The sequence below is a fragment of the Promicromonospora umidemergens genome, assembly GCF_024171995.1.
In the GTDB taxonomy this organism is placed as follows: domain Bacteria; phylum Actinomycetota; class Actinomycetes; order Actinomycetales; family Cellulomonadaceae; genus Promicromonospora; species Promicromonospora umidemergens.
On sequence record NZ_JAMTCT010000018.1, the window covers coordinates 56,753 to 112,533 of the forward strand.

Annotated in this window: 58 protein-coding genes (2 of these 58 running past the window's edge); 19 read left to right on the forward strand and 39 right to left on the reverse strand. The window is 71.2% G+C overall.

What is annotated here, in order from left to right; genetic code table 11:
* The 5 genes from APR04_RS22840 to APR04_RS22860 form a co-directional block, all read right to left on the reverse strand.
* On the reverse strand, positions 1-231 hold the 5' portion of the coding sequence (locus tag APR04_RS22840) for a hypothetical protein (protein ID WP_253874713.1). 135 nt of this gene lie to the left of the window's left edge; only the first 231 of its 366 coding nucleotides appear in the window; its start codon is at positions 229-231; the stop codon falls past the left edge of the window.
* Positions 228-416, reverse strand: a complete 189-nt coding sequence (locus APR04_RS22845) for a DUF2273 domain-containing protein (protein ID WP_253874715.1) — start codon at positions 414-416, stop codon at positions 228-230. The genes APR04_RS22840 and APR04_RS22845 overlap by 4 nt, the downstream gene beginning before the upstream one ends.
* Positions 413-859, reverse strand: coding sequence for an Asp23/Gls24 family envelope stress response protein (locus tag APR04_RS22850; RefSeq protein ID WP_253874717.1), 447 nt, complete (start codon positions 857-859; stop codon positions 413-415). The genes APR04_RS22845 and APR04_RS22850 overlap by 4 nt, the downstream gene beginning before the upstream one ends.
* 118 nt (positions 860-977) lie before the next feature.
* A complete protein-coding gene (locus APR04_RS22855) occupies positions 978-1,424 on the reverse strand; it encodes a DUF4383 domain-containing protein (protein WP_253874719.1) in 447 nt (148 codons plus the stop codon).
* A 252-nt stretch (positions 1,425-1,676) separates the two neighbouring features.
* Positions 1,677-2,015: a winged helix-turn-helix transcriptional regulator gene (locus APR04_RS22860; RefSeq protein WP_253874721.1), complete on the reverse strand. Its 339-nt coding sequence runs from the start codon at positions 2,013-2,015 to the stop codon at positions 1,677-1,679.
* Between the two features lie 65 nt (positions 2,016-2,080).
* On the opposite strand from APR04_RS22860, the gene APR04_RS22865 reads away from it, so the two are divergent.
* The 3 genes from APR04_RS22865 to APR04_RS22875 all read left to right on the forward strand — a co-directional run bounded on the left by APR04_RS22865 (position 2,081) and on the right by APR04_RS22875 (position 4,162).
* Entirely contained in the window at positions 2,081-2,944 is an 864-nt protein-coding gene (locus tag APR04_RS22865) for an NmrA family NAD(P)-binding protein (protein WP_253874729.1), read from the forward strand.
* Between the two features lie 162 nt (positions 2,945-3,106).
* On the forward strand, positions 3,107-3,964 hold the full coding sequence (locus APR04_RS22870) for a helix-turn-helix transcriptional regulator (protein ID WP_253874731.1): 858 nt from the start codon (positions 3,107-3,109) through the stop codon (positions 3,962-3,964).
* Positions 3,965-4,012: 48 nt separating this feature from the next.
* Complete coding sequence (locus tag APR04_RS22875) at positions 4,013-4,162, forward strand: hypothetical protein (RefSeq protein ID WP_253874733.1); 150 nt, start codon at positions 4,013-4,015, stop codon at positions 4,160-4,162.
* Between the two features lie 332 nt (positions 4,163-4,494).
* Here APR04_RS22875 and APR04_RS22880 read toward each other — a convergent pair whose 3' ends face one another.
* From APR04_RS22880 to APR04_RS22900, 5 genes are all read right to left on the reverse strand, one after another.
* Positions 4,495-5,091 (reverse strand): C40 family peptidase, encoded by a 597-nt coding sequence (locus APR04_RS22880; RefSeq protein ID WP_253874742.1) that lies wholly within the window; start codon positions 5,089-5,091, stop codon positions 4,495-4,497.
* A 570-nt stretch (positions 5,092-5,661) separates the two neighbouring features.
* Positions 5,662-7,734, reverse strand: a complete 2,073-nt coding sequence (locus tag APR04_RS22885; RefSeq protein WP_301312872.1) for a DEAD/DEAH box helicase — start codon at positions 7,732-7,734, stop codon at positions 5,662-5,664.
* Between the two features lie 402 nt (positions 7,735-8,136).
* The gene (locus APR04_RS22890) at positions 8,137-8,871 is read right to left on the reverse strand and encodes a glycosyltransferase family 2 protein (protein ID WP_253874746.1); all 735 of its coding nucleotides are present in this window, start codon (positions 8,869-8,871) and stop codon (positions 8,137-8,139) included.
* Positions 8,861-9,415, reverse strand: a complete 555-nt coding sequence (locus APR04_RS22895; RefSeq protein WP_253874748.1) for a DUF2238 domain-containing protein — start codon at positions 9,413-9,415, stop codon at positions 8,861-8,863. The genes APR04_RS22890 and APR04_RS22895 overlap by 11 nt, the downstream gene beginning before the upstream one ends.
* A complete protein-coding gene (locus APR04_RS22900; RefSeq protein ID WP_253874750.1) occupies positions 9,412-9,969 on the reverse strand; it encodes a MarR family winged helix-turn-helix transcriptional regulator in 558 nt (185 codons plus the stop codon). The genes APR04_RS22895 and APR04_RS22900 overlap by 4 nt, the downstream gene beginning before the upstream one ends.
* A gap of 150 nt (positions 9,970-10,119) precedes the next feature.
* Here APR04_RS22900 and APR04_RS22905 point away from each other — a divergent pair, with 150 nt between their 5' ends.
* Complete coding sequence (locus tag APR04_RS22905) at positions 10,120-12,261, forward strand: MMPL family transporter (RefSeq protein WP_253874752.1); 2,142 nt, start codon at positions 10,120-10,122, stop codon at positions 12,259-12,261.
* On the opposite strand, the gene APR04_RS22910 is transcribed toward APR04_RS22905, so the two are convergent.
* The gene (locus APR04_RS22910) at positions 12,258-12,818 is read right to left on the reverse strand and encodes a MarR family winged helix-turn-helix transcriptional regulator (protein WP_253874754.1); all 561 of its coding nucleotides are present in this window, start codon (positions 12,816-12,818) and stop codon (positions 12,258-12,260) included. The two genes, APR04_RS22905 and APR04_RS22910, sit on opposite strands and share 4 nt — an antisense overlap.
* 98 nt (positions 12,819-12,916) lie before the next feature.
* Here APR04_RS22910 and APR04_RS22915 point away from each other — a divergent pair, with 98 nt between their 5' ends.
* From APR04_RS22915 to APR04_RS22940, 6 genes are read left to right on the forward strand one after another with little or no spacing between them, the layout of a single operon-like run.
* The gene (locus APR04_RS22915; RefSeq protein ID WP_253874756.1) at positions 12,917-13,807 is read left to right on the forward strand and encodes a phytoene/squalene synthase family protein; all 891 of its coding nucleotides are present in this window, start codon (positions 12,917-12,919) and stop codon (positions 13,805-13,807) included.
* On the forward strand, positions 13,795-15,372 hold the full coding sequence (crtI, locus tag APR04_RS22920; protein ID WP_253874758.1) for a phytoene desaturase family protein: 1,578 nt from the start codon (positions 13,795-13,797) through the stop codon (positions 15,370-15,372). Before APR04_RS22915 ends, crtI begins: the two co-directional genes overlap by 13 nt.
* Positions 15,369-15,743: a lycopene cyclase domain-containing protein gene (locus APR04_RS22925; RefSeq protein ID WP_253874760.1), complete on the forward strand. Its 375-nt coding sequence runs from the start codon at positions 15,369-15,371 to the stop codon at positions 15,741-15,743. Before crtI ends, APR04_RS22925 begins: the two co-directional genes overlap by 4 nt.
* Positions 15,740-16,060, forward strand: a complete 321-nt coding sequence (locus tag APR04_RS22930) for a lycopene cyclase domain-containing protein (RefSeq protein WP_253874762.1) — start codon at positions 15,740-15,742, stop codon at positions 16,058-16,060. Before APR04_RS22925 ends, APR04_RS22930 begins: the two co-directional genes overlap by 4 nt.
* Positions 16,050-16,910: a prenyltransferase gene (locus tag APR04_RS22935; protein WP_253874764.1), complete on the forward strand. Its 861-nt coding sequence runs from the start codon at positions 16,050-16,052 to the stop codon at positions 16,908-16,910. The genes APR04_RS22930 and APR04_RS22935 overlap by 11 nt, the downstream gene beginning before the upstream one ends.
* 12 nt (positions 16,911-16,922) lie before the next feature.
* A complete protein-coding gene (locus tag APR04_RS22940) occupies positions 16,923-18,281 on the forward strand; it encodes a TIGR01777 family oxidoreductase (RefSeq protein WP_253874766.1) in 1,359 nt (452 codons plus the stop codon).
* 22 nt (positions 18,282-18,303) lie between these two features.
* Here the strand turns inward: APR04_RS22940 and APR04_RS22945 are convergent, their stop codons facing one another.
* From APR04_RS22945 to APR04_RS22970, 6 genes are all read right to left on the reverse strand, one after another.
* Positions 18,304-19,458, reverse strand: coding sequence for a VWA domain-containing protein (locus APR04_RS22945; RefSeq protein ID WP_253874768.1), 1,155 nt, complete (start codon positions 19,456-19,458; stop codon positions 18,304-18,306).
* Entirely contained in the window at positions 19,455-21,779 is a 2,325-nt protein-coding gene (locus tag APR04_RS22950) for a DUF5682 family protein (protein WP_253874770.1), read from the reverse strand. The genes APR04_RS22945 and APR04_RS22950 overlap by 4 nt, the downstream gene beginning before the upstream one ends.
* Positions 21,776-22,858 (reverse strand): AAA family ATPase, encoded by a 1,083-nt coding sequence (locus tag APR04_RS22955; RefSeq protein ID WP_253874772.1) that lies wholly within the window; start codon positions 22,856-22,858, stop codon positions 21,776-21,778. The genes APR04_RS22950 and APR04_RS22955 overlap by 4 nt, the downstream gene beginning before the upstream one ends.
* Entirely contained in the window at positions 22,855-24,321 is a 1,467-nt protein-coding gene (locus APR04_RS22960) for a DUF5691 domain-containing protein (protein ID WP_253874774.1), read from the reverse strand. The genes APR04_RS22955 and APR04_RS22960 overlap by 4 nt, the downstream gene beginning before the upstream one ends.
* Complete coding sequence (locus tag APR04_RS22965) at positions 24,318-25,643, reverse strand: SWIM zinc finger family protein (protein ID WP_253874776.1); 1,326 nt, start codon at positions 25,641-25,643, stop codon at positions 24,318-24,320. Before APR04_RS22965 ends, APR04_RS22960 begins: the two co-directional genes overlap by 4 nt.
* A gap of 144 nt (positions 25,644-25,787) precedes the next feature.
* Positions 25,788-26,897, reverse strand: a complete 1,110-nt coding sequence (locus APR04_RS22970) for a zinc-binding dehydrogenase (protein ID WP_253874778.1) — start codon at positions 26,895-26,897, stop codon at positions 25,788-25,790.
* 74 nt (positions 26,898-26,971) lie between these two features.
* On the opposite strand from APR04_RS22970, the gene APR04_RS22975 reads away from it, so the two are divergent.
* Positions 26,972-27,535: a TetR/AcrR family transcriptional regulator gene (locus APR04_RS22975; RefSeq protein WP_253874780.1), complete on the forward strand. Its 564-nt coding sequence runs from the start codon at positions 26,972-26,974 to the stop codon at positions 27,533-27,535.
* Positions 27,536-27,713: 178 nt separating this feature from the next.
* Positions 27,714-28,568 carry a DUF6585 family protein gene (locus APR04_RS22980; RefSeq protein WP_253874782.1) on the forward strand — a complete coding sequence of 285 codons (855 nt, stop codon included), beginning with the start codon at positions 27,714-27,716 and terminating at the stop codon, positions 28,566-28,568.
* 48 nt (positions 28,569-28,616) lie between these two features.
* Here the strand turns inward: APR04_RS22980 and APR04_RS22985 are convergent, their stop codons facing one another.
* The 5 genes from APR04_RS22985 to APR04_RS23005 all read right to left on the reverse strand — a co-directional run bounded on the left by APR04_RS22985 (position 28,617) and on the right by APR04_RS23005 (position 33,149).
* Positions 28,617-29,414 (reverse strand): TetR/AcrR family transcriptional regulator, encoded by a 798-nt coding sequence (locus APR04_RS22985; RefSeq protein WP_253874906.1) that lies wholly within the window; start codon positions 29,412-29,414, stop codon positions 28,617-28,619.
* 2 nt (positions 29,415-29,416) lie between these two features.
* Entirely contained in the window at positions 29,417-30,223 is an 807-nt protein-coding gene (locus APR04_RS22990; protein WP_253874784.1) for a TetR/AcrR family transcriptional regulator, read from the reverse strand.
* Positions 30,224-30,384: 161 nt separating this feature from the next.
* Positions 30,385-31,725: a multidrug effflux MFS transporter gene (locus APR04_RS22995; protein ID WP_253874786.1), complete on the reverse strand. Its 1,341-nt coding sequence runs from the start codon at positions 31,723-31,725 to the stop codon at positions 30,385-30,387.
* Between the two features lie 61 nt (positions 31,726-31,786).
* Entirely contained in the window at positions 31,787-32,287 is a 501-nt protein-coding gene (locus tag APR04_RS23000) for a MarR family winged helix-turn-helix transcriptional regulator (RefSeq protein WP_253874788.1), read from the reverse strand.
* A gap of 106 nt (positions 32,288-32,393) precedes the next feature.
* Positions 32,394-33,149 (reverse strand): IclR family transcriptional regulator, encoded by a 756-nt coding sequence (locus APR04_RS23005; RefSeq protein WP_253874790.1) that lies wholly within the window; start codon positions 33,147-33,149, stop codon positions 32,394-32,396.
* A 109-nt stretch (positions 33,150-33,258) separates the two neighbouring features.
* Here APR04_RS23005 and APR04_RS23010 point away from each other — a divergent pair, with 109 nt between their 5' ends.
* The 4 genes from APR04_RS23010 to APR04_RS23025 all read left to right on the forward strand — a co-directional run bounded on the left by APR04_RS23010 (position 33,259) and on the right by APR04_RS23025 (position 37,253).
* On the forward strand, positions 33,259-34,530 hold the full coding sequence (locus tag APR04_RS23010) for an FAD-dependent monooxygenase (RefSeq protein WP_253874792.1): 1,272 nt from the start codon (positions 33,259-33,261) through the stop codon (positions 34,528-34,530).
* Positions 34,531-34,606: 76 nt separating this feature from the next.
* Complete coding sequence (locus tag APR04_RS23015; protein WP_253874908.1) at positions 34,607-35,674, forward strand: cupin domain-containing protein; 1,068 nt, start codon at positions 34,607-34,609, stop codon at positions 35,672-35,674.
* Positions 35,671-36,522 carry a fumarylacetoacetate hydrolase family protein gene (locus tag APR04_RS23020; protein WP_253874795.1) on the forward strand — a complete coding sequence of 284 codons (852 nt, stop codon included), beginning with the start codon at positions 35,671-35,673 and terminating at the stop codon, positions 36,520-36,522. Before APR04_RS23015 ends, APR04_RS23020 begins: the two co-directional genes overlap by 4 nt.
* Positions 36,519-37,253 (forward strand): maleylpyruvate isomerase N-terminal domain-containing protein, encoded by a 735-nt coding sequence (locus APR04_RS23025; RefSeq protein ID WP_253874797.1) that lies wholly within the window; start codon positions 36,519-36,521, stop codon positions 37,251-37,253. The genes APR04_RS23020 and APR04_RS23025 overlap by 4 nt, the downstream gene beginning before the upstream one ends.
* 83 nt (positions 37,254-37,336) lie before the next feature.
* Here APR04_RS23025 and APR04_RS23030 read toward each other — a convergent pair whose 3' ends face one another.
* The 9 genes from APR04_RS23030 to APR04_RS23070 are packed head-to-tail and all read right to left on the reverse strand — an operon-like array spanning position 37,337 to position 46,831.
* Entirely contained in the window at positions 37,337-38,002 is a 666-nt protein-coding gene (locus tag APR04_RS23030) for a 3-oxoacid CoA-transferase subunit B (RefSeq protein ID WP_253874799.1), read from the reverse strand.
* Positions 37,999-38,730, reverse strand: a complete 732-nt coding sequence (locus APR04_RS23035; protein ID WP_253874801.1) for a 3-oxoacid CoA-transferase subunit A — start codon at positions 38,728-38,730, stop codon at positions 37,999-38,001. The genes APR04_RS23030 and APR04_RS23035 overlap by 4 nt, the downstream gene beginning before the upstream one ends.
* Positions 38,727-40,001 (reverse strand): thiolase family protein, encoded by a 1,275-nt coding sequence (locus APR04_RS23040; protein ID WP_253874803.1) that lies wholly within the window; start codon positions 39,999-40,001, stop codon positions 38,727-38,729. The genes APR04_RS23035 and APR04_RS23040 overlap by 4 nt, the downstream gene beginning before the upstream one ends.
* A gap of 4 nt (positions 40,002-40,005) precedes the next feature.
* Entirely contained in the window at positions 40,006-41,736 is a 1,731-nt protein-coding gene (locus APR04_RS23045; RefSeq protein WP_253874805.1) for a CocE/NonD family hydrolase, read from the reverse strand.
* Positions 41,733-42,701, reverse strand: a complete 969-nt coding sequence (locus APR04_RS23050; protein WP_253874807.1) for an MBL fold metallo-hydrolase — start codon at positions 42,699-42,701, stop codon at positions 41,733-41,735. Before APR04_RS23050 ends, APR04_RS23045 begins: the two co-directional genes overlap by 4 nt.
* Positions 42,695-43,621, reverse strand: coding sequence for an alpha/beta hydrolase (locus APR04_RS23055; protein WP_253874814.1), 927 nt, complete (start codon positions 43,619-43,621; stop codon positions 42,695-42,697). Before APR04_RS23055 ends, APR04_RS23050 begins: the two co-directional genes overlap by 7 nt.
* Positions 43,622-43,625: 4 nt before the next feature.
* Positions 43,626-44,765, reverse strand: coding sequence for an FAD-dependent oxidoreductase (locus APR04_RS23060; protein WP_253874818.1), 1,140 nt, complete (start codon positions 44,763-44,765; stop codon positions 43,626-43,628).
* Positions 44,766-44,824: 59 nt separating this feature from the next.
* Positions 44,825-45,787, reverse strand: a complete 963-nt coding sequence (locus APR04_RS23065; RefSeq protein ID WP_253874820.1) for a phosphotriesterase family protein — start codon at positions 45,785-45,787, stop codon at positions 44,825-44,827.
* Between the two features lie 42 nt (positions 45,788-45,829).
* The gene (locus APR04_RS23070; protein ID WP_253874822.1) at positions 45,830-46,831 is read right to left on the reverse strand and encodes a phosphotriesterase family protein; all 1,002 of its coding nucleotides are present in this window, start codon (positions 46,829-46,831) and stop codon (positions 45,830-45,832) included.
* 203 nt (positions 46,832-47,034) lie between these two features.
* On the opposite strand from APR04_RS23070, the gene APR04_RS23075 reads away from it, so the two are divergent.
* Positions 47,035-47,649: a TetR/AcrR family transcriptional regulator gene (locus APR04_RS23075; protein WP_253874824.1), complete on the forward strand. Its 615-nt coding sequence runs from the start codon at positions 47,035-47,037 to the stop codon at positions 47,647-47,649.
* Between the two features lie 303 nt (positions 47,650-47,952).
* Here APR04_RS23075 and APR04_RS23080 read toward each other — a convergent pair whose 3' ends face one another.
* The gene (locus tag APR04_RS23080) at positions 47,953-48,426 is read right to left on the reverse strand and encodes a hypothetical protein (protein ID WP_253874826.1); all 474 of its coding nucleotides are present in this window, start codon (positions 48,424-48,426) and stop codon (positions 47,953-47,955) included.
* A gap of 123 nt (positions 48,427-48,549) precedes the next feature.
* Positions 48,550-49,107, reverse strand: a complete 558-nt coding sequence (locus tag APR04_RS23085; RefSeq protein WP_253874828.1) for a TetR/AcrR family transcriptional regulator — start codon at positions 49,105-49,107, stop codon at positions 48,550-48,552.
* 111 nt (positions 49,108-49,218) lie between these two features.
* Between APR04_RS23085 and APR04_RS23090 the strand changes: the two genes are divergently transcribed.
* Entirely contained in the window at positions 49,219-49,986 is a 768-nt protein-coding gene (locus tag APR04_RS23090) for an SDR family oxidoreductase (RefSeq protein WP_253874830.1), read from the forward strand.
* Between the two features lie 67 nt (positions 49,987-50,053).
* Here APR04_RS23090 and APR04_RS23095 read toward each other — a convergent pair whose 3' ends face one another.
* Both APR04_RS23095 and APR04_RS23100 read right to left on the reverse strand, forming a co-directional pair.
* Positions 50,054-50,974, reverse strand: a complete 921-nt coding sequence (locus APR04_RS23095; protein ID WP_253874833.1) for an SDR family NAD(P)-dependent oxidoreductase — start codon at positions 50,972-50,974, stop codon at positions 50,054-50,056.
* Positions 50,971-51,612, reverse strand: a complete 642-nt coding sequence (locus APR04_RS23100) for an NAD(P)-dependent oxidoreductase (protein ID WP_253874841.1) — start codon at positions 51,610-51,612, stop codon at positions 50,971-50,973. Before APR04_RS23100 ends, APR04_RS23095 begins: the two co-directional genes overlap by 4 nt.
* A gap of 57 nt (positions 51,613-51,669) precedes the next feature.
* On the opposite strand from APR04_RS23100, the gene APR04_RS23105 reads away from it, so the two are divergent.
* On the forward strand, positions 51,670-52,233 hold the full coding sequence (locus APR04_RS23105; RefSeq protein WP_253874843.1) for a TetR/AcrR family transcriptional regulator: 564 nt from the start codon (positions 51,670-51,672) through the stop codon (positions 52,231-52,233).
* A 96-nt stretch (positions 52,234-52,329) separates the two neighbouring features.
* Here the strand turns inward: APR04_RS23105 and APR04_RS23110 are convergent, their stop codons facing one another.
* The 4 genes from APR04_RS23110 to APR04_RS23125 form a co-directional block, all read right to left on the reverse strand.
* Positions 52,330-52,698 (reverse strand): MFS transporter, encoded by a 369-nt coding sequence (locus tag APR04_RS23110; protein WP_253874845.1) that lies wholly within the window; start codon positions 52,696-52,698, stop codon positions 52,330-52,332.
* Positions 52,699-53,118: 420 nt separating this feature from the next.
* Positions 53,119-53,922, reverse strand: a complete 804-nt coding sequence (locus APR04_RS23115) for a polyprenol monophosphomannose synthase (protein WP_253874847.1) — start codon at positions 53,920-53,922, stop codon at positions 53,119-53,121.
* 22 nt (positions 53,923-53,944) lie between these two features.
* Positions 53,945-54,607 (reverse strand): sortase domain-containing protein, encoded by a 663-nt coding sequence (locus tag APR04_RS23120; RefSeq protein WP_253874849.1) that lies wholly within the window; start codon positions 54,605-54,607, stop codon positions 53,945-53,947.
* Positions 54,604-55,781, reverse strand: partial view of a family 8 glycosyl hydrolase gene (locus APR04_RS23125; RefSeq protein WP_253874851.1) — the 3' portion only. 22 nt of this gene lie beyond the right edge of the window; the window shows 1,178 of its 1,200 coding nt (coding positions 23-1,200); its start codon lies beyond the right edge, outside the window — the gene reads right to left on this strand; its stop codon occupies positions 54,604-54,606. Before APR04_RS23125 ends, APR04_RS23120 begins: the two co-directional genes overlap by 4 nt.

Here is a 55,781-nt window from a genome sequence, read left to right on the forward strand (position 1 = left end):
TCCCGCCGTGTTCGGGCCGACGGCGACCGGCACCGAGACCCAGACCGTCAGCCCGCCGTCGTCGTCGGCCAGGCGGACCGAGACCTGACGGTGCTGGACATGCGCCGCGTCCCGGACCAGGCAGACGGCAAGATGCTCCAGGGCGCGTGCCGAGATCCTCGTGGCGCCCGCCACCTCCGCCTCCGTCTCCGCCCCTGACTCCGCCTCTACGAAACGGTCCGAGGCGGTCATGACGACGAACGCCCGCCGCGGAACGCCTCGGTCAGAGCCCGCAGGTCCAGCCGGCCGTCGGCGACCCGGCCGGCCGCGGCACCGATCAGCATCGCGACCGCGACCAGGAGGAACGCCCCGAACCCGAGCGTGATCCAGGTCAGTGCGAGGATCGCGCCCGCCGCCGCGCCGATGGTCCCGTTCACTGGACGCGCCCTGCCTGCGGCTCACCGTCCGGGGCGTCGTCCGTAGGCAGGTGGACGTCGTTGACGGTGACGTTGACCTCGGCGACCTCCATACCGACGAGGTCGCGCATCGCCCGGTAGATCGCTTCACGCACCCCGTCCGCGACGGTCTGCAGTGCGACGGGGTACTCCGCCACGATCGTGACGTCGACCGCCACCTGCTTCTCTCCCACCTCGACGGTGATGCCCTGGGTCAGGTCGGTGGAGTTGAGCGCGTCACGGATGGTGCCGACCACACGCGCAGCGCCTCCGCCCAGTGCGTAGACGCCGGCGACCTCGCGGGCAGCGATACCGGCGATCTTCGCGACGACGCCGTCCTCGATCGTCGTCCTGCCGTCGTGCTGGGTCGTGCTCGTCACGGTCGTGCCGCCCTTGGCCGGGGCTGTATCGGTCGCGTTGGCCATGAGGAACTCCTTCTACCTTGCTCCTGCCGCATCCGCGGATGCGAGCCGCCGGGACTGGCGACACCCATAGGACGCGGCAGGGTGCAAGGACGTCACAAACTCGTCGTGAGGTATCCGATCAGGACCGGTGCGACCCGGGTGAGGTGGTGTCGGCATTCCGGTGCGGCCACAGCGCGATGGCCAGGCCGACCAGGACGCTCAGGATGTGCAGCACGTTGTCAGCCGCATTGATGTTGAGGATGTTGATGTCGGGGTTGTTCACGGCGATCAGGCCGAAGACGAAGGTCGCTCCGTACCCGGCGACGAGCAGCCAGCCGAACACCCGTGCTCGGCCCGGGACGGACCACATGGTGAGCCCGAGGAGCCCGATCAGGAGGTGCACGATGTTGTGCAGGGGGTTGATGGCGAACCCGAGGAGCGTCTGGTCGTGGTCGTGCTCGGCGAAACCGTCGAACCCGGTCACCAGGAACCCGGCAGCGCCCACCACGAGGTAGACCGCACCGATCGTGAGGGCGAGCCACTGGTGCGGTGCCCGGGTTCGTGTCGACGACGTGGACTGTGTCATGGCATCTTCCATTCTGCGTGGTGACAGCATGCGATAGCCGGCCGCACAGGGCGTCACGGCATCGCTCGTGCAGGTCGTTCGGAGCCGGGACAGAAATGGATTGGCCGTGACCCGTACCACATGACGAAGTTCTTGCTCGGCGAGTACGCCAGCCCGGGGCGCAGGTTGCGTGGTGCCAGGTTGGCGCGGGCGGTGAGCCTGGACGCCAGGCATCGTCCCGCCCGCGCGCCCCGCTGGTGAGGTGGGCGCGAACTACCGACCCTCCGGCACGAACGCCGACACGGGCGCCGCCATCCCCCACTCGTACATCGCGTCCAGCACCGGCCGCAGCTGCCACCCCAGCGGCGTCAGCTCGTACACCACACGCGGGGGAATCTCCGCGTACGCGGTGCGGGTCACGATGCCACGCGCCTCGAACAGCCGGAGGCGACTGGTCAACGTGTGCGCGCTGATGCGCCCGAGCGCGTCACGCAGCTCGCCGAACCGCTGCGGACCGTGCATCAGCTCGCGCACGATCAGCGTCGCCCATGGGCCCTCGAACAGCAGCAAGAAGCGCGCCACTCCGCACTCCGGCAGCTCGACCTCGTTCATGAACGCCACCCTACCGCCATTAGTGCAGTTGACGTAACTGGTGCAGGCCATGCACTAATGGCTCCATGACCTACATCGTGCATGGCGCCACCGGCGCCCAAGGTGCCCCCGTCGTCTCCGCGCTCCTGGCCGCCGGCATGCGTCCCGTCGCGGCCGTCCGCTCGACGGCGAACGTCCCGGACGGCGTCGAGCCCGTCACCGTCGACCTGGCGGACGCCGACTCGCTGATCGCCGCCTACACCGGCGCGGACGGCGTGTTCGTCCACCTCCCCATGAGCGGCCCCGACCGGACGGCCGCCTACGTCGACGCCATCGCCACCGCCATCGCGGCCGCCCGCCCGGGCCGTGTAGTGATCTCCACCAGCGGGCAGGTCGTCGATCAGCCGGACTCACCGTTGCAGGCGCCGGAGGGCAGCCCCATCACGGACCTGATCCGGAGGATCACGGACACCGGAGTCTCGACCGCCGTCGTGGCTCCGCGGCTGTACCTGGAGAACCTGCTGCTGCCCGTCGTCGACGGCCCGGCCCGGCAGGACGGCGTGCTGCGCTACCCGCTCCCCGAGACAGTCCCTGTCTCGTGGAGCTCGCACCTGGACGTCGCCGACGTCGCCGTCCGCCTCCTCGGGGACCCCTCGGTGACGGGGACGGTGGGCATCGGGCACCTGCCCGGCCTGACCGGACCCGACCTCGCCGCCGGGTTCTCAGGGCGGCTCGGGCGCGACGTCGTGTACGAGGCCATCACCCCCGACGCGTTCGGAGCACTGATCACGCCGCTGTTCGGCGCTGAGGCCAGCGCACCCGTCGTCGGCCTCTACCAGGCGCTCAACGCTCAGGCCGCCAACACCATCAGCCACGGCGACAGCGCTCAGAATCTTCTTGGCCTGACCCCGCGACCGATCGGCCGATGGCTGGCCGAGATCGGCCTCTGACGGCAAAGCACCGTACTCGGGCCTGGCGTCGGCCGGCTGGTGCGGTGCACCGCGGCGGCCGAGCCGGTCCGACGAGGTGCCGGTAGTGCATCGGACCTGATCACGAAGGTCCGGTTAAGGTGGTGCGCGCAGCCACCCACCACCCTGCCGACGGGAGCGACCGTGAGCGAGCTGGGCGACTTCCTCCGGGCCAGGCGGGCTGCGGCCTCGGTCGCGTCACTTCCCTTCGTCTCGTCGGGACGACGGCGTGTCCCGGGGCTCCGCAGGGACGAGGTCGCTGTGCTCGCCGGCGTCAGCGTGGACTACTACACGCGGCTCGAGCAGGGCCGGGAGACGAATCCGTCGGCGCAGGTGACGGATGCCCTTGCCCACGCCCTGGACCTCGACGTCCACGAGCGGCGCTACGCCTACGGGCTCGCACAGATCGTGTGGGTACCCGAGCTCGCCGAGACGGAGCAGCCGGTCGACACGGCCCTGACCCGCCTCATGGACAGCTGGCCAGGGGCCGCCTGCTTCGTCCTGGACCCACTGCTGGACATCGTCGCGATGAACCAGCTCGCGACCACCCTGTTCCGGCCGTTCACCGCGACGAGGAACCTCGTCGAGATGGTGTTCCTCGACCCCGAGGGCCGCACCTTCTACGCCGACTGGGGGCGCGCTGCCACGGGATGCGTGGCCAACCTGCGCGCCTCCTCCGGGCTCTACGCCGACACGGCCCGGCGCCACGAGCTCGTGGACCAGCTCAGCACCGGCAGCACGGCCTTCGCCGAGCTCTGGGCGGCACACGACGTGGAGCCGAAGACCCATGACCAGAAGGCGCTACGGCATCCGGACGTCGGCGAGTTCACGATCGCGTTCGACGCCCTCGAGGTCTCCGCCCTGCCCGGGCACCAGCTCGTCGTGTACCGTGCCGAGCCGGCGAGCGCCGGCGAACGGGCGCTTCGCACACTGTCCGAGGCCTCCACGTCCTCGGCCCAGGACGGCCGGGTCGCCGGCGGAGCCTCGCACCGCGGCACATAGGAGGAACAGGGCCAGGTTCGTCGGGCGCGCAGCGACTAGCGTGCGAACGTGCCTGCCCCGACCGCCCAGCCGGCTCCACTGCTCCCGGAGCACGAGCCAGCGGTCGTCCTGAACGGCGGCCTGCTCGTCATCGACGCCAACCGGCGCTGGCGCACCCTCATCTGTCCTTCGCCGACCTCAGCGACGTCGGACAGATGAGTGGTCGACACCGATCTGCCCGACCACGTGACCGACCCCGACGCGAGCGCCCTGATGGCCGACCTGATTCAAGCAGATCGACGTGCTGCCGTCCGGGGACGTCGCCGAGACCGTCGCGTTCCTCGCGGGCCTGCCGAAGCACGTGAACCTCACCGAGATCACGATCCTGCCGACGCGGCGACATACGAGACGAATGCGTCGGTCCGGCGGCGTTCACCTCCAAGGTTTTGACCTCAGGCGCGCGGCAACTGACATCGGGATCGACCCGAGTGTTCGCCTTGGGCGTGACGATCACGCCCTCGTCCCGCGGGTGTGCCTGTCAGTACGGGCTGTCAGTACGGGCGGATGTAGACCGCGTAGTCCTGCCACTGGGTGGTGTGGCGGACCGGCGTACCGTAGTTGGCCGCCTCGACCACCATGCCGTCGCCCGCGTAGAGGGAGACGTGGCCCTGGGTCCACACGATGTCGCCGGGGATCGGCGTCGTGACCTGGTAGCCGGAGGCCACCATGGATGACGACGAGTGCGGCAGCTCGACACCGAGCTGGGCGTACACGTACTTGATCAGGCCCGAGCAGTCGAAGCCCGTGCCCGGGGACTCGCCACCGTACGTGTAGGCGATACCGAGGTACTGCATGGCGATCGCCACGGCCTGAGCGCCGATGGAACCGTCGGACGCGTAGTCCGGGGCGGCCGGCTCGGGTTCTTCGACCGCGGCCTGGGCCTCCACCTCCGGCTCGGCCTCCACCTCGGGAGAGGCGGCCTCCACGACGGGCTCTTCTTTTGGTTCTGGCTCTGGCTCTGGCTCTGGCTCTGGAGCAGGGGTGACCGTGACGGCCTTGCTCTCGATGCTGAGCTTCGCGTCCGTTGCGACCTGTACTGCCGGGGCCGCCACGATCTCCTTGCGGGAATTTTGCGTCAGTGCCGTCATGTCGACGATTGCCAAGCGGTTCGAACCGTCTTCCGTGACGGCGTGTGCGCTGGGCACGAATGCCGTCACGAGAAGTCCGGACGATGCCGCGATGACTGCGCCCGAGCGGGCCACGGTACGGGTCAAGGTCGTCAAGGGAGTGCTAGGAGGATGATCGGCGCGGTATCGACCGCGTCGGGCGTTGGTACTCACCGATTTTCTCCAAGTCGTCGGCTGCACGAGCCCATACCGAACCAGGAATAGGGCCCGCGGTTATGCCTCCCGTGGCACAACTAATCCGACGCTACATACGAGTAAGGACTTTGTCTCGATCAGATAACAGGTGTCGTGAGATATCAGACCCTGCAAAGCATGCTCACCTCATCGGCCAACCGCCCTTATGCCAGCGTTAGAGCCATTCTTAGAGCCAAAGTGGTCACACCGGCGACATTAGAAAAAGCACACCGGAGAAATGGTGTGATACGCCGGTTCTCCGGCGGCGTATCACGTTTTGTCGCGGGTACGGAGCTCCCAGGCCGAGTTCGCGCCCCTGCTCAGCAGGCCGTCATCGCGCGGTGGCAGTCCGGTGACTCAGGCGATGCCTTCGGCGGCGAGCGCGTCGGTGAGGAGCGTGACGAGAGCTTCGAGCTGGACGTCGGTGGATGACGCGACGTCCTCGTCACCCGCCCCGTCCAGTGCCCTGGCGGCCAGCCCGGCCTTGCTGTCGATCAGCTCCGCGATGGTGGAGTCGATGGTCTGGGCGGCGATGATCCGCCACGCGGTGACGGGTTCTGCCTGGCCGATCCGGTGGATCCGGTCGATCGCCTGGGTCTGCTCGGCGTGGGTCCAGGACAGCTCGGCCAGCACCAGGTTGGAGGCGACCTGGAGGTTCAGCCCCACTCCGGCGGCCGTCAGGGAGCAGACAGCTATCGACACGTCGGGGTCGCCCGTGAACGCGGCGATGTTCTTCTCGCGCGTCTTCGGCGTCTGGTCGCCGCGGATCGAGGCGTAGCCGATGCCGCGGTCGGCGAAGGTCTTCTCGGCCTGATCCATCACGTCGACGTGCTTGGCGAAGAACACCACCTTGCCGACGTTGCGGGCGAGCTGCGCGGCGTAGTCGGCGGCCAGCCCGGCCTTGGCCTGGCCGATGCGGCGGACCATGCTGAACACGTTCTCGCCGTCGGCCCGCGAGCTCGAGTCCTTGAGCTCTGCCGCCGCGACGCGGCGCGCGAGCTCCAGGTCGATCTCGCCCTCGACGCCGTCGCTCGCGACGGAGCTCTCGGCGCGCGCCTGCACGGCGGACCGGTAGCGGCTCACCAGGCGCTCGGCGAGCGCGGTCTCAGCGGCACGGATCGAACGGCCCGCCGCGCCGTCGAGCTCGACCGGCAGGTCCGCCACCCGGCGGGCGGGGATGTCGGCGACGACGTCGGCCTTGCGGCGGCGCACGATGCCCATGTCGATGACGCTGGTCCTGGCCGCGGCGTAGAACCCGGGGTCGGCAGGAGTGAGCTCGGTGCTCTCGAGGGCGGTCAGCAGCGCGGCGAGCGGCTTCGTGTCGTCGATCCAGCCGAGGAACTGCCAGATCGCCCGGAAGTCCTCGATGTCGTTGATCAGCGGGGTGCCGGTGAGCGCCATCAGGAGCGGCCGGGCGGTCCGGGCGCGGATCCGCTCGGAGACGGCAAGCACGTGCTGGGAGCGCTGGGAGCCCTTGTTCTTGATGAAGTGCGCCTCGTCGACGACCATGCCGCGGAAACCCAGGTCGCCCAGCCAGCCGACGTGCCGGTCCAGGAGCTCGTAGTTCACGATCACGACGTCCGCGAACCCGTCGATCCGCTCGCCGTCGCCATGGACCACCGTCGCCCGGCGCTGCGGCGTCCACATCCCGACCTCGTGCGCCCAGTTCGTCTTCACCACGTTGGGCGCCACGACCAGCAGCGGGAAGGCGTCTGCCGCCTGGGCGGCGAGCAGGGCCTGGGCGGTCTTGCCGAGCCCGGGCTCGTCCGCGAGCAGGAAGGTGCGGTGCCCGCGCGCCGTGGCCTCGACGACCTGGGCCTGGTGCGGCATCAGCTCCCGGCCGTGTCGGGCGGACAGCGAGCGAGCCTCGGGCAGCGGCATGCAGGCGGGTACGCCGGCGCCGGCGTACTCGAAGGAACGGAAGAGCGGCTCGAGCAGCTCCCAGCCGGCCAGCCGGCGGACCCGCGGGGCCACCCGCTCGGCCGCGGCCTCGAAGTCCGGGGCGAGGAACGGGTTCGCCAGCTGGCGGGAGATCACCGAGCGGGGCACCACCCGCTTCTCGGCCCCGGGCGCCGGCGCGGCCGGCGGGGCAGGCGGGGGCTCCTCGGGCGGCTCCAGCCCGCCTGCGCGCATCATGGTCGCCTTGAAGGCGCGTGCCGCGTCGGAGACCTTGGCGTCCTCTGCGAGCAGCTCGAGGAGCGAGGTGTCCCGGGCAGCGATCCTCGCCAGCAGCGTCGCAACCTCGTCGAGCCGCTTGAGCTGCTGGTTTCGCTTGGAGTCGGTCAGGGCGCCGTCGGCCTTGGCCCGGGCCCGTTCCTCCCGCATGAGCAGCGCGACGACCTGGAACTTCGTGCGGACCGCCGGACGCGTCGGCGGTCTCCGCACTGCGCCGTCGACCTCACGGGCGACCTCCGCGAGCACCGGGATCATCCCTTGCTCGGCGGGCCGCTGAGGGCGGCGGCGCTGGCCGCCGGATCCGGTTCGCGTGCGACCGGACCGGCGTTGGCCTGGTGGTGCCACATCTGCTCCTTCACTACATACGTACCGCGATGCGGCGCTGCTCGCCGTGCCACGCCCGCGCGGACAGGACTTGGTCGGACGTCGGACAACCGGCCCACGAGGAGGCAGGTAGCCCGGGCCAGGATGCTCCGATCGGCCGCCAGGTCACCACGCAGCGTCTCGCCTGCGCCGGCCGCGGGCCCTCGCTCACGCCGATGGTGACACGCCACCGGGTGTCTTGGTGAATCACCGTGGGGCATGGTCGTGGCCTGGTTGATCGCCCCAGAACTCGGAGTCTACCGCCGGACGACCCGCCGAAGGGCTCGCTCAAGGCTATCGGTGCTGCAGCCAACGCTCCCACGGAGGCGAGACCTGCCAGTTGACCCGCAGGGTGTGCCACGCGCGGTCGAGCCGCCGACGTCGTTGGTGCCGCCCGCGCAGGCTGCGCGCGGACACGCCCACCCGCCACGAGCGGTCGAGCCGGATGCGCCGGCGAGCGCCGAGCCGGAACGCCAGGTCGAGGTCGTCGTGCACCTCGGCGTCCTCGCGCGCGACGTCGCGACGCACGGCCCGCCAGGCGCTGGAGCGCAGCGCCATGCACGAGCCCCACAGGGCGGTGTGCCCCAGCGCGAGGTGTCCGAGCACGTAGTACGCCCCCAGGTAGACCACGGCCACAGCGGTCCGCAGGCCCCGCGGCGCGTCATAGAAGCTGCCGGTCCCCGTGAGCGCGTCGAGCCCCGGGTCGGCGGACATCCGCTCCACGACCGTCTGCACCCACCGCGGGCCGGGCCGGGAGTCGGCATCGAGCCGCGCGATGACAGCACCCTTCGCGGCGTCGTACCCGGTCGCCGCGGCCGCGGGGATCCCGACGCTGGGTTCGTCGACGACCACCGCGCCCCAGCGGTGCGCCACCGCCGCGGATGCGTCGGTCGAGGCGTTGTCGACCACGACGATCTCCAGCGGGGCCACGGTCTGGCGGGCAAGCAGGGACAGGCACACGTCCAACGCCTGCGCGTCGTCGCGGACCGGGACGACCACGGACACCGTCGGCGCGAGGTCAGGCGTCACGACCGAGCCTCCACGCCGGGTCCCGGACCGCGAGGACGACTCCGGTGAGCATCGCACCGAACAGGCCGAACGCCAGGTCGGCGATGGTGTCCGTGTATCCGACGTCGATACCTTCGTCGAGATAGGTGTGCCCGACCCACTCCCCCAGCTCCCACACGATCGCGCTCAGTGCGCCGACTCCCATGGTCGTCGCTGCCAGGCCGACCCTCGCTCGCCCGGGAAGCGCACCGGCCTCCAGCGCCTGCCCGCGGACCATGATGATGACACCGACGGCTGCGACGAGGCCCGTGCACACCGCGTGCACGAGGAGATCGAGCCATGGCACGGCCTCGTACCACCCGAGCTGAGAAGCCCACGCCGCCAGCAAGAGGCTCGAACCGAAGCAGAGGTCGAGGGCTGTCGGCAGGCCAAGGAACCGCGGGACGAGGACCCCGCCAAGCACGAGCAAGAACAACGCGCCCGCGACGCCTCCGAGAGCCACGATGCCGACGGCGAGACTGCCCACCGCAGCGGCACGCACCACGTCGCCAGGCACGAGGCTCACGTCTGCTCCTCGTCCGTGCCTGGACCTGCGAGGTCATGGAGAAAGCGGGTGACGACCTCCCGCTCCTGCGCGGTCAGGCGGGCGGCCGCGGTGAACCGGCGGGCGTGGCTGCGGCCGACCGTCTCGCGCGCCGCACGCCGTGTGTCCTCGGTGACCTCGATCGCGAGGCTGCGCCGGTCGGAGGGATGTGGAGACCGCAGCACGTGGCCGCCCGCCGCCAGCCGGTCGATCAGCTTCGTGGTCGACGCCGTCGTGATGCCCAGGTGCTCGGCGATCGCGCCCGGTGTCACGACGCGCCCGTGGCTCTGCATCGCGATGATGTAGCGCAGCGCCCGCATGTCGGTCTCACCGAGCTTCATGTAGCGCCGGGAGACCACGCTCATCCGGCGTTCGGTCTCACGCCAGGCACGCAACGCCTCCAGGACGCGCACCACCTCATCGACGTCCCGGTCATCCATGCCCGAGCGGTGCACGATCTCCTGGTCGGGGTCCATCACCCGAGGGTCCATCATCGACGGCTCGGCATCGTCGCGCGCTGCAGGTTCGGGATCCACACCCAGATTTTACCGCTCGGCAAATCCCGTCCTATGCTTGAATATAGCCAGGCTAACGAAATCAGGAACGTGCCGAGCGGCGAAGCGACCCGGAAGCGGAGCTTCGAACGACAAGACCTTTCGAACGACAACACCTGGAGGACCTCGCACATGAGCTCGCGCGTGCCACGCTGGCTGCGTGTCCTGCTGCCTGCCGCCCTGATCCTGGTCTGGGTCGCGGCGGCCGGGCTCGGCGGGCCGCTGTTCGGGCGGATCGACGAGGTCTCGTCCAACGACCGCACGGCATACCTGCCCACCACGGCCGAGGCCACCGAGGTGCAGGAACGGCTCGACGGCTTCACCGAGGGCGATGCGGTTCCCGCGGTCGTGGTCTTCGTCTCGCAGGACGACCTGACCGCTGACGACCTGAGCGCCATCGGCGACCGGCTGGCAGAGGCCGGCGAGCTCGACACGGTGGACGGCGACGTCTCCCCCGTGATCCCGTCCGACGACGGCGTCGCAGCGCAGGCCTTCGTCCCGCTGTCCGGCTCGGCCGACCTCGGCGAGGCGACCACAGCACTGCGTGACGCCCTGACGGTCGACCTTCCCGACGGTATCGACGTGTACATCACGGGTCCCGCAGGACTGTCCAGCGACCTCGGGACCGCCTTCGCGGGGATCGACGGCCTCCTGCTGGGAGTAGCTCTCGCCGCGGTGCTGGTCATTCTCGTCATCGTCTACCGTTCGTTGCTTCTCCCGCTCGCCGTGCTCGCGACCAGCATGTTCGCCCTGTGCGCGGCCCTGCTGGTCGTCTGGAACCTGGCGAACCAGGGGGTGCTGCTGCTCAGCGGACAGACTCAGGGCATCTTGTTCATCCTCGTCATCGGAGCGGCGACCGACTACGCCCTGCTGTATGTGGCCCGCTACCGCGAGGAGCTGGTGCACACGCCCGCCCGGTGGACCGCCACCCGGCGCGCGCTGCGGGGCTCGTTCGAGCCGATCCTGGCCTCGGGTGGAACGGTCATCGTCGGGCTGCTCTGTCTGCTGCTCAGCGAGCTGCGCTCCAACAGCACCCTCGGACCGGTCGCGGCGATCGGTATCGCGTTCGCGATGCTCGCGGCGCTCACCCTGCTCCCGGCGCTGCTGCTGGCCATGGGCCGCGCCGCGTTCTGGCCGCGGCGCCCGCTGTACGACCCCGCCGCCGCCCGGGCCGGTGGCGAAGCTGGTGGCCTGTGGGGCCGGGTCGCACGTCTGGTGCGCGCCAGGCCGCGCGTCACCTGGATCACCACGGCGCTCGTGCTCGCCGTCGGCTGCGTGGGCGTGACCCAGCTCCAGGCCTCCGGCGTACCGCAGTCGGAGCTCGTGCTCGGAGCCTCCGAGGCACGCACCGGACAGGAACGGCTGGCCGACCACTTCCCAGCAGGCTCCGGGAGCCCCGCCTATGTCATGGCACCCCAGGAGAACCTGCAGGACGCCGCCGACGTCCTGCTGGACGAGGACGGGATCGCGTCGGTCGCGGTCACCGCGGACACCCCGGCCGGCACGGCCCCGGTCACCGGGGACGGCATAGAGGCCTTCGGCCCGCCCGGTACCCCGGCACCCGAGCCCGTCGTGTCCGAGGGGGAGGTACTGCTCCAGGCCACCCTGTCCGACGCCGCCGACTCCGCTGCCGCGGAAGAGACCATCCGCGATCTGCGCGCCGGCTACGCCGACGCCGTTCCCGAGGCCATCGTCGGGGGTGTGTCCGCAACGGATCTCGACACGAACGACGCATCGATCCGCGACCGCACCGTCATCGTGCCGGTCGTCCTGGTCGTCATCCTGCTGATCCTCATGCTCCTGCTGCGCGCTGTCCTCGCGCCCGTGCTCCTGATCCTCACCACCGTGCTGTCGTTCGGCACGGCGATGGGAGTGGCCGCGCTGGTGTTCAACGACGTGCTCGGCTTCCCTGGCGCCGATCCTGCCGTGCCGCTGTTCGGGTTCGTGTTCCTCGTCGCGCTCGGCATCGACTACAACATCTTCCTCATGACGCGGGTACGGGAGGAGTCGGCAGCGCACGGCACCCGGGAGGGCGTGCTGCGCGGGCTGAGACTGACCGGCGGCATCATCACGTCGGCGGGCCTGGTGCTCGCCGCCACCTTCACCGCACTGGCGGTCATCCCGGTACTGTTCCTCGTGCAGCTCGCCTTCATCGTCGCGTTCGGCGTGCTGCTCGACACCTTCGTCGTCCGGTCGCTGCTCGTTCCGGCACTCTCCTACGACGTCGGCCGGGCGATCTGGTGGCCGTCCAAGCTCGCTCGCGGGCGCCGCTAGGACCCGTCGCCGGTGTCCTCACCCGGGGCGGCCAGGTCATCGAGGAACCGGGTGACGATCTCTCTCTCCTGCGAGGTCAGCCGCGCGGCGGCGTCGAACCGGTGAGCGTGCCTACGGCCGACGGTCTCATAGGTGACGCGCGCGGTCTCCTCGGTCACCTCGACGGCGACGCTGCGTCGGTCCGACGGGTGCGGGAGCCTGCGGACGTGGTCGCTCTCGGCCAGCCGGTCCAGCAGCTTGGTGGTCGAGGCGGACGAGATACCGAGGTGGGCGGCGATGGCACCCGGCGTCGCCAGGCGACCCTGGTTGCGCAGTGCGATGATGAAACGCAGAGCACGCATATCGGTCTCGCCCAGCTTCATACAGCGCCGCGAGGCCTCGCTCGCACGACGCTCGGTCTCGCGCCAGCGCCGCAGCCCTTCCAACAGGCGCACCACCTGGTCGACATCGTGTTCCGCGAGACCAGCCCGGCTCACCATCTCCTGGCCGGGATCCAGCACGCGCGGGTCCAGCATCGACGGTTCGACAGACCCGCCCGACCCCTGTTCATGGACCACGGCCAGATCCTAACCTTGCGGCCAATGCTTCCTGTGCTTAAATATAGCCCGGCTAGCAAAAATCGACCCGAGGGGACCGGAACCGTGGAGAACGAGCTGTGAACCCGTCATCCTCGCTCGCGCTGTACTCCGAGACCGCTCACGTGGCTGCGGCCCGCGTCCTCGGCGCCTACTCCAGCTCGTTCAGCCTGGCCACCCGCCTGCTGCCACCCATGATGCGAGCGATGATCGAGGACGTCTACGCGCTGGTGCGCGTCGCCGACGAGGTCGTCGACGGCCCCGCGCACGAGGCGGGGCTCGCACCGGCCGAGTGTCGCAGCACCCTCGACGCCCTGGAGGAAGAGACGCTCGCGACCCTGCGCAGCGGGTTCAGCGCGAACGTCGTCGTGCATGCCTTCGCCGCCACGGCCAGCACCGTCGGCATCGGCGAGGCGCTAGTGCGTCCCTTCTTCGCCTCCATGCGCCGCGACCTCGACCCGGTCGTCTCGCTCACCGACGACGAGTACCGCACCTATGTGCACGGCTCCGCCGAGGTAGTGGGCCTGATGTGCCTGCGGGCGTTCCTGCACGAGCACCCGGTCTCCCCCGCGGTACGTGAACGGCTCGAGGAGGGCGCCCGCCGGCTGGGCGCCGCGTTCCAGAAGATCAACTTCCTGCGCGACCTCGGTGACGACGAGGTCCGCCTGGGCCGGTCCTACTTCCCCGGTATGACCCCGGACGGGTTCGACGACGAGCACAAGGCAGTGATCGTCAAGGAGATCGACGCCGACCTGGCAGCGGCGCGCGCCGTCATCCCCCTGCTCCCACCGGGCCCACGCCGGGCCACCGCACTGGCCGCCGGACTGTTCGCCGAGCTCAACGAGAGGCTCCGGAACACGCCCACCGCCCGGCTGCGCGGCCGGCGCGTGTCCGTGCCCACCGCCGTCAAGCTCCGCATAGTCGCCACAGCACTGGCCGGGGCGCGGGAAGGCAGGCGATGGGACACCTGAACGGCCGCACGGACGATGCGGTGCGCGGTCGACGTGTGGTCGTGGTCGGCGGCGGCATCTCGGGCCTGGCGACCGCCGCCCTGCTCGCACGGGACGGGGCGACGGTCACCCTGCTGGAGGCGCGGTCCGAGCTCGGTGGCCGGGCGGGGCAGTGGCACCACGGCGGCTTCCAGTTCGACACCGGGCCCTCCTGGTACCTCATGCCGGAGGTCTTCGACCACTTCTTCCGGCTGCTGGGCACCAGCGCGGCGGAGGAGCTGGACCTCGTCCGTCTCGACCCGTCCTACCGGGTCTTCTTCGAGGGCGACCCCGAACCCTTCGACCTGCCGGCCGACGGCGCACGCGAGGCCCTGCTGGCACTCGACCCGCCGTCCTCGTCCCGGCTGGAGGCCTACCTGGACTCGGCGGCGGAGACGTACCGCATCGCCACCGAGCGGTTCCTCTACGCGACGTTCGCGTCGCTGCGGCCCTTCCTCGACCGTGACCTCGTCCGCCGCCTCCCACGCCTGGCCCGGCTGCTCGGCGAACCGCTGGACCGCTTCATCGCGCGCCACACGACCGACGACCGCGTGCGCCGCATCCTCGGCTACCCCGCGGTGTTCCTCGGCACCTCACCGAGCGCGGCGCCGAGCATGTACCACCTCATGAGCCATCTGGACGTGACCCAGGGCGTGCTGTACCCGCGCGGCGGGTTCGGCACCGTCATCGACGCGGTGGCATGCCTCGCCGAGCGCAACGGAGCGAAGCTGCTCACCGGACAGCGGGTGAACCGGATCACGGTGGCAGACGGCGCCGTCACCGGCGTCGAGGTGACCGACCTCACCGGTCACTCGCGACAGCTGGAGGCAGACGTCGTGGTCTCGACCGCGGACCTGCACGTCACGGAGCACGCCCTGATCGAACCCGAGCACCGCAGCCACGGCGACCGCTGGTGGAAGCGCCGCGACCCGGGTCCCGGCGCGGTGCTGGCGCTGCTGGGGGTGCGCGGCGAGCTACCGCAGCTGGCCCACCACTCGCTCTTCTTCGCCAGCGACTGGCAGCAGGGGTTCGATGCGATCTTCGGCGACCGGCGGGCAGCACCCGGTCCGGCCTCGCTCTACGTCTGCCGGCCGAGCGCCACGGACGACGTCGCTCCGCCCGGCCACGAGAACCTGTTCGTCCTGGTCCCTGTGCCCGCCGACACCGGCATCGGCGCTGGTGGCATCGACGGTGCAGGGGATGCCCGCGTCGAGAGCGTCGTCGACGACGCCATCGCGCAGATCGCCGACCGGACGGGGACGCCGGACCTCGCGGAGCGAGTAGTGGTCCGGCGTACGATCGGCCCCGCCGACTTCGAGCGGGACCTCGGCGCCTGGCGCGGCGGAGCGCTCGGCCCCGGCCACACGCTGCGGCAGAGCGCCATGTTCCGAGGGCGGAACGCGTCGTCGCGCGTGGACGGCCTCCTGTATGCCGGCGCCACGACCATCCCGGGGATCGGGCTGCCGATGTGCCTCATCAGCGCGGAGCTGGTCGTCAAGCGGCTGCGGGGCGACACGAGTGGCGGCCCGCTCCCGGAGGCCCGATGAGCCTCGCCTACCTCGCCGTGCTGCTCGTCTCTGCGGCGGGGGTGCTGCTGCTGGACCGGAGGTACCGGCTCTTCTGCTGGCAGGATCCCGCCCGGGCGGCGGCAGTTCTCGCCCTGGGGGCCGTGTTCTTCCTGCTCTGGGACCTGGCGGGCATCGGGCTCGGGGTGTTCTTCCACGGCTCCGGGCGCTATATGACCGGGCTCATGCTCGCCCCTGAGCTGCCCGTCGAGGAGCTCGTGTTCCTGCTGTTCCTCTGCGAGCTGACCATGGTCCTCGTCCTCGGCGCCCAGCGCGTCCTGCACCGCTCGAGCCGGCGCGGCGACCGCCGACGGGACGAGCGCGCTCGCGAACGAGAGGACGGGCTCCGATGACCTACCTCCTGCTGGCGCTCGGCTTCCTCACGGCGGCCACGGCGGTCGCCGTCGTGGCGCGGGCAGCCGCCGCACGCCGCACCGGACCACGTCCCGCCGGCTGGCGCGCCGTCGTGCTGGCCACCGTGGCCCTGCTGCTGCTCACCGCGGTGTTCGACACCGTCATGATCGCGAGCGGGCTGTTCGCCTACTCCGACGCCCACATCTCGGGGCTCCGGCTCGGCCTGGCGCCGATCGAGGACTTCGCCTACCCGCTGGCGGCCGTCATCCTGCTGCCCGCGCTCTGGACCTACCTCGGGAGCCGTCGTGATCGCTGACCTGGTGCGCGCGTCGCGCCCCCTCAGCTGGATCAACACCGCCTACCCGTTCGCCGTGGCGTACCTCCTGACCGTGCGCGAGATCGACGCCCCGCTGGTCATCGGCACGCTGTTCTTCCTCGTGCCGTACAACCTCGCGCTCTACGGGATCAACGACGTGTTCGACTACGCGTCCGACCTCGCCAACCCCCGCAAGGGCGGCGTCGAGGGCGCGCTGCTGCCACCACGTCGGCACCGCACGGTCCTGGTCGCGTCGGTGGCGACCTGCGTACCGTTCGTGGCCGCGCTGGTCCTGCTCGGCCCACCCCTGTCGTGGGCAGCGCTCGCGATCAGCCTTTTCGCACTCGTCGCCTACTCGGCCCCGCCGTTCCGGTTCAAGGAGGTGCCGGTGCTCGACTCCCTGACGTCGAGCGTGCACTTCGTCAGCCCGGCGGTCTACGGCCTGACGCTGGCGCAGGCCGCCCCCGCACCCGAGCTCGTCGCGGTGCTCGGCGCATTCTTGCTGTGGGGGATGGCGAGCCACGCCTTCGGTGCGGTCCAGGACGTGGTCCCCGACCGCGCGGGCAGCATCTCCTCGATCGCTACGGCGTTCGGTGCGGCCCGCACCGTCCGCTGCGCGCTGGGTGCCTGGGTCGCCGCCGGGCTGCTGGTCGCCACCACCGGGTGGCCGGGCGCCCTCGCCGGCCTGCTCGTGCTGCCCTACCTCGCACTGGCGCTTCCCTACGCACGGCTGCGCGACGAGGACTCAGCACGCGCGAACGGCGGCTGGCGGCACTTCTTGTGGGTCAACTACGCGGTAGGCGCCGCCGTGACGATCCTGCTCATCACGATCGCCACCTTCGACATCTGACGTGGAGGAACCATGCCGCAGACCTTCTCGAGCGTCGTGCCATACCCTCGGCCCGAGGTCTTCGCCTGGCACCAGCAGCCCGGCGCGATCCACAGGCTCACGCCGCCCTGGGCACCCCTGCGCGTCGTGCAGGAGGCGCGGTCGCTGGCCGACGGCGAGGCGGTGCTCGGGCTGCCCCTCGGCTTGCGGTGGGTGGCACGGCACTCGGGCTGTCGACCGCCGGAGCAGTTCGTCGACGAGCTGGTCTCCGCGCCGCTGCGCTGGGTGCTGCCGTGGCGGCACACCCACGACTTCCGCGCCGAAGGCGACCACACCCGCATCACGGACACGGTGCAGACCCCGGTGCCACGTGCGCTGCTGCGGAGCATGTTCGCCTACCGGCACCGCCAGCTCGGCATGGACCTGGCGGCACAGGCAACGGCCCGGAACAACGGCGACCGGCCAAGGGTCGTCGCGATGACGGGCAGCAGCGGCCTGGTCGGTAGCGCCCTCGCGCCGTTCCTGACCACGGCGGGCTACCGCGTCGTCCGGCTGGTCCGGGGCCGGCCGCAGGGGCCCGACGAGCGGCGCTGGGACCCACAGGCACCGGCCGACGACCTGCTGCGCGGCGTCGACGCCGTGGTCCATCTCGCCGGCGCCTCGATAGCGGGCCGGTTCGACGACTCGCATCGTGCAGCAGTGCGCGGATCGCGCATCGGGCCGACCAGGGCGCTCGCCGAGCTGGCCGGCCGCACCTCGGGCGGACCGGAGGTCTTCGTCTGTGCGTCGGCGATCGGCTGCTACGGCCCGGACCGCGGGGACGAGGTGCTGGAGGAGTCCAGCGCACCAGGCGACGGATTCCTTGCCGACGTCGTCGCGGACTGGGAGAACGCCGCGTCGGCAGCCGCTGACGCGGGACTGCGGGTGGTCCAGGTGCGCACGGGACTGGTGCAGTCCCCGCGCGGCGGCACGCTGCGGCTGTTCTACCCGCTGTTCGCGGCGGGGCTCGGCGGCAGGCTCGACCACGGACGGATGTGGCAGTCGTGGATCGGGATCGACGACCTGGTGGACGTCTACCACCGGGCGCTCTACGACACCGCGCTGTCCGGTGCGGTGAACGCCGTCGCGCCGCAGCCGGTGCGCAACGCGACCTACGCCAAGACCCTGGCCACCGTGCTGCGGCGGCCCGCGGTGCTGCCGGTTCCCGCTCTGGGGCCACGGCTGCTGCTGGGCCGGCAGGGCGCGACCGAGCTCGCCGAGGCCAGCCAGCGCGTGTCGCCCGCCGCCCTGCTCGCACGGGGACACCGGTTCCGGCACGCCACCCTGGAGCCGGCCCTGCGACACCTGCTCGGCCGGGAGCATGCCGAGGCGCACCGCCGACCCGGAGCGTGAACGGCACCCGGTGCGCCAACGCTCACGCCGGGTCGGGCACGAACGGGGCGAGGCTGCGTCGCTCGATCGCTGCCGCCATCACGTCGCCGAACCGGTCGGGCGTGCACGCGAACGCCGGGACCCCGAGCGCGGCCAGCGCGGTGGCGTTCTCCTTGTCGTAGGAGGGGGTGCCCTCGTCGCTCAGGGCGAGCAGCACCACCACCTGGGTTCCGGCGGCGAGCATCGAGGCGACCCGCGACAGCATGCCCTGCCGGACCCCGCCCTCGTACAGGTCGCTGACCAGCACGACGATCGACTCGCGGGGACGCGTGACCAACGACTGGCAGTAGGACAGCGCCCGGTTGATGTCGGTGCCGCCCCCGAGCCGGGTCGCGAACAGCAGGTCCACCGGGTCGCTGAGCTGCTCAGTCAGGTCGACGACGGCCGTGTCGAACACCACCAGCGACGTCTTGAGCGTCTTCATCGAGGCGAGCACCGCACCGAACACGCCCGAGTAGACCACCGACGCGGCCATGGATCCCGACTGGTCGATGCACAGCACGACGTCGCGCTGCACCGCCCGCTGGCTGCGGGCGTACCCGACCAGCCGTTCGGGCACGATCGTGGAGTACTCCTCCTGGTAGTGCTTGAGGTTCGTACGGATGGTGCGGTTCCAGTCGATCTCGTGGTGCCTCGGGCGGCTGGTCCGCGCCGTGCGGTCGATCGCCCCCTTCACGGCCGCCTTGGTGCGCTGCTCCAGCTTGGACTCCAGGTCCTTGACCACGCGGCCCACGACCTCCCGCGCCGTGGCCCGCGTCTTCTCGGGCAGGGCCCCGCTCAGCGACAGCAGGGTGCCCACCAGGTGCACATCCGGCTCGACCGCCTGGAGCATCTCGGGTTCCAGGAGCAGACGGCGCAGGTCGAGCCGCTCGATCGCGTCCTGCTGCATCACCTGCACCACGGTGGACGGGAAGTACTCCCGAACGTCGGACAGCCACCGGGCGACGTTCGGGGCGCTGGCGCCGAGACCTGCTCCCCGTGGGCCGCTCCCTGCGTCGCCGCCCGACCTGTAGAGGGCCTCCAGGGCCTTGTCCATCCCGGCGTCGCGCCCGTCCAGCGTGACGCCCGTGCCGTCGTCACCGCCGCCGAGCACCAACCGCCAGCGGCGCAGCCGCTCGTCCGTCTCGGGTGTGGTCATGACGTCTCCTGAGGGCACGAGATGGTCGGCGTGAGGATCGTGGCAAGGACGGGCAGCACGTGGGCCACCAGCTGGGGATCGAGCGGGACGACGTCGGCCACGTGCAGCCGGCGGCCTGCGACCTGCTCACCGATGACCCGCCGCTCGGCACCCTCGAACTGGGCGAAGGTTCGCCGCAGCAGGGGCAGCACCTCGACGAACAGGTCCTCGCCGAGCGACACGAGCCACTCGTCGATGAGGCGCAGCAGCACCGTGTCGTGCACCAGGACCAGTCCGCTGCCCCCGGCGAAACCCTCCACGAACGCGGCAGCCGTCCGCGCGGGCGTGCCCCGGCTGAGATAGCGGGACAGGCGGACGCTGGTGGTCTCGACGTCCGCGAGGCGTTCGTCGCGCAGCGTCCGGGTGACCCAGCCGGCGACCAGGCCGTGCAGATCGTCCCGGTCGGCCAGGCGTTCCAGAGCCGCGAGCCAGTCCTCGCGCAGACCCGCCTCCGCGCCCAGCAGAGTCACCGCGGCCGTCACCTCGCGCAGACGAGGCACCAAGATCGCCGCCGCGTCATCGTCCAGGGTGGTGACCGCGCCGGGCAGCGCGGTCCGCGCACGAGCGACCAGGCCCAGCAGCACCTGCCGCAGGGCCCCCGGTGCGGTGCCGCGCACGTCGCCGTACCGCAGGGACCTGGCCAGCGCGGGGATCGCCTCGAACAGGGCGTCGGTGTCCGACCCCACGGCGGCCCGGTCCGCCACCGCGTCCAGGAGCCCTGGCAGGGCTCCTGGGAGCTCAGCGAGCAGCGAGCGTTCCACCAGGGCTGCCAGGCCCGCGAGGCCCCCCGTCCGGGCGGCGGCCAGCACCGCGCCGCTCGCCGCCTGCTCGATGGTCGAGCCGTGCGTCCCCGCCGCGACGAGGTCCACGGCGAGCCGCGGGTCCCAGGCAACCTTCCAGGACTCCCGGAACGTGCCCTTTCCGCGCGTCCCGGTCAGCTCGCCCCACTGCACCCCGAGCAGGTCGAGGCGGTGCAGCAGGGCGCTGCGACCGAGATCGGTCGGCTTCCGAAGGTCCAGGTCCAGGTCGCGGGCCAGCGCCTCCCGCGGGAGCCGCAGTCGCTTGGCGGTGGCGGCCAGGTCTCGCTCCAGGGGCCCTGTCGGCACGCCGTCAGGCACCGAACCGAGCCGGTCCCCTACCTCGACCCGGTCCCGGACCAGCGCGTGGCGAACCTCGTCGCCGTCGCACAGGACGGCCCGGACCGCCTCGGACGCCTCCTCCAACCCCGTGGCCGGCCGCCCTCGCAGCGCGGCCAGCGTCTCCGCGAGCCGCACCGCCTCGATCACGTGCGCCGACGAGACCGGCAGGTCCTCCGCGCGCAGGGCCTGTGCCACGTTCACGAGCCAGCGTTCCACGGGTCGGTCCTCGACCGTGAACAGGTGGTGGTACCAGCCGGGAGACTCCACCCCGGCCCCGTAGCCGGACGCCGCCGCGAGCCGACGGTGCGACCACGGCACCCACGTGAGGATCGCCTTCGCCTTCGCGGCCTCCCGGAGCACCGGCTTCACGAGCGCCGCGTCCTTGGTCGCGGCGGGTGACGGACCGGTCAGTGCTGGTACGTGCCACGCACCGCAGACGACGGCGATCCGCTGCGCCCCCTCCGCGAGCGCCGCCCGCACGGACTGCCGCATGTGGGCCTCGCGCAGCGCGTCCCATGGGTCGGTGGGCTCCCCTTCCCGCACGGCCGTCATGGCCTGCTCGACGGCGTCGAAGACCGCGGCCCCACCCTCGCGGTGCTCCATGACGTCCTCCCACCACCGTTCAGCGTCGCCGTACCCGGCAGCGGCGGCCAGCGCGCCGAGCGGGTCGACGCGGGCCGGTCGCGGTTCGTCCGGTGCGCCACCCGGCCCGTCGTCCGCCGCCCCCGGCACGTCCTCGGACGCCGCGCGATGCGCGAGGTGCGCCGCAGCGGGCAGGTCGATGAACCGTAGCGGGACGTCGTTCCGCGCGGCCCAGCGCATCGCCTGCCACTCCGGGGAGAAGACGGCGAACGGCCAGAAGGCCGCCCGGGGGCCGTCGGGCTCGGCCGGCGGCGTGCCGTCCGGGGTGACGGTGCGCTTCGAGACGGCCTTCGGTTCCTGGTAGGCCAGCAGGGCGACGGGCGGCACGAGGTCGTCCTGGGCCGCGAAGGCGACCAGGTCGTCCGCCTCTGGTGGCCCTTCGACCAGCACCAGGTCCGGCCTGAGCTCCTCCAGCGCCCGCCGGACGGAGCGCGCCGAGCCCGGACCGTGGTGTCGGACGCCGAGCAGGTGCACCTGACCGACGACGGACGACGTCGTCACTCGGACTCCCGGGCGGCCGCGTAGAAGCCTTCCCAGCCGTCCCGCTCACGGACCACGGTCTCGAGGTACTCACGCCACACCTGGCCGTCCGCGGCGGGGTCGCGCACGATGGCGCCGCGCATCCCGGCGGCGACATCGGCGGGGCGCAGCTCGCCGTCCCCGAAGTGCGCGGCCAGCGCGAGCCCCGCCGTCACCACCGAGATCGCCTCGGCGGTGGACAGGGTGCCGGACGGGCTCTTGACCTTGGTGCGGCCGTCCGCCGTGACGCCCTCCCGCAGCTCGCGAAACACCGTGACCACGCGACGGATCTCGTCGGCGGACTGTGGAGCCTGCGGGATCTCCAGGGAGCGCCCGAGGGACTCCACGCGGCGGCTGACGATCTCGACCTCCTCCTCGACGGTGCCCGGCGTGGGCAGCACCACCGTGTTGAAGCGGCGACGCAGTGCGCTGGACAGCTCGTTGACGCCGCGGTCGCGGTCGTTCGCCGTCGCGATGACGGTGAAACCCTTGGTGGCCTGCACCTCCGTGCCGAGCTCCGGGATCGGCATCGTCTTCTCCGAGAGGATCGTCAGGAGCGTGTCCTGCACGTCCGACGGGATGCGGGTCAGCTCTTCGATCCGGGCGACCGAGCCTCGCTGCATGGCGCGCATCACCGGGCTGGGCACCACGGCCGCCTCGCTGGGGCCGTGCGCCAGCAGCTGGGCGTAGTTCCACCCGTAGCGCATGGCCTCCTCCGGGGTTCCGGCGGTGCCCTGCACCAGCAGGGTCGAGTCCCCGCTCACGGCGGCGGCGAGATGCTCGGACACCCACGTCTTGGCTGTGCCGGGCACACCGATCAGCAGGAGCGCGCGGTCCGTGGCAAGGGTGGCCACCGCCACCTCCATGAGGCGGCGCGGCCCGACGTACTTGGGTGTCACCTGGTCGCCGTCGCCCAGCAGGTAGGTGACGACCGCCTGCGGCGACAGCCGCCAGCCCGGTGGGCGCTGCCGGTCGTCCTGCTCGGCGAGGTAGGCGAGCTCGCTCGCGTACAGGTCCTCGGCGTGCGGGCGCAGGATCACGGCTTCGGTGATGACGGTCAACGGGACTCCTTCAGGTCGTTCAGCTCGGCGAACGTGTCGCGGCGAATGGTGATGAGCTCGATGGCTCGGTCCAGGGCGGTACGGCTGTGGTCAGGGCGCACGGTGCCCTTGCGTCCCTTGGTCGCGCTCGCGGACCGCGCGGCCTCCGCGGTCAGGCGTGGCAACCAGGACGGGTCCAGCAACGTGCCTGCGACGTCCCCGACGGCGGTCTCCCAGCGCCGGCTCGGCGAGCGCAGCAAGGAGGCGAACACCTCTTCCTCGACCTCACGTGGCCACGGGTGCGGCAGTGCGCGCAGCACGGCAGCGGCGACGAGCATCTGGTCGTCCACGAGCAGCGTCAGCGCGGCCTGGGCCCGGTCCGCAGGATCCAGGAGCGCCGCCAGGGCCTCTCGCCCCTGGATGCCGATCTCGCCTCGTCCGATCAGGGACCGCGCCAGCCCGGCGTGCTCCTGGTCCTGGGCCGCGACCGCGAGCCCACGAACCAGCTCGGCCGCCACGTCCAGGTTCGAGGTCGCGTCCAGCAGCACCGCCGGATCCGGCGCGAGGTCGGACCATGCGGCCATCGGCACGGCGCCGACCAGCTGCTCGAACCACCACGCACGCTCCCCGCGCCGGGCAGGGGCCTTGCGGACCAGCCCGTCGCGCACGGCGTCCGCGGGCAGCTCGGACGGCAACGTCACCGTGAGCCCGTCCGGCCCGACGGCGAGGCACGCGGCGAGCCGTACCCGCATCCGGGCCGTGTACGCGCTACCCGGCAGACGTCGCAGCAGGGTGGCAGCGGCCTTGCGGGTCCTGGCCGACCTCAGTGCCTTTTCCAGTGCAGGCTCGTCGGCCTCGGTGACTCCGCCGTCGACCCGTGCCTCCAGGATCTCCAGGTCCACCAGCTCCAGCAGGGCAGCCAGGGCCGTCGCAGCGAGACCTGCCGTCCGTTCCTCGCCGACGGCGTCACGGGTCACCCAGGTCCACCGGCCCGCCGCCGCCTGCGCCAGCCACGGCGCCACCCGGCCCGCGACCGCCAGGGCAGGGGCTCGCAGTGCGCGGTTGCGGGCCGCGACGTCCAGCAGACCGGGAACCAGGTGCGCCGGGACCTGCCGTCCGGCCTGACGGCACGTGTCCAACCAGACGCCAAGACCCCACAGCGTGTCCTGGTTCAACGGCTGCGCCAGCAGCGCGGCGAGGCGGCTCGTCGCGACCGACGACGCTTCCGGCAGGTCGGTGGTCTCGGGACCCTCGTGCGCCCGGAACTCGGCGAGCGAGGTTACGGGCGCGACCCGGCGCCGGTCACGGTTCGTGGCCCGGCCGGCCAGCGCGACCGCACCTGCCGCGTGGAGGAGGTCAGCGGGGCTCAGCGTCCCGGTCGGCAGCACCCCGGCCAGCAGCGGCTCGTCGTCGGGCGCCAGGACGCAGGGGCGACGTGCGGTGCCCACCAGCGCCGAGGCAAGCAGAACATCCGTCGCACTCATGCGTTCACCAGCCCGCCGAGAGTCCAGACCGACAGAGGAACCACGCCGCGCGGGGTCCACTCGACCGCCACGTCACACTCCTGCCCGCCGGTCGCGGCGTAAAGATGCCAGGGTTCCGCCTGCGAGGCCGCACCTATCAGGGGCAATGCCTCGCCCTCCGACATGACGCACCACGGGGAGCCGTCTCGCCCGGGCACCAGGGCGCCCCGGAGCAGGAGGGGGTACCGGTCCAGCCACGGGTCGGCGCCGAGCGCCCGCGCCACCTGGTCGATCCCGGACTCGACGCTCACGGCACCAGCAGGCGCCGCGAACGAGCTCGCCGCCGCCTGCCCGGGGCGCAGGACCGCCCGCAGCTCCAGAGCGCCGGGATACCAGTACAGATCCGCGTCCACCTCGGTACCGGTCGCGCTCGCAGCGGGCAGCGGCTGGCCGGGCGGGGAGAAGGCGAGCAGCTGAGCGACCTGACCCGTCTGCCGCCCCCGGAGCCAGACGGCACGGGCGACCAGCGTGGAGTCCGTGGTGTCGCGACTGCCCAGCACCTGCCAGGTGTCCCGGGTCGGTTCGGTCGCGAGCACCTCCTCGGTGCCCGGGGTCCGGCCCAGCCGAGCTCGGACCGTCGCGGCGAACGGTTCAGGGAGCTGGTCCAGCTGCCCGGCCGCGGTCGCCAGCAGGCGCAGCAGGCCCATCTCGACCAGCAGGCGATCCGCCCAGCCGGACCCGGACGACGCCACCGCACCGCACTCCCGCACCCGCGCCGCCAGCCCCGGAACCTGGGCGTCCACGAGGCGCGCCGCCATCTGGTCGAACGGCGCGTAACCAGCCGAGGCGAGCGGGGCCAGCCCCTCCGTGGCACGGTCGTCCAGCCAGCGGGCGAGCTCGTCGACCCCTGCCCGCATCCGCTCGTCCCGCACGGCCGCACGCTTCTCCGCCGCGGCCTGCTGCTGGGGGGTCGCCGGCGCGCTCGCCCGCGTCACCTTCGCCTGAGCCCGGCCGGCCCGCTGCGCCTTCCACTGCCTCGCGAAGTCCACTGGTTCGGCCGCCGAGACGCTCTCGTCAGCCCAGCTCAGCAGCAGCGCCAGGGTGTGCTTGCACGGGAACTTGCGGCTCGGGCAGGAGCACTTGTACGCGGGTTCGGCCAGATCCACGCAGATCTGGTACCCGCTCTTGCCTGATCCAGCGCAGTAGCCCCACAGCAACGCCTCGTCGCTCGCCCACCCCGCGCTCGTGAGCTTCGTCCCGGTGCCGAGCTTTCGCGCCGCAGCGAGCGAGGCAGCATCCGGCGCGACCGCTGCGACCTGCGCAGATGTCCATCGTCCGTCCATGGGGGGGAACCGTAGCGGCTACCACTGACAGTGATGATGCTCGGGTGGTCGCCGGGGTCGTGGCCCTGCCACCGACGTCCTGCTGGGCAGTCTTTCGCCGCGGTCTGCCGGCCCCCGACCCACACCAGCCTCCAGGCTCAGTGCTCAGTGCTCGTCGTTGTGCTCCGTTCGCGGCCCACCTGCCGGAGCCGCGCTCCCGTGCGCCCAGGGGTGCAGGACGATCTTCCCCACATGCTCCCTGCGCGCCAGCTCCTCCTGCGCCTCTCCGACCCGGTCCAGCGGGAACACGGCGGAGATCACCGGCTCGATCTCGGCACCGCGCGCCATGTCCATGAGCATCTCGAAGTGCCTGGGGGTATGCATCGAGGAACCGATCACCTGGGCGTTGTGCAGGTAGAGGCGGCGCACGTCGAAGTCCACCTCGTACCCGCCGAGCGCGCCGGCCACGACCCATCGGCCGCCCTCCCGCAGCAGCGGCAACGCTTCGCGCAGCAGGTCACCCGCGACGACGTCGAGCGCGACGTCGATCCCCTCCGGGGCAGCCGTGCGGATCTGCGCGACGAGGTCCTGCGCACGGTCGATGACCTCGTCGGCGCCTGCTTGGCGCACGGGGCCGAGCTTGGATCCGCTGCTGATGGCGAGCACGCGCGCTCCGCGAGCCCGGGCGAGCTGGATCAGCGCGAGGCCGACGCCGCCGGAAGCCCCCGAGACCAGCACGGTCTCTCCTCTGCGCAATCGGCCCCGTTCGATCATGCCCAGCGCTGTGCCGTACGCGGTCGGCAGCGCCGCGAGCTGGTCGTCCGAGAGCGGAGAAGCCGACATGTCGTGCACACGTGCCCTCGGCGCGGTCACGTACTGGGCGTATCCGCCGTCGCGCTCGCTCCCCATCAGGCCCACCGGGTTCGCGTCCGGGCCGTCGGAGTCGTAGATCGCCGGATCGATGACCACTCTGCGTCCGATGAGCCCCTCGTCCGCGTGACTGCCCACCGCGACGACACGACCGGCCACGTCCGCACCCTGGATGCGCGGAAAATCGATCGGACCTCGCCAGCCGGACAGGGCCGCCGGGTCGTCCGGGCGACCGTAGGCGCCTTCCCTCGTCCACAGATCGGTGTTGTTCAGTGCTGTCGAGCCGACTCGGACCAGCACCTCCCCCGCCGGGACGGAGGGCGTGCTCACCTCCGTCACCTCGAGGGCCTTCGGTCCGCCGTGGTGCGCCACCCGGGCGGCGCGCATCGTCGTGGGTGCCTTCATCGCTGGATCCCTTCAGAGCTATACTGATCGGTAAAGTTGACGGGTACTATACCGATCGGTGAAGGTGACCTCAGATGCAGGAGATGCGTCCCATGACGCCTGCGGCCCGCCGCATCGTCGCGGCTGCCGAGGAGCTGTTCTACCACCGCGGGATCACGGCGGTCGGCGTCGATCTGATCGCCGAGCACTCGGGGGTGACCAAGCGAACCCTGTACAACCAGTTCGGCTCGAAGGACCAGGTCGTGGCGGCATATCTCGCCGGACGCGACCGACGGTGGCGGGCACTGGTCCGCGCGACCATCGATTCCTGTGGTGACTCGCTCGAGGCGGTGACCGCTCCCCTGGTCGCACTGCAGGACTGGAGCGCCGCGAGCACCCGCGGTTGCGCCTTCCTCAACGCCCTCGCCGAGCTTCCCGATCCCGCACATCCCGCGCACCGCGTCGCGGCGGATCAGAAGCTCTGGCTGCGCGCCCTGTTCGAGGAGCTCGCCGGCCTCGCTGGATGCTCGGACCCCGCCACCCTCGCCGTTCGGCTGCTCGTGCTGCACGAGGGGGTCCTCGCCACCCGGTTGCTGGGGATCGACACGCTGGCGGAGAGCACGGCGCTGGCACGCTCGCTCGTTCGAGCTCAGACCTGAGGATCCAGCAGTCGAGGTACCCGTCAGTCGTTCACAACCAGCGACTCACTCGTGTGGCGCTCCGCGCGACGCCGGCCGAAATGTTACACCCCCTCGCATCGATAGGGCCTCTTTGAAATCGGACGCGGATTCGCTAGCGTTCGAGCACACGCCGGCCCTGTACGAGGAGACGCCTTCCATGCCCGACCCCATCAGCTACCAGTCGATCGACCAGGCCGCGCACGCGCTGCGGCTGGGTGAGCGCCGTGCGGAGTTCACTGCGGCGGGAAACAAGCCACGACGGAGCCCCGCCCTCATGCTGATCCCGCCGCTGATCCTCTTCGGCCTCGTCCTCTGGATGCTCGCCTCCGCCGGCTTGCTCGCGTCCATCATCGGGATCGGCTTCATCGTCCTGTTCGTCGTGCTGATCGGCGGTGCCGTGGCGGGCATGATGATCAAGGCCAAGGACACCCAGGGCGACCAGGCGATGCACATCTTCGACGAGGGCGTGGTCATCCTCGGCGCGAAGGGTCGCGTGCTGCCCTACCGCTGGGACGAGACCCGGCTGGTCCGGGTCGGCGTCAGGGCCTCGTGGGAGTCGGACGGCCAGGCCAGGTGGTCCTACGGCCTGTTGAACGCCGCGACGCCTCCGGTGGTCATGGGGCAGACGGTCGCCTTCAGCACGATGATCGCCAACAGCGACGGCGTCGATCTCGGCAACATCACCCGCGCCGCGGAGTTCGAGCGGATCGATGTCTGGGGCCCCGCGCTCGAGGACGGGATCACCCGCGCCAACGCGCCCCGCGTCCTCGCCGAGCTCGCCGCCGGCCGGTCGGTCGAGTTCGGGCCCGCGGCCGCGACGCCGGAGGGACTGGTCCTCGGGAAGAAGCTCACCCCCTGGTCCGAGATCACGAGCCTGCGGATCGACAACGGATATCTGCTGGTCAAGCGGCAGGGCAAGCTGTTCAGGTCGTCGGTGCTGGCCAACGACGTCCCGAACTTCCTCGTGCTCGTCGCTGTGGCCGACCGCCTCGGTGCGGTGTCCCTGGGGTAGGCGCCCGCCTGGCGCCCGGCCCGGCAGCGATCGCCGTCGGGCCGCGGATCACGACCGGGGGACGACGGCGTCCCGCACCAGCACGACGTCGTCGGAAACCTCCTGGCCGAAGATGGCAAGGAGGTCGACGACGAGGTCGTGCACGAGCGCTTCCACGTGCGCTGCCGCCCCGGGGCCGTCGACGTCGCCGAGATGGCCGTAGACGGTCAGTGTGAGCAGGCCCCAGAGTCGTGCCGAGCACAGGTTCATCGCGTGCAGCAGCCCGAGCGGGACGTCCCGAGGGAAGCCAGGGATCGCGCGCATCAGGTCCCGAGCCACCCGCAGATGAGGCAAGAGGGCCGGCAGGATCTCCTCGTCGGGGACCACCCGGCAACCTGCCAGCCACCACGCCACGGCCATCGGTGCGAACACTGCGCCCACGCGGTCAAGGGCCATCAGGGGCGCGTGGCGGACGTCGTCGGGCGGGGTCTCACCCGTGCCGGAGATACGCAACCGGCCCGACATCAGCAGGTCGTACTCGTTGCGGTGCGCGAGGCACCAGTGGAACAACGCGTGGACGACAGCATGGCACTGCGCGTCGGGATCGTCCGCCGGCTGCCGCACCCTGGCCCCCTCCACGAAGGCCAGGAGCTCGTCGACGACGTCCTGGTGGGTGGCGTGCAGCAGGCCCGGGCGACCGTCGAAGTAGCGGTACAGCCCGGGCGCGGCGATCCCGACGTCCTTCGCGACGGCCTGCATCGTGACGCCGTCCGGGCCGTGCTCGTCCAACAGGCGGCGCGCCGACGTCAGAGCCTCCGTCACCAGCTCGCGCCGGAGTCGTGCGCGACGGCCCGGGGCACCCGGCATGCTCACGCCCGTCCCCCGTCGGTCGCGCCGGTGAAGACCGGTTCCAGGACGACTGCGGGGCTGAGCCCCAGGCCGAAGAGCTTGAGGTTGCGGACGTTCAGGTCGTCGAGCAGGGAGGTGATGTAGTCGCGCCTTACTTGTTCGTCAGGTCCGGTGATGTGGTGATACACCGTCATGCACAGCAGACCGAAGGTGCGCTGCCAGGCGACGCGGACCGCGGCGACCAACCCCAGCGGCACGTCGCGAGGCACGTCGGGGAACGTCGCGAGCAGGACGTCGCGACGTGCAGCCAGCTCCGGTTCGAGTCCCGAGGGAACGGGCTCATCGAACCGGACCGCGCCGTCGGCCCATTGCGCCGCAACCGGAGGGAATGCGAGGCTCGCCACCTCATAGAACGTGCCGCCGCGGGCCTCGCCCCCGACCGACGCGCCTGCCTCGAGGCGCAGGCCGGCCCCGAGCAGCAGGTCGAACTCGTGGGGGTGCGCCACGCACCAGGCGAACATCGCGTTCGTCATGGCGTGCAGCTCAGCAGCACGGTCGCCGGCCGGTTGGCGCACGATGGCCGCGCGAACGTGCGCGACCAGCTCGTCGAGCACATGTCGGCACGTCGCCCGCAGCAGGTCGGCCCGACTCGGGAAGTACCGGTAGAGCCCAGGTCCGGCGATCCCGACCACCCGGCTGACCGCCAGCATCGTCACGCCTTCGAGCCCGCCCTCCGTGAGCAGGCCGCGGGCCGCTGCGACCGAGTTGCTCAGCACCTCCTGGCGGACGTGTTGACGCCGGGTCGGGCTCTCTGCGCTGCTGTTCACGGGGCGTGCTTGGTCTCCGGTCGGGCCATCGTCGTAGAGTTCCAGTCTCCCATGTGCGCCAGGTGTCAGGATCTGGGGCCAGCCTGGAGGACCGGAGGAACAAGCACGCCAACACCTGGCGCAAGAGGGCAGTGCGGCTAGCGCGAGCCGCTGCGCCTCGTCTATGCCTCGAAGCTGTCGCGGTCGAGGCCGACCCGGGAGTTCGGGCGTGGCGTGCGGGGCACCGCGAGGAACGACGCCGCAGCGAGCACCGCGCACACGACCATCACGATCGCCATCGGCAGCGCGCTGTCCTCCCCCGCGATGCCGACCAGCGGGGACACGAGCGCTGCGAGCAGGAACTGGCCGAACCCGAGGAACGCGGAGCCGGTGCCCGCGTGCTGCTCGGTCTGCGCCAGGGCCAGTGTGGTCGCGTGGCCGAACACGAGGCCGAGGGACGCCTGGAAGACCCCGAAGAGCACGAGGGTCAGCACGCCGGGCACCCCGGACAGCGCCGAGGTGAGCAGCCCGACGGCGGCCACGATGTTGACGACAAGACCGATCCCGATGACCAGCCGGTACGAGACCCTGCCCGCCAGCGCGGCCGCGAGGGCGCTGGTCACGGTGATGGCGACAGCGTTCCCGGCGAAGATCAGCGAGAACTCCGCCTCGGACCTGCCGAGGATGTTCTGCACGACGAACGGCGAGGCGGCGATGTACGCGAACAGGCCCGCGAACCCGAGACAGAAGGTCAGCAGGTAACCGGTGTAGGTGCGGTTGGCCAGGACCACGCGTGCGGAGGCGAGGGTCTGGGCGATCCCGCCGCGCGTGCGAGCCTCGGCGGGCAGGGTCTCGCGGACCCACACGAGCGCCCCGGCGAGCATGAGCACGGACACACCGGCCAGCACCCAGAACACGGCACGCCAGCCGGCGCCCGCGATGACGGCCCCGCCAACCAGCGGACCGACGACGGGCGCGACGACGCTCATGATCGTCAGCACGCCGAGCAGCTTGGCCGCAGCGGGACCGCGGGTGCCGTCGGCCACGACGGCCCGGGCGATGACCAGGCCCGCCGCGCCGCCGAGCCCCTGCAGGAACCGCGCGAAGGCCAGCGCTGTCGCGTTCGGGGCCAGGGCGCACAGGACGCTGGCGATCAAGAACAGGACGATCCCGGCGAGCAGGGGCCCCCGGCGGCCGAGGCCGTCGGACAGCGGGCCGATGAACAGCTGCCCGATGGCGAGCCCGGCCAGGAACGTCGTCATGGTGATCTGGACACCGGAGGCGCTGGTGCCCAGGTCCGCCGCGATGGCGGGGAATCCGGGCAGGTACATGTCGATCGACATCGGGGCGACTGCGGTCAGCAGGGCCAGGACGGCGACCAGCATGCCACCCAGCCGCGGGCCGGTCCGCCCCGGACCGGATGGGGCGTCGTCGGACGGAACGGACGGCACGGACGCCGCCTCGACGACGGGTGTCGCGGTGAGCTCGTCGGGATTCTCGGCAAGGGAGGTCTGGGAAATCACTCCGGAATTATATATGTGCCCATATGCAATATCTAGCGCGACCGGCCGGACACGTCGAACGTCACACCTGCTCTCCTCCGTCGGTCCGGATCCGCTCCTCCAGGACCCGCAGAGCCTCCGTCGCCGCAGCGATCGCAGCGACGTGCTCGGGCTCCAGACCGCGCAGCGCCTCCCGCACCGGACCCGCCCAGTTCTCGGCCAGCGCCACATGCTCCGCCTCAGCGGCCTCCGTGGGAAACAGCCGCGTCACCCGCCGGTCGACCGCACCGGGCTCCCGGCGCACCAGAGCGCGGCCCACCAGCGCGCGCACCGCCGCGCTGGCATTCGACTGCTGCAGGTCCAGGCGCCGCGAGACCTCACCGACCGACAGACCGGGGCGCTCGCGGACCAGAGTCAGCACGGCGATCTCCGTCACGGGCAGACTTGGCGAGCCCGGCGGGTGCATACCCCTGCGGTGCACCGTCCAGGCGAGCTCGCGCAGCACGAGCGCGGTCTCGTCCCACCCCCTGCTCCGGCTTGGCACCGGCTCGGGTCTGGAGGGCGAGGTGCTGTCCTGTGTCACCTCTGAATCCTATGCGTGGGTCCGGCAGGGTCCCGGGGCAGGGACCCGGATGCGCACACCGGGCTGCGGCGACGAGCCGCTCCGACTCGTCCCCGGCCGATCGTCCTCAGCCGCCAAGCACCCGGACGGCCTCGGCCTGCGCCGCCCGGAGCGGTGCGACCAGCCGCGGCTCGTCGTCCGGGGCGTACCGTGCCGTCGGCAACGAGATGCTGATGGCCCCGACAGGCTGCGCGGCGTCGGCGCCGACGGCGACGCCCAGCGCCGCCACGCCGCGCTCGCTCTCCTCGGTGTTCACGCCGTATCCGCGCCACCGCACCCGGTCGAGCTCCGCATGCAGCTCCGCGAGCGACCCGGCGTTCCTGCCTGGCCAGGGTCGCAGCCCATCTGGGTGCAGCTCGTCGACCGCGTCGGCCGACAGCGCCGCGAAGATCGCCTTGCCACCGGACGTGCAGTAGGCAGGGATGCGGGAGCCGATGCGCAGGCCGATGCGCAGCGCCTGCTGCCCCTCGATCCCGTACACGAACTGGACGTCGGGTCCCGCCAGGACGACCAGGTGGACGGTCTCGCGCACCTCGTCGTGCAGGGTCTGGAGGACCGGCCGCATCCGGGCGACGAGCGCAGGGATGCTCCGCTGCGGCGTCCGCAGGCCGAGCAGCTGTGGGCCCGGGCGGTAGAGCTTGCGCTCACCCTGCTCCACGAACCCACGGCCCGCCATGGTCGTCAGGAGGCGGTGCGCCGTCGAGGGAGCCACACCGAGAGAGGTCGCCGCCTCGGTGACGCTCAGTGACCCCCGCTCGGCCAGAAGCGTCAGCAGGACCATCGCTCGGTCGACCGCCTCAACACGGTACAGATTCTGCTCCACAGAAAAAGCGTAGCCCATGTTTGCGACCCACAGAACTCCGGTCGTACCGTCGACGCCAGGCAGAGACGCCGTACGAGCAACCGCTCGTCGCGACTTCGAGGAGGAAGCCATGACCCACGGCACCGACCGCGTGATCATCACGGGCGGCGGCATCGGCGGACTAGGGGCGGCACTGATGCTCGCCCGGCGGGGTATCCCCGTGACGGTCCTCGAACGAGCGGCCGAGTTCAAAGAGGTCGGCGCCGGACTACAGCTCGCGCCGAACATCACGCGGATGCTCGACGGGGTCGGCGTCCTGGCCGACCTGCTGCCCCACGCGGTGCGCCCCCGGCGCCTCGTCTTCGCGAACGCGGCGACGGGCGAGGAGCTCAGCCACCTCGACCTCGAGGACGCCGCCACCCGGTACGGCGGGCCGTACGTCGTGCTGCACCGCAGCGACCTCCTCGACGCCCTGCTCCGCGCCGCGCGGGCGGAGCCGATGGTCACGCTCCTCACCGACCACCACGTCGAACGCGTCGCCGATCACGGTGACAGCGTCACCGTCACCTGCGCGGACGGCCAGGAGATCACCGGCCGGATCCTCGTCGGGGCGGACGGCCTCCGTTCCGTGGTGCGCGAGCACGTGGTCGACGACGAGCCGGTCTGCTCCGGCTACATCGCCTACCGCGGGGTCGTCCCCATCGAGACCGTCGAACGCCTCACCGACACGGATGACGTCGTCGTCTGGATGGGCCCCGGCTGCCACTTCGTCCAGTACCCCGTGCGCGGCGGCAAGCTCTACAACCAGGTGGCGGTCTTCCGGTCGCAGGAGTACCTGGACGGCAAGGAGGACTGGGGCTCCCCCGCCGAGCTCGACGCCACCTACGCGGAACTGGCGGCCCCCGTCGTCGCAGGGCTGTCCTCGATCCAGCGTGAGAACCGCTGGCCCATGTACGACCGCGAGCCGATCACCAGCTGGACCAACGGCAACGTCACCCTGCTCGGTGACGCGGCCCACGCCATGCTCCAGTACCTCGCGCAGGGCGCCGGGCAGTCGCTCCTCGACGGCGCCGCGCTCGCCAACGCCCTCGCCCCACTCGCCGAGGGGCGCGACAGCGAGCGCTGGTGCGCCGGCGACGTCAAGGCCGCGCTGCACCGCTACGAGGCCGACCGCGTTGCCGCGGCGGCGACCGTCCAGTCGACGGGCCGGCTCTGGGGCGACATCTGGCACGTGGACGAACCGGTCCACGTCCTGCTGCGCGACGAGGCGTTCCGCCGCAGGGACACCTACGACTACCACCTCGTCGACTGGCTCTACGGACCGGTCCTGGACCCGGGCGACCACGCGGACGCCGTCGGGCACGGTCCACGTCCCGTCGACACCTATCTCACGAGGAAGTGAACCGATGACTGACGCGATCACCCTTGACGAGGTCTACCCCGACGACGCTCCCGGTCACGACGACGTGGAGAACGCCATGCGGCCGGCGGAGACTCCCGAGCTGCGCGCGCTCTACCAGGGTTTCGAGGAGGAGCACATCGTTCCGCTCTGGACCCAGCTCGGCGACCTCATGCCGACCCACCCCAAGCCGCAGGCCGTACCGCACGTCTGGAAGTGGGACCGCCTCTACGACCTGGCCAGGCAGTCGGGCGACCTGGTGCCCGTCGGCCGCGGCGGCGAGCGCCGAGCGCTCGGCCTGGCGAACCCCGGACTGGGCGGCCGTGCCTACGTCTCCCCGACGCTGTGGGCGGCAATCCAGTACCTCGGGCCGCGCGAGACGGCGCCGGAGCACCGGCACGCGCAGAACGCCTTCCGGTTCGTGGTCGAGGGCGAGGGTGTGTGGACCGTGGTGAACGGCGACCCCGTGCGGATGAGCCGCGGTGACCTGCTGCTCACCCCTGGCTGGCACTTCCACGGCCACCACAACGACACGGACGGCCCGATGGCGTGGATCGACGGGCTCGACATCCCGTTCTCGCACCACAACGACGTCGGGTTCTTCGAGTTCGGCTCGGAGCGCGTCACCGACTACGCGACCCCGAGCTACTCGCGTGCCGAGCGCCTCTGGGCGCACCCGGGACTGCGGCCGCTCAGCGGACTGCAGGACACGGTGTCCTCGCCGCTGATGGCCTACCGGTGGGAGCACACGGACGCCGCCCTGACCGAGCAGCTCCTGCTCGAGGAGGAAGGCCAGCCGGCCACGGCGGAGCAGGGCCATGCGGCGATCCGGTACACCAACCCGACCACCGGCGGCGACGTCATGCCCACGATCCGCTGCGAGTTCCACCGCCTGCGTGCGGGCACGGTCACGCCGGGCCGCCGCGAGGTCGGCTCGAGCGTCTTCCAGGTGTTCGACGGCGAGGGCGTCGTCACGCTCGGCGGTGCCGAGCACCGGCTCGTCAAGGGCGACCTGTTCGTCGTCCCGTCATGGGTCCAGTGGTCGCTGGCCGCCGGCTCCCAGTTCGACCTGTTCCGCTTCTCCGACGCTCCGATCATGGAGCGTCTCCACTTCGCCCGAACCCATGTCGAGGAGACCCACCGATGAAGCTCGCCACCCTCCGCACCACCGCCGCAGACGGAGCGGCGACGACGGTCGCGGCCCGAGTCGAGGGCGATTCCCTCGTCACGCTGCCGAGGTACGCCGATGTGGGCGCCGTGCTGCGCGCCGGCGCGCTCGCCACCGTCAGGCAGCCGGGGCCGCACGACGGCGAGAGGTTGCCGCTGGCCTCCGCGGACCTGGCGCCAGTGGTGACCAGCCCGGGAAAGATCGTGTGCGTCGGCCTGAACTACAAGGCACACATCCTGGAGATGGGGCGCGATCTGCCGGAGCACCCGACCCTGTTCGCCAAGTTCGCGGACTGCCTGCTCGGCGCGGGTGACGACATCCCGTTGCCGCCGGAGTCCGGGACGATCGACTGGGAGGGCGAGCTCGCGGTCGTCGTGGGCTCGCGGGTGCGCAGGGCCTCGGCGGACGAGGCGCTTGCGGCGATCGCCGGCTACTCCGTCTGCAACGACGTGTCGATGCGCGACTGGCAGTTCCGCACGAAGGAGTGGCTCCAGGGCAAGATGTGGGCGGACTCCACCCCCCTCGGCCCGGTGCTGGCCACCCCCGAGGAGATCCCTGCCGACGCGCAGATCACGACCCTGGTCGACGGCGTGGAGAGGCAGCGGGGCGACGTCCACGACCTGGTGCACGACCCCGTGCACCTGGTCCGGTACGTCTCCACGATCCTGCCGCTGAACCCCGGCGACGTCATCATCACGGGCACGCCGGGCGGCGTCGGGCACGCTCGCTCGCCGCAGGAGTACCTGCGACCGGGCCAGACCGTGACGGTCCGCATCGACGGGATCGGCGAGCTGACCAACCGGACCGTCGCGGAGCAGGTGCCATGACCGTCGCCGCCCGGGAAGCGCTCCGGCTCCGGCAGGGTGCCGGAGCGCGGTACGACGCACCCGAGGCACCTGCCGAGACACTGGCCTGGGCACGGCTCGGCACCGCGTACTTCGCCCGCGTGCTGAACGATCTGCCCGACGCCGCGCTGTACGAGGCCTCGGCGCTGCCGGGGTGGACCCGAGCGCACGTGGTGGCGCACGTCGGCTACAACGCGCGGGCGCTGGTGCGCCTCGTCGAGTGGGCGCGTACCGGTGAGGCAACGCCCATGTACGCGTCCACCACGCAGCGCAACGCCGAGATCGAGCGGGGCTCCACGCTGCCCGCGCAGGCGCTGCGGCACCTCGCGACGCACGCGGCGGTCCACCTGGACGTGGAGTGGCGCGACCTGCCCGGCGCGGCCTGGGCCGCCCAGGTGGTAACGGCTCAGGGCCGCACCGTGCCGGTGTCCGAGACCGCCTGGATGCGTACGCGCGAGGTCTGGGTCCATGCGGTCGACCTCGCCGACGTCTCCAGGGGCGTCGCCCCGTCGTTCGCGGACGTACCGACAGAGGTGCTCGAGCACCTGCGGGACGACATCCTCGGCACGTGGGCAAGGCGCGGCGAACCGGTCGACGTCTCGGGCGTCCGCGGCGCACTACCTGACCTGGTCCGCTGGCTGACCGGCCGCGGCCGGTCCCGGCTGACGACGACGGACGGCGATCCCGTGCCCGAGCTGCCTCGCTGGCTCTGACCAGGAAAATCCGCTGACCGGCGCGAACCCGATCTTCGCCGCGCCCGCACCGTTCCTCGCCTCGTGGCTGAACACCCGCGCCCCTACCCCGTCCCCGCCGCCCGAAGGTCGAGCAGCGTCTCCAGCTCACGGTGCGTCGTGCCGAAGGTCTCCACGACGCGCACGCCGCCGGGGCCCACGTCGAAGACAGCGAGGTCGGTATAGACCCGGGACACACAACCGACACCGGTCAGTGGCAGCGTGCACCGCTCGACGAGCTTCGGTGCGCCGTCCTTCGTCAGCAGACTCATCATCACGACGGTCCGCCGTGCCCCGGTTGCCAGGTCCATCGCACCGCCGACGGCGGGGACGGCGTCGGGCGCTCCCGTGGACCAGTTCGCGAGGTCGCCGGACGTCGAGACCTGGAACGCACCCAGCACGCAGACGTCGATGTGACCGCCGCGCATCATCGCGAACGAGTCGGCCTGATGGAAGTACGAGGCCCCCGGCAGCTCCGTCACGGGGGCCTTGCCCGCGTTGACGAGGTCAGGGTCCACGTCATCGGGCTCCGGGGACGGCCCCATGCCGAGCATCCCGTTCTCGGTGTGCAGCATGATCCCGCTGTCGGCGGCCAGGTGGTCCGCGACCAGCGTCGGCAGACCGATACCGAGGTTGACGTACGACCCGGGAGCGATGTCGGCAGCTACCCGGGCGGCGAGCTGCGCCCTGGTGAGCGGGGCTCCCCGCGCGACGGTGTCCCTGGCGCTCATGCCGACCCATCCGTACCGGCCGCGACGGTTCCGGCAGTGCTCGTTCCCGCCGTGCTCGTGACCTCCGTGAGCTCGACGACGGCGTCCACGTAGATGCCCGGCGTCACCACGGCCTCGGGATCGAGCTGCCCGACAGGGACGACGTCGCGCACCTGCGCGACCGAGCGCCGCGCGGCGGCCGCCATGATCGGACCGAAGTTGCGTGCCGTCTTGCGATACACGAGATTGCCCACACCGTCCGCCCGGTCAGCCCGCACCAACGCGACGTCCGCGTGGATCGCGTACTCCAGCACCTGGTCGACGCCCTCGATCCGCCGATGCTCCTTCCCTTCGGCGAGCGGCGTGCCGAAGCCGGTCGGTGTGAAGAACGCGCCGATCCCCGCGCCCGCCGCCCGGATCCGCTCGGCCAGGCTGCCCTGCGGCACCAGCTCCAGCTCGACCGTTCCGGACCGGTAGGCCGCGTCAAAATGCCAGGAGTCGACCTGCCGCGGGAACGAGCACACCATCTTGGCCACGCGTCCGTGCTGGATCAGCCGGGCCAGCGGGTCCTCCCCGTTCCCCGCGTTGTTGCTCACCACCACGAGGTCGGAGGCACCCTGCTCCAGCAACGCCGCCACGAGGTCGGCCGGCTGCCCCGCCGGCCCGAACCCGCCGATCATGACCGTCGCGCCGTCGGCGACGTCCCCGAGCGCGTCGAGCGCGCTCGACGCGAAGACCGTCGCGCTCATGCGGTCCCACCGTTCGTCACGTTCTCCAGCACCACAGCCATACCCTGCCCCACGCCGATACAGATCGCCGCGACGCCCCACCGGCCGCCCTCTTCCACGAGCCGCCGGGCCAGCGTGCCCAGCACGCGCGTCCCCGACGCCCCCAGCGGGTGCCCGAGGGCGATGGCCCCACCCCAGGCGTTGACGATGTCCAGGTCGATGCCCCAGGCGTCCGTGCACGCAAGGGTCTGCGCGGCGAAGGCCTCGTTGATCTCCACGGCAGCGACGTCGTCCCACGTGATCCCCGAGCGGGCCAGCGCACGCTCGGCCGCCTCGACCGGTGCGTACCCGAAGTACTGCGGCTCGTTCGCGACCGCCGCCCGCCCGGCGATGCGCGCCAGCGGTTCGAGACCGGTCAGGCCGGCCGCGCGCTCCGACCCGACCAGGACCGCGGAGGCGCCGTCCGAGAGCGGCGAGGCACTGCCCGCGGTGACGGTGCCGCCGCCCGGACCGTCGCTCGCCGGCCGGAACGACGGCGTGAGAGCCGCCAGCCGCTCCAGCGAGGTACCCGGCCGGATCGACTCGTCACGGGTCAGCCCGGTACCCGGCCCCGTGCTCGGCTTCGCCCCAGGCTCCGTGCTGGGTTCCGTGCTGGGCTCCGTACCGTGATACGGCGTCACCAGGGCGGCATAGCGACCGGACTCCCAGGCAGCATGGGCCAGGGTGTGGCTGCGCAGCGCGTACTCGTCCTGCCGCTCCCGCGTGATCCCGTACCTCTCCCGCAGCCGTTCGGTCGCCTCCCCGAGCGATACCGTCCACTCCGCGCGCATCCGCGGGTTGACCAAGCGCCAGCCCAGAGTGGTCGAGGCGAGATTCAGGTCTCCCGCAGGGAACGGGCGGTCCGTCTTGGGCAGCACCCACGGCGCACGGCTCATCGACTCCACACCACCCGCTACGACGACGTCCGCGTCGCCCGACTCGACAGCACGGGCAGCCTGCACCGCCGCCTCCAGCGACGACCCGCACAACCGGTTCACCGTGGTACCCGGCACAGACACCGGCAGGCCCGCGAGCAACACCGCCATCCGCGCCACGTCCCGGTTCTCCTCCCCCGCACCGTTGGCATTGCCCAGGATCACATCGCCAACGACCGCGGGATCCAGAGCCGGCGCACGACGCACCTGCTCACCGACCACGAACGCCGCCAAGTCGTCCGGCCGCACGTGGGCGAGCGCACCGCCGAACCGCCCGAACGGCGTCCGGACGGCATCGAAGACAAAGGCCGTCTGCATCAGATCATCGCCCCCGTGCGGTCGTGGTGAACGGCAGGACGAGCCGCGACGGACGGGCCGCGTCACGGTAGACCGTGTGCGTCACGGGACGACCCACCGGCAGGTGGAAGGCGTCCGGCGGCAGCAGGGCGTTGTGCTCGTCGGCCAGCGGCTCAGCGTTGGACAGCTCCGCCGTCAGCCGGTGGCCCTGCAGAAACGTCGCGGCGAACGGGTACAGACGCAGCACGTACTCCTCGATCTCTCCCGGCTCGACCGGGACGGCCCGGGTGTGCGGATGGTACGGATGGCCCTCGCTGGACCGGTCCTCGTCGAGCTCGCGGTGCGAGGCCTTGAGGTATCCGCTCGTGATCAGCTGTCGCGACCCCCCGGGCGCCTCGTCCCACAGCCGCAGGATGAAGTTGGTGTCGTCCTGGTCGATCGCCACGAAGAGGTGAGCGGCGCCAGAGCCGATCAGCTCGGCCGGCTCCTCGAACGGGGCGGTGCTCCAGCGCAGGATCTCGACCTTGTCCGTGACCGTGAGCGGAGCCTGGAAGAAGCCGTCGGGTGCCGCGTGCGCCGTGCCCATGGGCTCCGGCTCGGCCGACAGCTTGGCGTGCGGGCGCAGGTAGAGCGGCCGGTACTCCACTTCTTTGGGCGGCCACTGGTCTGCCGTGACCACCTCGCGCGAGCCCTCCACGAAGACGCTCACCGCCGGCTCGTCCATCGCACCGTTGTCGACGCCCTTGAGCCAGTACTCGTACCAGCGGAACATCTTGTCGTGCTCCTCGACCCAGGGGCGGGACTGCATCGGGGGGTAGGAGCCGATGTCCAGCCGCTTGGGTCCGCGGAGATTCTCGAACAGCTCGACGTGCCCATCGACGGTCCAACCACGACCCTGGTCGATCTGCAGGTAGACGGGGATCTCGATGTTCTTGGCGAGGTTGATCGGGTTGCGTTCCTCGTACCAGTCGCCGTCGAGCTCGTTCAGCACGATGTCGAACCACGCCTCGTGGTTCGTCGGGTAGTTCAGCACGTGCACGAGGTTCGGCCACGCGGCGACGTCGGGATCGGCCAGGCGCGCGGCGACCCGCTCTTTGATCTCCTCCGGCGAGTACGTCTCCAGCATCCGCGACCTGACCCGGTCGGTGAACGCCCAGCCGGAGTCCCCACCACGCCCCTCGCGAGCCGCACGGGGCATGAACCACATGACGCCGCCGTGGTAGGTGGTCTCGTAGAAGTCGTAGTGGCCGCCGCTGACGAAGATCGCCTTGAGATGTGGCGGCCGCTCGGCGGCTGCCAGCACCTGCATGGAACCGAAGTACGAGATGCCGATCATGCCGACGTTGCCGTCGCACCAGGGCTGCGCGGCGACCCACTCGATGACGTCGTACGCGTCCTGGCCCAGCGAGACGCCGCCGGCGTTGTAGTTGCCGATGTGCTCACCCTCGGACCCGCCGGAGCCGCGGAGGTCGCCGATGACGTGGACGTAGTCCTCCGCGACGACGCGCCCGATATCGCCCGCCTCGATGCAGCCGTCCCACATCGGGCTGGGCCGGCGCTGCGGCGGCATAGTAAGAGCGAGGGCCTGCAGCTCCTTGCCGTACGGGCTCAGGGCCACGAGGGCGGGTCGTGGCTTGTCCTCGACGCCGCTGTACGCGTCGGCGACCAGCGTGACGCCGTCGCGCATCGGGACCCGTAGGTCCTTACGAACCGCGATCTCCTGTCCGCCGGCGTCCAGCGTCCGGTAGTCGGTCATGGGTACATCGCTCCTTGTCGTGGCGGTCGCTGTGGTCCTTGCAACCGCAGGTAGCCGTGCAGCGTGGTGAAGAAGGGGGACGGCTCCAGCGTCGGGTCCCCCGCGTAGCCGAGCTCCTGAGCGGCCCGGGCGAACGGCGCGTACGCGGAGCCGTCGGGCGCTGCGTCGTCCGCGAGGCAGCGGTAGGCCGCCTGCCGCACGCGTGCCTCGACGTCGAGGCTCTCCTGCAGCGCCGCCTGGGCCTGCGCCCGGCCGAGCTCGACGCCGTACGGCACGCCGTCCGTCGTCCGGTACGGGTGGCCCAGGTACAGGCGCCGCGGGCGGACGACGTCGCGCAGGTACCGAAGGCTGGACCGGTACGCGTCCGGGGCCTCGTAGCCGGGAAACCCGTTGGCGGCGCCGTGCACCTGCACGGCGTCACCCACGAACGCGTCGTCCTGGCCGTCCACGACATACGCCACCGAGCCGGCCGTGTGCCCTGGCACGTGGTGCACGGAGACGGACACGCCTCCCCCGAGCGACAGCGTCTCGCCACCGGTGACCAGCACCGACGGCTCCATCTCGCCCGAGATGACCGTCTGTGCGGCCGCGAGCTGCCTCGCCTCGCCGTCCGGCTCCCGCAAGTAGCGCCCGCGCACGCCGAGGTACTGCTCCACGTGCGCCCGTCGCGAGCGCAGCAGGTGGGAGTCGGCCTCGTGCAGCACCACCTTGGCCCGTCGGCCCGTGAGCTCCCAGAGGGCGTGTGCGCCGCCCAGATGGTCGATGTGACCGTGGGTCAGCAGGATCCAGCGGACGTCCTCGATGCGTCTGCCCAGGGCCTCGAGCGCCGGGATCATGCCCTCGGCAGGCGAGGAGGCGATCCCGGTGTCGACGACGGCGAGCTCCGGCGCGTCGATCAGGAAGCTGTAGAGCCCGAACCGGCCCCACGGCGAGATCAGCGGATGGACGGCTACCTCGTTCAGCACAGGAACTCGCCCGCCTCCTCGATCGCCCGGTGGTAGTCGGGGATCCACGAGAAGTGCTGCACGAAGCCGTGCCCTGCGCCCGCGTACCGGCTGACCGTGACCTCCACACCCGCCTCGCGCAGCCGCGTGCCGTAGAGCTCGCCCTCGTCCCGCAGCGGGTCGTGCTCGGCCGTGATGATCAGTGCGGGCGGCAGCCCGGTCAGATCCGTCCGCTTGATCGGTGAGACCAGCGGGTCGGCCGGGTCGGCCCCGCTGTCGAGGTAGAACGCGTTGAACGGCTTCAGTCCCGCCGTCTCCATGCCGTACCCGACGGCGTTCTCCCGCAGGGAGGCGTACCGGTCCACGTCGAGGTCCAGATCGAGCGAGGGGTAGAACAGGACCTGATGGGTGATCCGGTCGAACCCGTCGTCGTGCGCCATGGCGGCGACGGCGGCGGCGTAGGTACCACCGGAGCTGTCGCCGACGACGGCGAGCGTCGCGCCGTCCCAGCGGACGACGCCGCCGTTGGCGTGGCCGTCGGCTACCCATCGCAGCACGGCACAGCAGTCCTGCAGGCCGGCAGGGAAGACCGACTCCGGCGCCAACCGGTAGCCGACCGCGACGACGGTGAGGCCCGATTCCTTGGCCAGGGCCCGCGCCACGTGGTCGTGGGTCTCGAGGCTGCCGAGGAAGAACGCCCCGCCGTGGAGGTAGACGATCACGCCGGAGGTCTCGGTGTCGGTCGGCCGATAGATCCGCACCGGCACGTCGCCTGACGTCGTTCGAGCCGTGGTGTCCAGGACCAAGTTCAGCGGCAGCCGCTCGTCGAGCGGCGTCACCTGTGACTCCTCGGCCGCGCGCATCGCCACCGGGTCCAGCGGGCCGTCGGGCGGGGCGGGCAGGGTGCGCAGGACCTCGGCGATCTGAGGATGCAGTGCCATGGGTTCAGCTCCCTCCGGTCGAGGTCGAGGTGGTGGCCGTAGGCGCGCCGGCCTGCTGCCCGGGAAAGACCTCGTCGACCTCGTTCTCGTCCCAGCCCTGGCGCGAGATGCGCTGCAGCTCGTCGGTGACCGGCTTGCGCATGGCCTGGTACTGAGCCAGCGCCTCCGCGACCGAGCCCGCCTCCTGCAGCGCGTCGGCGAGGCCGCCGGCGTCCAGGATCGCCGAGTTCGCGCCCTGGCCCTGGTGGTGCAGCATCGAGTGCGCCGCGTCGCCAAGGAGCACGACGGCGTCCGAGTGCCACGTGTCGATGGGATCGATGTCGTAGACCGCGCGGACGTTCGCGGTGTCCAGGTCGAGGTCACGCGCGATGTTCACGATGCGCTCGTCGAAGCCGTCCAGGCACGCCACGAGCTCGTCCGTGGTGACGCTCGGTGCCCAGGTGCTGTCCTCGCACCGGGTCGTGATGTCGAACGACACCTGGTTGCGATGGCGCAGCGGCAGGAGATAGACCTTCGTGCCCCGGCCGATGTACATCCGCAGGTTGTCGTCCACTGCCATGCCGTACGCGGCGTCGGCCGAGATCACCGCGCGGTAGGCATGCTCGCCAGAAAAGATGGGGCCCTTGTCGCTGAACAGCTGCTCGCGAACCACGGACCGGATGCCGTCGGCGCCGATCACGAGGTCGGCGGTCACCGTCCCGCCGTCGGCGAAGGTGACCGTCGCGCGCCCGCCGTCGTCCGTGACGCCGGTGACCCGGTGGCCGAGGCGCACCATGCCATCGGGCAGCACGCCGAGCAGCGCCTCGATGAAGTCGCCGCGGTGGATGAGGTGGGTCCGGACGCCGTGCTCGCCGGCCCCCGGCCACTCCTCCTTCATGATGGGTTCTCCGGTGGCGGTGAGGATCTCGAAGTAGTCGCTGGGCGAGCTCACCGCGGCGATATCGTCGAAGGTTCCCCACTGCCGGAACCGGTCCATGGTGGAGGGCCGCAGGCCGATGCCCGCCCCGACCTCCCGGATCTGACGCGCCTGCTCGTACACGGTGACGTTCGCCCCGAGCAGGTTCAGGGCCTTGGCTGCCGCGGCACCGGCGTATCCGGCGCCGATGATGGCGACGTCGAGCGACTTCAGGTCAGAGGTGTCCATCGTGATTCTCTTTCTGCGGGGGGCGCACCGCTGCGCCGGTAAGGATGTGCGGTCGGGCCTCAGTCGTGGATCGACAGGAAGTCGGCGGGGTCGTCCACGAAGAGCCGCGTGATCGTTGCCTCGTCCACGCCGGCGGCGCGGAGGTCCGGCATGAGGTCCTCGAAGATGTAGTTGACGGTGTGGCCCTTGACTCCGGGCCAGCCCAGCGGGCTGCAGTTGGCGTCGGCCGAGGCGAGCGCGGAGCCCGGGTGGCGCTCGACGAACCGGAGGAAGTGCTCCAGGCGCTCCTTGCGCGGCCGGGCCCAGAAGGGCGGGTCGTCGAGCTCGGTCTCGTAGCCGAACGTGTCGAAGCCGACCCGGCCGCCCTGCTCGGCGATCCAGGTGTCGCGGGTCTTGGCGGCGTTGACGCCGTCGTCGGCGTGCCCGAAGAGGACGCGGTCCAGCGGGAGCGCTTCCTCACGGAAGATCGCTATCGCGTTCTCGGCATCGATCGCCAGGTGGGTCAGGACCGGCACGCCCGTGGACAGGGCGGCTCGCGCGGCCGCGCGGTAGATCCGCTTGTCCAGGTCGGTCATGCGCCCTCCGCGGCTCACCCCGACCTTGATGACGCCGGCACGGGCGCCGGTGCCACCGATGCCGACGGTGATCTCGTGGACGAACTGATCCGCCAGGTACTCGACGCTCGCCCGGGAGAAGAACGGGAGCGCGGTGTCGCCACCGACGAACCCCGTGCAGGCCACGATGTGCACTCCCGTCTTCGTGGACAGCGACCGGTAGTAGTCGACGTCGCGCCCGTTGCAGATGCCGGTCGCGTCGACGAAGGTGCCGCCGCCGTAAGGGCGTCCGTGCTCGTGGAACCGGCGCAGCTTCGGGACGGTCTCCTCATACCGCTCCTCCGGTGTCTTCCACCATCTCGAGTCCAGCTCGGACCCGGGCATGCCGTACCCGATGTGCTCGTGCACGGCCACGACTCCCAGCTCCTCGGCCGCGACCGGGCCGAGGACGGTGTTCACTCTGGACACAACACTCACCTTCTTCGTCGTTCGTGGTTCGTGGTCACGGGGTCAGGCACGGTCGGGCGGGCGTACCGACAGGAGGCCCGCCGGGTTGTCGACGAGGATCTGCCGCACGTCGTCGTCTCCGAGGCCGTGGGCCCGCAGCAGGGGGACGAACGTCGCCAGGACCGCGGCGAACGGCACGTCGTTGCCGGGATGGCCGACGGCGACGCCCGTCGCGCTGCTGGACAGCAGCACACGGTTGCCGAACCCTGCCTCGACGAGCTGGATCACCAGGGCCACACGCTCGGCGTCTGCGACATGGACGTCGTCCTGGGCTCCGACGTGGTCGACACCGACATAGGCGCCGCGGCGGGCCACCTCGAGGGCGGCGGCACTGGCGACCGCGTCCGCGCGATCGAGCCCGCCGACCACGACGCGGCCGGCCGGCAGCCCCGCCGTGCACGCCACCTCGAGGTCGCTCACGGCGTCGTTCCCGTAGCGGATCGACAGCGGCGTCCCGGTGCTCACCGCGGCATGCGCGGCCCCGCGGAACAGGCTCTCGTCCGTTGCGGTCATGCCCGAGCGGGTCGCAGCGGTGGCGACCAGCCCCGCCGTGCCGCGGCGCTCGACACGCGGGACCACCATGCCCGCCGTGAGCTCCAGGGCGAACAGGTCGGCGAACCTCTCGGCGGGCCAGGGCGTGGGCGGGTTGGTCTGCGGGGTCAGAAAGTAGCCACCGAGCATCCCCTCCGGCCCCATGCCCGTCGAGGCGACGACGTGCACGCCGGTCGACCGCGACAGGGCCTCGTACAGCGGCACGTCACGGCCGTGGAACATGCCCGAGCTGTCGACGACGGTGCCGCCGCCCTGCTCACGGAAGTCCCGCAGCTTCGCGGCGACGGACTCGAAGACCTGGGCGCGGTCGACCGCCAGGTCGAACGCGTGCTCGGCCCCCGGCACCACCGAGAGCAGGGTCTCGTGGATCGCGACCACCCCCAGCTCGTCCGGGGGAACAGGACCGAGGACCGTGTTGACGTGCGGGTTGTCCGCAGAGCTGGAAAGCGTCATCGCTTGCTTCTCCCAGGGGATGAGCGGCGCCGGCTGTGCACGGCGAGGGACAGCTGTGCCAAGCGCGACCCGAGTCGCCCTCGACATGCCTCGAACCGTGCCACACGCTTTACAGTGCGTCAAGTCACTGGTCATTAGAGTCACTCAGTTATCGATATGTCAGGACAGTAGGCTGAGCGCATGACGTGCACAGGGGGACGCTGATGGCCGGGCTTCGCGCGGCGCAGAAGGCGATGACGCGCAAGCTGCTGCTCGGTAAGGCGCTCGAGCTCTTCACGCAGCAGAGCTACGCGAGGACGACCATCGACGAGATCGCGTCCGCCGCCGGCACGACGCGCGTGACGTTCTACGCGCACTTCCCCTCGAAGGCCGACCTCATGCGCGCGCTCATCGACGAGCTCAATGAGCTGCTCGACCGCACGGCGTCCCCCACTCATGGCTCGACCGCCAGCGCGCTCGTCACGGTCGTCACGGAGGGCACACCCGAGGGGATCCGGGCATGGCTACGCGAGACCGCCGGCCGATGGGACATCATCCGGCCCTATACGAACGCCGCCTTCGAGTCGGCTGTCACCGACCCGGCACTACGCACGCTGATGGACGAATGGTTCGAGGAGCCGATCGGCGACATCGCCGACGGGCTGGACGCCGCCGGCCGGTTCTCGCCCGAGACAAGGCGGCTCCGTGGCGTGCTCGCGATGGCCCAGCTGGACCATGCGGCCCGGCACTGGCGGCCAGGCGTGTGGGACGCGTCGCTCGACGTCGTGCTCGCAGTCCTCACCGAGAGCTGGACCGCGTTGCTGACGGACAAGGCATGACCCAGGCCCGGAGATCCGGAAATCTCCGGGCCTGCCGACATCAAGTTGACACCCTCGGTCATGGACTTCGCCGGGACAGTCTGACCGTTGCCCGCGAGCATCCGAACAACCAGCGCACGGCCACCATCCCAGCGGGCGTGCGGGGTGCGCGGGGTGCGCCAGGTCCTCCGGAGCGGATGAGATAGAGGTCGCCGGCGTCTCTGAACGTTCCTCGGCATACCGAGATCACTACTGGCAGCCGGAGACACGAGGCTCGGGTGCGGATCGAGCCGTCATGAGCCAAAGGGTATGGCGGGTCGTTCGTCAGTCGCCGAGGCGGATCACCGCCTGGTCGTCCTGCACCTCGACGACCGTGTAGGGCAGACCGTTCGCGACGAACGAGCCCGCACCGGCCGAGGCGAAGGCGTGGATGTTCTGGCCCGGGCCGTCGAAGTCCGCACCCGCACCGTCTTCGTCGATCTCGGTGATCTCGAACGCATCCATGCCGCCGGCGACGGCGGGGTCCAGCGCGAACGTCGTCCCCACCGTCACGATCACCTCGCACGCCCCATCGGCGCAGGCCTTGTACCGTTCACCGTCGGCCGCGCGGAGCGGCTCGGGCTCAGGCGACGAAGGCTCGGGCGTAAGGCTCGCATCGGATGCCGTGGGGGCAGGTGACGACACGGACTGCGTCGGGTCCTGCGTGGACGGGACGGTATCGGGCACGTCACCGCCCGTGCACGCGGAGAGCGTCAGGGCGAACACGGCAGTGACGGGCAGGGCTAGGTGGCGAAGCATCAGAACCTCCGGGGTCGGCCAGCACCTGAGTTTCTACCGGCTCGTGCCCGGGAGGGGTCCCCTCACCCGAAGCCCCCCGGCCGTAGCCGTCGACGACCGCGGCCTGGACCTCCTCCGGCACGTCTATGAGCCCCGTCGGCGTAGGCCGTCAAGGATGATGTGCAGCGGGCGGTGCGCACGCTGGTCCCACTCGTCGTCGTCCAGCCGGGAGAGGTAGCCGATCAGGACGATGACGTCTCCGGCATCCACGTCGTCGCGGATCTGGCCGGCGGCACGGCCGGCGTCGAGCAGCAGGGTGATCGCGTCACCGATGGGTCCAAGGCTGTGCGTCGTGAGGTCCCGCCAGACCGACGCCTCGACGGCGGCCAGCACGCCGCGCTTCACGCGGGCGTACTGTGCCACGCGGTCGAACCACCGGGCGAGCGCGTCGACCGGCTCGGCGGTCTCCAGGAGCCTCGGCGCGAGGTCGACCAGGTCGTCGACCTCCTGCCGGTAGACCTCCACCAGCAGCGCCTCCCGCGTAGGGAAGTGCCGGTAGAGCGTGCCCTGCCCGACGCCGGCCTCCTTGGCTATCGCGTTCAGCCGGAGCTCCGCGGTGCTCGAGGCGGCGATCTCCCGGCGAGCCACCTCGACGATCCGGGCGCGGTTCTCCAGCGCATCCTTGCGGGCGGTCCTGACCATCGTTCGCAGCTTCCCGTCCTGGCTTCTCGACAAACGGACACGTGTCCGGTACGTTCGAAGAAGCGGACACGTGTCCACTATATCGCCGAGGGGCTAGAGAGAGGCAGCGACATGACGGGGAACACCGCGACGAGCACGACGGGGATCCAGGGGAAGGTCGTCGCCATCACGGGTGCGAGCAGCGGCATCGGCGAGGCCACCGCCGTCCTGCTCGCGGAACGGGGAGCGAGCGTCGTCCTGGGCGCCCGGCGGACCGACCGGCTGGACGCGCTCGTGCGTCGGATCCGGGCGGACGGCGGCCGCGCGACCGCCCTGGCGGTGGACGTGACGCGGCGCGCGGACCTCGAGGCCCTCGTCCAGCGGGCCGTCGACGAGTTCGGCCGGCTCGACGTGCTGGTCGGCAACGCGGGGATCAGCAGGCTCAGTCCGATCGGAGACCTCGACGTCGGCGGCTGGCAGGCCATGATCGACGTCAACCTGAACGGCGTCCTGAGCGGGATCACGGCCGCGCTGCCGGTGTTCCGGCGTCAGGGCGAGGGGCACCTCGTGACCACGGTCTCGACGTCGGGCCTGAAGATCGTCCCGACCCAGGCGCTCTACGCCGGGACCAAGAACGCGGTGCGCACCCTGCTGGAGGGCCTGCGGCAGGAGTCGACGGACGGGGTGCTGCGCACCACCTCGGTCTCGCCGGGCTACGTGCGCACCGAGCTCGTCGACTCGATGGACATGCCCCCGGAGGTGCGGGAGGAGGTCCAGCGGAACATGGCGGAGCTCGGCATCGCCCCGGAGGCCGTGGCGCGGACCATCGCGTTCGCCATCGAGCAGCCGCGGGACGTCGAGATCGGCGAGATCGTGGTGCGGCCCACCCGACAGAACTGAGCCGCGGCGGCTGCCGACAACGCGCCCCGGCCGCGTGCGCCTCACGGCCCGTACGGCTGCTCGAGGTTCACCTCGGCCGGCCGGGAAGGAAGTAGCGGTCGCTGGTCGCGCGCAGCTGCCGTTGCGCGATGGCGTCGTAGGAGACCGGCGGGGTACGAGTGTCGACGTCGCGCAGGAAGTATCGGCTGGTCACGCCCGCGAGCGCCGGGTCGGTGGCCAGCCGGAGCGCAGCCGAGGCGCCCTCTTCGGGGGTGAGCATGTACCGGCGGATCAGCCCGCGGAACGGTCGCAGGGCGGGCGGTACGAGGTCGTCGATGATGTTGGTCGCGGCGATTCCCGGGTGTACCGCGTTGACGGTGACGCCGTGGTCCTGGAGCGTGCGCGCAAGGTCGTACCCCGCCATGACGGTCAACAGCTTGGCCCGTGCGTAGGCCTGGAAGGGCACGAAGCCGTCGGCGGGGTTGAGCTGACCGAGGTCGTCGAGCCCGTCCGTGCTGACCGTGGCAGGGCGCGGGCGGCCGAGCAGCTTCACCTGCCGGGTATCGCGCAACGCGTCCGATACGACGTTCACCACGCGTGCCCTGCCGCGCTCCAGCGCCTCCCGGAGGTGCAGGGTCAGTCCGTAAGCGGCGAGGTAGTCGACGGCGATGTGCCGTTCCACCCCGTCCGGGGAGAGCTGGTGCTCGCTGAAGTGTGCCCCGGCATTGTTCACCAGGACGTGTACCGCTGAATGGCGGGCAAGTACCGCGGCGGCGGCGTCGATCACTCCGTCCCGGCGCGAGAGGTCGCCGGGCACCACATCGAGCCGGCCGGTGCCGACTTCCCGGTCGATCTGGTCGCGGAGGGAAGCGGCCCGGCGCGGGTCTCGGGCGACCGTGATCACGTGCATTCCCGAGCGGGCGAGCTCCAGTGCGATCACCCGGCCCATCCCGCCGGTCGCGCCCGTGACCACGGCCACCCGTCGTTCCGGTGCCGACCGCGCGGTCACCGGTGGATCCTCGGGCGAGCGCGGACGAACCGGGCGCTCTCGGCTTCGTGGACGAGGAAGGCGGCGAGATCGGCCCTGCCGATAGAGCTCCACAGCCGGATGGGCAGCGCGGTCCCGACCCGGTACGCACCGGTGGCCGCGGCGTCGGTCAGGCTCGGCGGGCGCACGATCGTCCACTCCAGCCCCGAGCCGGTGACCACGGGCTCCATGGTCTCCTTGTCCTTCAGCTTCTCGCCGACGCCGGCCCATGCCGCCAGCGAGTAGAGCGACCGGTCATGGGTCTCGAGGATGCCGTGGGCGCTCACCACGATCAGTCGCGACACGTGGGCCGCGGCCATGGCGGCCACGGTCGTGCGCATGCCGTCCGTGCACACCGAGGTCGGGCCCTTGCTCGCACCGCCAAGCGCACTGATCACGACGTCGGCTCCCGTGAGGGCGCTGGTCAGCGTGTCGACGTCGGAGAGATCGGCCCAGATTTCCTCGGCCAGCCGGGGGCGGGATTCGAACGAGCCCGCCCGGCGGGTCAGGGCGGTCACCTCGTGGCCACGTTCGACGGCGGTGGTCACGACGTGGCGGCCTGTGCCGCCGGTTGCTCCGAGGACCGCGATCCTCAGAGCCTTCGATACATCTTGTCTCATAGATGCAGGGTGGCACCACTGTCGACTGTGAGTCAAGATGTCTCATAGAGTAGGCCCATGGCATCCCAGACCGATCCGCGGTACCTACGCAGCAGGGCGGCGATCCTGGACGCCGCGCGCGAGCTGCTCCTGGAGCACGGGCCCACCGCGGTCACGCATGCACAGGTCTCCGAACGAGCAGGGGTCGGCCGCGCCACCGTCTACCGGCACTGGCCCCGCAGCGACCAGCTCCTCAGCGAGGCCATGACCACCGTCCCCATGTCCTTCTTCAGCACGCCGACAATCCCCGTCCGGGACTGGATGCGAACCGAGCTCACGAAGATGGCGCGCCAGCTCGAGCATGACGCCGTGCGCGCCGTGGCCACCACCCTCGCGAACACGGCACTGTGGGACACGAACATGGACGCCCGGCGAGAACGGTTCGCGTCCGCCCTCGCCGAGCGCCTCGCCGCCGCCCTCGACGACGCCGAGAAGCGAGGCGAGATCGCGTTGCGCACCGACCCGCGGTCCGCCGCCGCGCTCGCCATCGGCCCCCTGCACTACCGCAGCACCATCGAGCACGGCGCAATCGACGCCGACCTTGTCGAGGCCGCCATCAACGCCGTCGGAACCTGGAGGTGACCCACTCGGCAACTCGCGCGCCTGCCCGTGTCGATGAGGTGGACGAGCCCGGCGGACGTCGGGCCGAAACCGCACGGCTCCAGGTGGAGCAGCTGTTCAGTGGCAGTGCGGTGGTACGGGCGAGGGATCCGGGTTGCCGGGCCCGAGGCCGTCGTCGTGCCCGGCGTCGAGGCGGGGCCACTGGCTGATCGGGCGGCCCGTCCAGTCGGGTGTGGGCGTCCAGGTGGCAAACAGCGAGACCGTCAGACCGCTCGTCCCACACTGCAGGGCGAGCGCGGCGTGAGCGTCGGCGAAGCGGGATCCCGCTGCGGAGCCCACCGTCGTCGCCACCCCGAACGCGAACAGCACACCCACCACCACCGGGCCGGTGACACCTGTGACGTCGCCCAGGTACGGCACCAGGTACGTCAGGACCGACTGGACACCTGCGAAGACCAGGCAGCACAGCGCCAGCGAGGCGAGCACCCGCGGTGCGAACGCGTGGCGCAGCTGGGCGCCGACCGTCCGGCTCGCGCTCGCCGTCGGGACCGGAGGAAGGACCGCCCTAGCGGCCCGTGGCTTGTCTTCGTGAAATCCGCGAGCCGATTGCGGCGTCCCTGTGCAAAGGTCCGCCTGGCCCGTTCATCCCGCCGCGACGTTCACCGCCGGTGTTCGCCTTTACCATCATCATGATTGGGAAGGATGACGGGGTGAGCTCGACGCAGCCGCCAGCAACCTCCGAGTACACCGGCGCTCAGTACGTCGCCGTACTGGCCCAGACCTGGGCCGCGGTTGAGCCCCAGCAGCAACCAGGGTCCAAAGTCGCTTGGAGCGAATTCCCATCGAGGTCATCGATGCATTCGGCCGGGCCTCACCTCTATTGCCACCCAGGACCGATCGCGCCTGTTACTCCGACCGGGTCCGCAGTGGTGGGAGGGTCCGATGGGAGAGTGCCCGTACGGACGGCAACTTGCGTCGGTGGCGCAGGAGCGCACCGATCTCGGCGAGGCGACGCCGTACGCCCCACCAGGTCACCAGCCCCAGCGACTCCACGACGATCGAGCCGCTCATCTTCGACTCACCGCGGACGCGTTCCACGAAAGTGATGGGCACCTCGACCACACGAAGCTGTCTCTCCAACGCACGCCAGAGCAGGTCGATCTGGAAGCAGTACCCCTGGGACGCCACATGCTCGAGGTCAACCCGGCGCAGGGCTGCCGCGCTGAAAGCACGGTAGCCACCTGTGGCGTCGCGCACGTCGATTCCCAGGGCGAGCCTCGCATAGCGATTCCCTGCCCGGCTGAGCAGCACCCGCCGCCGTGACCAGTTCTCCACCCTGCCGCCCGGGACCCACCGCGAGCCGAGCACGACGTCGTGGTCGGTCAGCTGTTCCAGCAGCAGCGGCAGCTGTTCAGGCTGGTGCGATCCGTCGGCGTCCATCTCGACCAGCGCCCCGTAGCCGCGTTCGAGCCCCCAGGAGAACCCGGACAGGTACGCACCACCGAGCCCGTTCTTCTCCGCACGGTGCAGCACGCTGACCTCGGGATGCTGCTCCGCGAGCCGGTCGCCGAGCTCGCCGGTACCGTCCGGTGACGCGTCGTCGACGACGAGGATGTCCGCGTCGCTGGTCGCCGCGAGGACGCGGTCGACTATCGGCTCGAGGTTCTCGACCTCGTTGAAGGTCGGGATGATGACCAAAGTCCTGTGCATGCTGATCCTTTCCTCGGGTCGTTCAGTCTCGAAGGGTCGCGAAGACGACGAGGTTGTCGACGTAGTGGCCACTGGACGCATCGAACCTTCCGGTACAGGTGACAAGGCGCAGGTCCGGTGTCGGGACGTTGCTGTACACCTCGGCGGTCGGGAATGCTGTTTTCGGCGATCGCGTAGCACCTGTGACCTCGAACGTGAGCCGGGTGCCGTCGGTCATGGTGATGACCACGTCCTCGCCGGGATCGAGGTCTTCGAGTCGCACGAAGATCCCGGGTGCCGTCCGCGAGTCCACGTGTCCCGCGATGATGGCGGGGCCGACCTCACCCGGAACTACTCCGTCCTCGTACCAACCAGCGAGGTCGTAGTCGACCGGCGCGTCGAGCCGCCCGCCTTCTCCGATGCCCAGGCTCTCGAAGCCGGAGTCCACGCCGATGGACGGGATGTGAATCCGCTCCGGCGCCTCGGGGTCGGAGCCCGACGTGTCCTGCTCGGACGGGTCCTGCAGGCCTCCCGCGGCGAACGAGTCCTCCAACGCGGTCGAGGAGTTTCCCGACGTGCCCGGCTCGGGCTCCTCTCCACTGGTCGTCGCGCAACCGCCCAGCAGTAGTGCGAGCACGAGTGCTGCGACCGTGGCGGGTCGGCGCAGCAAGCGGTGCGGCCGGTGCGAGGCGGTGCGGCCGGTCACGACGCCGCACCAGTGAGCGCAGGGCAGCCGCCCAGATCGTCGGTCGTGAGCATCGCGGTCGACAGCATCACCCACGCGTGCCCGTAGTAGGTCGGGTAGTCCGTGGCCAGCGAAGCGGCGCGGTCGAGATCCGCGCGGCTCGCGTCCACGTCGCCCGCGGCGGCGGCCGCGGCGGCGCGAGCCGTGAAGCTCAACGGCGACCGGTCCTCGCTGAGCGGGCCACCGCCCAGGTCGAGCCGCGCAGCGATGTCGACCTCACGGTCGAGCACGGCGAACGTCTTGCCGGCGAGCTTCACGTCCGACGGGACGCACGACTCGGCGTAGCGCAGCACGGTCCGCGGGGCGTCGAAGCCGTACTGCACCGGGTCGCCCTGGCCGAGCGGCCCTGGCATGGGGTTGATCTGCCCGTCGGAATGAACCTGGGCCCAGTCCGGGGGCAGCGCGGTAGCGTCGAGGACCTTGCTCGTGACCGCGGCGCTGCCGTCCTGGAGCTCGGCCCAGCGCTCGTCGTCCGTCGCCTCTTCCAGAACGGCGAAGGCCGCGGGTGACGCATAGCTCGGGTTGTACGCATAGGGCTCACGCTCAGCGGCCCACAGGCCGGGAAGAAGGATGCGTCCGAGCGACGTCTCGACCGTCAGCCGATCCGCGACGACGGTCGCGAGGTCGACCCCATGCTCGCGCAGGTCCGGGCGGTCGAACCGGTCCCCCGCCAGCACGAGCGCCCGTGCGGCATCGAGATCGGCATCCGAGGCCGGCTCGTCGTCGACGACCTGGCCCTTGTCCCATCGCCACGCCATCAGGCCGTCGTCGCGAACCAGCTCCGCCGTCGTCCAGTCCCAGATCTCGTCGAACGACTCCTCGTCGCGAGCGATCACGGCAGCGAGGAGGCCGTAGGCCTGCCCCTCGCTCACCGTGTCGCCGCCCTCGTCGCGGCGAACGACGCGACCGTCGTCCACCCACTCGTCGAGGAACGAGACGGCTTGCGCCGAAGGGTCCAGACCAACCAGATCGATCTCGCCGGACGGCAGCACGCTGCCGTCCTGGGTGGACGGCGACGCGTGGTGCTCCGCGTGGTGTCCCGCGTGGTGTCCCGCGGGGTGCCCGCCGGACGTCAGCGAACCGACGGCGAGAACCGCCACCCCGCTGACCACCACCACGGACGCAGCTGCGACGC

Excerpts from the sequence above, each read along its gene's own strand:
- APR04_RS22850 (WP_253874717.1), bottom strand. The coding sequence starts at position 859 with ATGGCCAACGCGACCGATACAGCCCCGGCCAAGGGCGGCACGACCGTG.
- APR04_RS22855 (WP_253874719.1), bottom strand. The coding sequence starts at position 1,424 with ATGACACAGTCCACGTCGTCGACACGAACCCGGGCACCGCACCAGTGG.
- APR04_RS22860 (WP_253874721.1), bottom strand. The coding sequence starts at position 2,015 with ATGAACGAGGTCGAGCTGCCGGAGTGCGGAGTGGCGCGCTTCTTGCTG.
- APR04_RS22865 (WP_253874729.1), top strand. The coding sequence starts at position 2,081 with ATGACCTACATCGTGCATGGCGCCACCGGCGCCCAAGGTGCCCCCGTC.
- APR04_RS22880 (WP_253874742.1), bottom strand. The coding sequence starts at position 5,091 with ATGACGGCACTGACGCAAAATTCCCGCAAGGAGATCGTGGCGGCCCCG.
- APR04_RS22885 (WP_301312872.1), bottom strand. The coding sequence starts at position 7,734 with ATGATCCCGGTGCTCGCGGAGGTCGCCCGTGAGGTCGACGGCGCAGTG.
- APR04_RS22905 (WP_253874752.1), top strand. The coding sequence starts at position 10,120 with ATGAGCTCGCGCGTGCCACGCTGGCTGCGTGTCCTGCTGCCTGCCGCC.
- crtI (WP_253874758.1), top strand. The coding sequence starts at position 13,795 with ATGGGACACCTGAACGGCCGCACGGACGATGCGGTGCGCGGTCGACGT.
- APR04_RS22925 (WP_253874760.1), top strand. The coding sequence starts at position 15,369 with ATGAGCCTCGCCTACCTCGCCGTGCTGCTCGTCTCTGCGGCGGGGGTG.
- APR04_RS22930 (WP_253874762.1), top strand. The coding sequence starts at position 15,740 with ATGACCTACCTCCTGCTGGCGCTCGGCTTCCTCACGGCGGCCACGGCG.
- APR04_RS22940 (WP_253874766.1), top strand. The coding sequence starts at position 16,923 with ATGCCGCAGACCTTCTCGAGCGTCGTGCCATACCCTCGGCCCGAGGTC.
- APR04_RS22945 (WP_253874768.1), bottom strand. The coding sequence starts at position 19,458 with ATGACCACACCCGAGACGGACGAGCGGCTGCGCCGCTGGCGGTTGGTG.
- APR04_RS22960 (WP_253874774.1), bottom strand. The coding sequence starts at position 24,321 with ATGAGTGCGACGGATGTTCTGCTTGCCTCGGCGCTGGTGGGCACCGCA.
- APR04_RS22965 (WP_253874776.1), bottom strand. The coding sequence starts at position 25,643 with ATGGACGGACGATGGACATCTGCGCAGGTCGCAGCGGTCGCGCCGGAT.
- APR04_RS22970 (WP_253874778.1), bottom strand. The coding sequence starts at position 26,897 with ATGAAGGCACCCACGACGATGCGCGCCGCCCGGGTGGCGCACCACGGC.
- APR04_RS22975 (WP_253874780.1), top strand. The coding sequence starts at position 26,972 with ATGCAGGAGATGCGTCCCATGACGCCTGCGGCCCGCCGCATCGTCGCG.
- APR04_RS22980 (WP_253874782.1), top strand. The coding sequence starts at position 27,714 with ATGCCCGACCCCATCAGCTACCAGTCGATCGACCAGGCCGCGCACGCG.
- APR04_RS22985 (WP_253874906.1), bottom strand. The coding sequence starts at position 29,414 with ATGCCGGGTGCCCCGGGCCGTCGCGCACGACTCCGGCGCGAGCTGGTG.
- APR04_RS23010 (WP_253874792.1), top strand. The coding sequence starts at position 33,259 with ATGACCCACGGCACCGACCGCGTGATCATCACGGGCGGCGGCATCGGC.
- APR04_RS23015 (WP_253874908.1), top strand. The coding sequence starts at position 34,607 with ATGCGGCCGGCGGAGACTCCCGAGCTGCGCGCGCTCTACCAGGGTTTC.
- APR04_RS23020 (WP_253874795.1), top strand. The coding sequence starts at position 35,671 with ATGAAGCTCGCCACCCTCCGCACCACCGCCGCAGACGGAGCGGCGACG.
- APR04_RS23025 (WP_253874797.1), top strand. The coding sequence starts at position 36,519 with ATGACCGTCGCCGCCCGGGAAGCGCTCCGGCTCCGGCAGGGTGCCGGA.
- APR04_RS23030 (WP_253874799.1), bottom strand. The coding sequence starts at position 38,002 with ATGAGCGCCAGGGACACCGTCGCGCGGGGAGCCCCGCTCACCAGGGCG.
- APR04_RS23035 (WP_253874801.1), bottom strand. The coding sequence starts at position 38,730 with ATGAGCGCGACGGTCTTCGCGTCGAGCGCGCTCGACGCGCTCGGGGAC.
- APR04_RS23040 (WP_253874803.1), bottom strand. The coding sequence starts at position 40,001 with ATGCAGACGGCCTTTGTCTTCGATGCCGTCCGGACGCCGTTCGGGCGG.
- APR04_RS23045 (WP_253874805.1), bottom strand. The coding sequence starts at position 41,736 with ATGACCGACTACCGGACGCTGGACGCCGGCGGACAGGAGATCGCGGTT.
- APR04_RS23055 (WP_253874814.1), bottom strand. The coding sequence starts at position 43,621 with ATGGCACTGCATCCTCAGATCGCCGAGGTCCTGCGCACCCTGCCCGCC.
- APR04_RS23060 (WP_253874818.1), bottom strand. The coding sequence starts at position 44,765 with ATGGACACCTCTGACCTGAAGTCGCTCGACGTCGCCATCATCGGCGCC.
- APR04_RS23070 (WP_253874822.1), bottom strand. The coding sequence starts at position 46,831 with ATGACGCTTTCCAGCTCTGCGGACAACCCGCACGTCAACACGGTCCTC.
- APR04_RS23075 (WP_253874824.1), top strand. The coding sequence starts at position 47,035 with ATGGCCGGGCTTCGCGCGGCGCAGAAGGCGATGACGCGCAAGCTGCTG.
- APR04_RS23080 (WP_253874826.1), bottom strand. The coding sequence starts at position 48,426 with ATGCTTCGCCACCTAGCCCTGCCCGTCACTGCCGTGTTCGCCCTGACG.
- APR04_RS23085 (WP_253874828.1), bottom strand. The coding sequence starts at position 49,107 with ATGGTCAGGACCGCCCGCAAGGATGCGCTGGAGAACCGCGCCCGGATC.
- APR04_RS23090 (WP_253874830.1), top strand. The coding sequence starts at position 49,219 with ATGACGGGGAACACCGCGACGAGCACGACGGGGATCCAGGGGAAGGTC.
- APR04_RS23100 (WP_253874841.1), bottom strand. The coding sequence starts at position 51,612 with ATGAGACAAGATGTATCGAAGGCTCTGAGGATCGCGGTCCTCGGAGCA.
- APR04_RS23105 (WP_253874843.1), top strand. The coding sequence starts at position 51,670 with ATGGCATCCCAGACCGATCCGCGGTACCTACGCAGCAGGGCGGCGATC.
- APR04_RS23115 (WP_253874847.1), bottom strand. The coding sequence starts at position 53,922 with ATGCACAGGACTTTGGTCATCATCCCGACCTTCAACGAGGTCGAGAAC.